At 50.4% G+C, this 57,671-nt stretch carries 50 protein-coding genes and 1 tRNA gene (1 of these 51 running past the window's edge); 14 read left to right on the forward strand and 37 right to left on the reverse strand.

Going from position 1 to position 57,671, the window contains the following annotated elements; all coding sequences use genetic code 11:
- Positions 1–62: 62 nt before the first annotated feature.
- A complete protein-coding gene (locus tag UF06_RS17885; protein ID WP_045571658.1) occupies positions 63–701 on the forward strand; it encodes a hypothetical protein in 639 nt (212 codons plus the stop codon).
- A gap of 267 nt (positions 702–968) precedes the next feature.
- Here the strand turns inward: UF06_RS17885 and UF06_RS17890 are convergent, their stop codons facing one another.
- The 4 genes from UF06_RS17890 to UF06_RS17900 form a co-directional block, all read right to left on the reverse strand.
- The gene (locus UF06_RS17890) at positions 969–1,724 is read right to left on the reverse strand and encodes a hypothetical protein (RefSeq protein ID WP_045571659.1); all 756 of its coding nucleotides are present in this window, start codon (positions 1,722–1,724) and stop codon (positions 969–971) included.
- Positions 1,725–1,786: 62 nt separating this feature from the next.
- The gene (locus UF06_RS26945) at positions 1,787–1,924 is read right to left on the reverse strand and encodes a hypothetical protein (RefSeq protein ID WP_020329561.1); all 138 of its coding nucleotides are present in this window, start codon (positions 1,922–1,924) and stop codon (positions 1,787–1,789) included.
- A gap of 10 nt (positions 1,925–1,934) precedes the next feature.
- Positions 1,935–2,087 carry a hypothetical protein gene (locus tag UF06_RS17895; protein WP_020329560.1) on the reverse strand — a complete coding sequence of 51 codons (153 nt, stop codon included), beginning with the start codon at positions 2,085–2,087 and terminating at the stop codon, positions 1,935–1,937.
- A 1,070-nt stretch (positions 2,088–3,157) separates the two neighbouring features.
- A tRNA-Leu gene (locus UF06_RS17900) sits at positions 3,158–3,242 on the reverse strand.
- 192 nt (positions 3,243–3,434) lie between these two features.
- On the opposite strand from UF06_RS17900, the gene UF06_RS17905 reads away from it, so the two are divergent.
- On the forward strand, positions 3,435–3,908 hold the full coding sequence (locus UF06_RS17905) for an RDD family protein (protein ID WP_045571660.1): 474 nt from the start codon (positions 3,435–3,437) through the stop codon (positions 3,906–3,908).
- A gap of 29 nt (positions 3,909–3,937) precedes the next feature.
- Here the strand turns inward: UF06_RS17905 and lptG are convergent, their stop codons facing one another.
- Positions 3,938–5,008, reverse strand: a complete 1,071-nt coding sequence (lptG, locus tag UF06_RS17910) for an LPS export ABC transporter permease LptG (RefSeq protein WP_045571661.1) — start codon at positions 5,006–5,008, stop codon at positions 3,938–3,940.
- A 3-nt stretch (positions 5,009–5,011) separates the two neighbouring features.
- On the reverse strand, positions 5,012–6,112 hold the full coding sequence (gene lptF, locus UF06_RS17915) for an LPS export ABC transporter permease LptF (RefSeq protein ID WP_045571662.1): 1,101 nt from the start codon (positions 6,110–6,112) through the stop codon (positions 5,012–5,014).
- 193 nt (positions 6,113–6,305) lie between these two features.
- Between lptF and pepA the strand changes: the two genes are divergently transcribed.
- From pepA to UF06_RS17940, 5 genes are all read left to right on the forward strand, one after another.
- On the forward strand, positions 6,306–7,817 hold the full coding sequence (gene pepA, locus UF06_RS17920) for a leucyl aminopeptidase (protein WP_039430544.1): 1,512 nt from the start codon (positions 6,306–6,308) through the stop codon (positions 7,815–7,817).
- A gap of 65 nt (positions 7,818–7,882) precedes the next feature.
- On the forward strand, positions 7,883–8,332 hold the full coding sequence (locus UF06_RS17925; RefSeq protein WP_045571663.1) for a DNA polymerase III subunit chi: 450 nt from the start codon (positions 7,883–7,885) through the stop codon (positions 8,330–8,332).
- Positions 8,333–8,426: 94 nt separating this feature from the next.
- Positions 8,427–11,285, forward strand: a complete 2,859-nt coding sequence (locus UF06_RS17930) for a valine--tRNA ligase (protein ID WP_045571664.1) — start codon at positions 8,427–8,429, stop codon at positions 11,283–11,285.
- A gap of 216 nt (positions 11,286–11,501) precedes the next feature.
- Positions 11,502–11,912 (forward strand): DUF2061 domain-containing protein, encoded by a 411-nt coding sequence (locus UF06_RS17935; RefSeq protein WP_045571665.1) that lies wholly within the window; start codon positions 11,502–11,504, stop codon positions 11,910–11,912.
- A gap of 46 nt (positions 11,913–11,958) precedes the next feature.
- A complete protein-coding gene (locus tag UF06_RS17940; RefSeq protein WP_045571666.1) occupies positions 11,959–12,453 on the forward strand; it encodes a GNAT family N-acetyltransferase in 495 nt (164 codons plus the stop codon).
- A gap of 1 nt (position 12,454) precedes the next feature.
- On the opposite strand, the gene UF06_RS17945 is transcribed toward UF06_RS17940, so the two are convergent.
- Positions 12,455–13,255: a hypothetical protein gene (locus UF06_RS17945; protein ID WP_045571755.1), complete on the reverse strand. Its 801-nt coding sequence runs from the start codon at positions 13,253–13,255 to the stop codon at positions 12,455–12,457.
- 161 nt (positions 13,256–13,416) lie between these two features.
- Positions 13,417–13,839 carry a ribonuclease E inhibitor RraB gene (rraB, locus tag UF06_RS17950; protein WP_045571667.1) on the reverse strand — a complete coding sequence of 141 codons (423 nt, stop codon included), beginning with the start codon at positions 13,837–13,839 and terminating at the stop codon, positions 13,417–13,419.
- Positions 13,840–14,405: 566 nt separating this feature from the next.
- Here rraB and arcA point away from each other — a divergent pair.
- The 5 genes from arcA to UF06_RS17975 all read left to right on the forward strand — a co-directional run bounded on the left by arcA (position 14,406) and on the right by UF06_RS17975 (position 18,967).
- Complete coding sequence (arcA, locus tag UF06_RS17955; RefSeq protein ID WP_039440179.1) at positions 14,406–15,626, forward strand: arginine deiminase; 1,221 nt, start codon at positions 14,406–14,408, stop codon at positions 15,624–15,626.
- Between the two features lie 142 nt (positions 15,627–15,768).
- Entirely contained in the window at positions 15,769–16,773 is a 1,005-nt protein-coding gene (argF, locus tag UF06_RS17960) for an ornithine carbamoyltransferase (protein WP_045571668.1), read from the forward strand.
- 280 nt (positions 16,774–17,053) lie between these two features.
- Positions 17,054–17,983, forward strand: a complete 930-nt coding sequence (pyrB, locus tag UF06_RS17965; RefSeq protein WP_039430559.1) for an aspartate carbamoyltransferase — start codon at positions 17,054–17,056, stop codon at positions 17,981–17,983.
- Between the two features lie 15 nt (positions 17,984–17,998).
- Positions 17,999–18,460 carry an aspartate carbamoyltransferase regulatory subunit gene (pyrI, locus tag UF06_RS17970; protein WP_039430560.1) on the forward strand — a complete coding sequence of 154 codons (462 nt, stop codon included), beginning with the start codon at positions 17,999–18,001 and terminating at the stop codon, positions 18,458–18,460.
- Between the two features lie 117 nt (positions 18,461–18,577).
- Positions 18,578–18,967 carry a RidA family protein gene (locus UF06_RS17975; RefSeq protein WP_045571669.1) on the forward strand — a complete coding sequence of 130 codons (390 nt, stop codon included), beginning with the start codon at positions 18,578–18,580 and terminating at the stop codon, positions 18,965–18,967.
- Between the two features lie 76 nt (positions 18,968–19,043).
- Here UF06_RS17975 and UF06_RS17980 read toward each other — a convergent pair whose 3' ends face one another.
- The 3 genes from UF06_RS17980 to rapA form a co-directional block, all read right to left on the reverse strand.
- Complete coding sequence (locus UF06_RS17980) at positions 19,044–20,006, reverse strand: D-2-hydroxyacid dehydrogenase (protein WP_045571670.1); 963 nt, start codon at positions 20,004–20,006, stop codon at positions 19,044–19,046.
- A 36-nt stretch (positions 20,007–20,042) separates the two neighbouring features.
- A complete protein-coding gene (locus UF06_RS17985; RefSeq protein ID WP_045571671.1) occupies positions 20,043–20,795 on the reverse strand; it encodes a pseudouridine synthase in 753 nt (250 codons plus the stop codon).
- Between the two features lie 71 nt (positions 20,796–20,866).
- Entirely contained in the window at positions 20,867–23,776 is a 2,910-nt protein-coding gene (gene rapA / locus UF06_RS17990) for an RNA polymerase-associated protein RapA (RefSeq protein ID WP_045571672.1), read from the reverse strand.
- A gap of 521 nt (positions 23,777–24,297) precedes the next feature.
- Here rapA and UF06_RS17995 point away from each other — a divergent pair.
- The gene (locus UF06_RS17995; RefSeq protein ID WP_045571673.1) at positions 24,298–25,674 is read left to right on the forward strand and encodes a PhoH family protein; all 1,377 of its coding nucleotides are present in this window, start codon (positions 24,298–24,300) and stop codon (positions 25,672–25,674) included.
- Between the two features lie 192 nt (positions 25,675–25,866).
- On the opposite strand, the gene tldD is transcribed toward UF06_RS17995, so the two are convergent.
- From tldD to UF06_RS18125, 26 genes are all read right to left on the reverse strand, one after another.
- Entirely contained in the window at positions 25,867–27,312 is a 1,446-nt protein-coding gene (tldD, locus tag UF06_RS18000; protein ID WP_039430570.1) for a metalloprotease TldD, read from the reverse strand.
- The gene (locus UF06_RS18005; RefSeq protein ID WP_045571674.1) at positions 27,309–28,145 is read right to left on the reverse strand and encodes a carbon-nitrogen hydrolase family protein; all 837 of its coding nucleotides are present in this window, start codon (positions 28,143–28,145) and stop codon (positions 27,309–27,311) included. The genes tldD and UF06_RS18005 overlap by 4 nt, the downstream gene beginning before the upstream one ends.
- A gap of 9 nt (positions 28,146–28,154) precedes the next feature.
- Positions 28,155–32,045 carry a YhdP family protein gene (locus UF06_RS18010; protein WP_045571675.1) on the reverse strand — a complete coding sequence of 1,297 codons (3,891 nt, stop codon included), beginning with the start codon at positions 32,043–32,045 and terminating at the stop codon, positions 28,155–28,157.
- A gap of 10 nt (positions 32,046–32,055) precedes the next feature.
- Positions 32,056–33,525, reverse strand: a complete 1,470-nt coding sequence (gene rng, locus UF06_RS18015; RefSeq protein WP_045571676.1) for a ribonuclease G — start codon at positions 33,523–33,525, stop codon at positions 32,056–32,058.
- A 21-nt stretch (positions 33,526–33,546) separates the two neighbouring features.
- Positions 33,547–34,107, reverse strand: coding sequence for a Maf family protein (locus UF06_RS18020; RefSeq protein WP_045571677.1), 561 nt, complete (start codon positions 34,105–34,107; stop codon positions 33,547–33,549).
- A 5-nt stretch (positions 34,108–34,112) separates the two neighbouring features.
- A complete protein-coding gene (gene mreD / locus UF06_RS18025; protein WP_045571678.1) occupies positions 34,113–34,601 on the reverse strand; it encodes a rod shape-determining protein MreD in 489 nt (162 codons plus the stop codon).
- A complete protein-coding gene (gene mreC / locus UF06_RS18030) occupies positions 34,591–35,481 on the reverse strand; it encodes a rod shape-determining protein MreC (RefSeq protein ID WP_045571679.1) in 891 nt (296 codons plus the stop codon). The genes mreD and mreC overlap by 11 nt, the downstream gene beginning before the upstream one ends.
- 61 nt (positions 35,482–35,542) lie before the next feature.
- Positions 35,543–36,586 (reverse strand): rod shape-determining protein, encoded by a 1,044-nt coding sequence (locus tag UF06_RS18035; protein WP_045571680.1) that lies wholly within the window; start codon positions 36,584–36,586, stop codon positions 35,543–35,545.
- A 168-nt stretch (positions 36,587–36,754) separates the two neighbouring features.
- The gene (locus UF06_RS18040) at positions 36,755–41,362 is read right to left on the reverse strand and encodes a DUF6701 domain-containing protein (protein WP_319024123.1); all 4,608 of its coding nucleotides are present in this window, start codon (positions 41,360–41,362) and stop codon (positions 36,755–36,757) included.
- Complete coding sequence (locus UF06_RS18045) at positions 41,352–41,777, reverse strand: hypothetical protein (protein WP_045571756.1); 426 nt, start codon at positions 41,775–41,777, stop codon at positions 41,352–41,354. Before UF06_RS18045 ends, UF06_RS18040 begins: the two co-directional genes overlap by 11 nt.
- Positions 41,749–42,522 (reverse strand): prepilin-type N-terminal cleavage/methylation domain-containing protein, encoded by a 774-nt coding sequence (locus tag UF06_RS18050; RefSeq protein ID WP_045571682.1) that lies wholly within the window; start codon positions 42,520–42,522, stop codon positions 41,749–41,751. Before UF06_RS18050 ends, UF06_RS18045 begins: the two co-directional genes overlap by 29 nt.
- Positions 42,522–43,085, reverse strand: coding sequence for a type II secretion system protein (locus tag UF06_RS18055; protein ID WP_045571683.1), 564 nt, complete (start codon positions 43,083–43,085; stop codon positions 42,522–42,524). The genes UF06_RS18050 and UF06_RS18055 overlap by 1 nt, the downstream gene beginning before the upstream one ends.
- Entirely contained in the window at positions 43,075–43,560 is a 486-nt protein-coding gene (locus UF06_RS18060; protein ID WP_045571684.1) for a GspH/FimT family pseudopilin, read from the reverse strand. Before UF06_RS18060 ends, UF06_RS18055 begins: the two co-directional genes overlap by 11 nt.
- 61 nt (positions 43,561–43,621) lie before the next feature.
- The gene (locus tag UF06_RS18065; RefSeq protein ID WP_045571685.1) at positions 43,622–44,116 is read right to left on the reverse strand and encodes a type II secretion system protein; all 495 of its coding nucleotides are present in this window, start codon (positions 44,114–44,116) and stop codon (positions 43,622–43,624) included.
- A gap of 36 nt (positions 44,117–44,152) precedes the next feature.
- On the reverse strand, positions 44,153–44,737 hold the full coding sequence (locus UF06_RS18070; protein WP_039430590.1) for a prepilin-type N-terminal cleavage/methylation domain-containing protein: 585 nt from the start codon (positions 44,735–44,737) through the stop codon (positions 44,153–44,155).
- Between the two features lie 75 nt (positions 44,738–44,812).
- Positions 44,813–45,268 carry an MSHA biogenesis protein MshF gene (locus UF06_RS18075; RefSeq protein ID WP_242402034.1) on the reverse strand — a complete coding sequence of 152 codons (456 nt, stop codon included), beginning with the start codon at positions 45,266–45,268 and terminating at the stop codon, positions 44,813–44,815.
- A 2-nt stretch (positions 45,269–45,270) separates the two neighbouring features.
- Entirely contained in the window at positions 45,271–46,491 is a 1,221-nt protein-coding gene (locus UF06_RS18080; protein WP_045571686.1) for a type II secretion system F family protein, read from the reverse strand.
- Between the two features lie 8 nt (positions 46,492–46,499).
- Positions 46,500–48,224, reverse strand: a complete 1,725-nt coding sequence (locus UF06_RS18085) for a GspE/PulE family protein (RefSeq protein WP_045571687.1) — start codon at positions 48,222–48,224, stop codon at positions 46,500–46,502.
- The gene (locus tag UF06_RS18090; protein WP_045571688.1) at positions 48,221–49,306 is read right to left on the reverse strand and encodes an MSHA biogenesis protein MshN; all 1,086 of its coding nucleotides are present in this window, start codon (positions 49,304–49,306) and stop codon (positions 48,221–48,223) included. The genes UF06_RS18085 and UF06_RS18090 overlap by 4 nt, the downstream gene beginning before the upstream one ends.
- Positions 49,303–50,148: an AAA family ATPase gene (locus tag UF06_RS18095; protein ID WP_045571689.1), complete on the reverse strand. Its 846-nt coding sequence runs from the start codon at positions 50,146–50,148 to the stop codon at positions 49,303–49,305. Before UF06_RS18095 ends, UF06_RS18090 begins: the two co-directional genes overlap by 4 nt.
- A gap of 13 nt (positions 50,149–50,161) precedes the next feature.
- Positions 50,162–51,814: a pilus (MSHA type) biogenesis protein MshL gene (mshL, locus tag UF06_RS18100; RefSeq protein WP_045571758.1), complete on the reverse strand. Its 1,653-nt coding sequence runs from the start codon at positions 51,812–51,814 to the stop codon at positions 50,162–50,164.
- Positions 51,815–51,832: 18 nt separating this feature from the next.
- Positions 51,833–52,141, reverse strand: a complete 309-nt coding sequence (locus tag UF06_RS18105) for an MSHA biogenesis protein MshK (protein ID WP_242402035.1) — start codon at positions 52,139–52,141, stop codon at positions 51,833–51,835.
- Between the two features lies 1 nt (position 52,142).
- Positions 52,143–52,793 carry a type 4a pilus biogenesis protein PilO gene (gene pilO, locus UF06_RS18110; protein WP_045571691.1) on the reverse strand — a complete coding sequence of 217 codons (651 nt, stop codon included), beginning with the start codon at positions 52,791–52,793 and terminating at the stop codon, positions 52,143–52,145.
- Positions 52,793–54,232, reverse strand: a complete 1,440-nt coding sequence (locus UF06_RS18115) for an MSHA biogenesis protein MshI (RefSeq protein ID WP_045571692.1) — start codon at positions 54,230–54,232, stop codon at positions 52,793–52,795. Before UF06_RS18115 ends, pilO begins: the two co-directional genes overlap by 1 nt.
- A gap of 12 nt (positions 54,233–54,244) precedes the next feature.
- Entirely contained in the window at positions 54,245–56,239 is a 1,995-nt protein-coding gene (csrD, locus tag UF06_RS18120) for an RNase E specificity factor CsrD (protein ID WP_045571693.1), read from the reverse strand.
- A gap of 150 nt (positions 56,240–56,389) precedes the next feature.
- Complete coding sequence (locus tag UF06_RS18125) at positions 56,390–56,932, reverse strand: single-stranded DNA-binding protein (protein ID WP_045571694.1); 543 nt, start codon at positions 56,930–56,932, stop codon at positions 56,390–56,392.
- A gap of 296 nt (positions 56,933–57,228) precedes the next feature.
- Here UF06_RS18125 and UF06_RS18135 point away from each other — a divergent pair, with 296 nt between their 5' ends.
- Positions 57,229–57,671 carry the 5' portion of a LuxR C-terminal-related transcriptional regulator gene (locus tag UF06_RS18135; RefSeq protein ID WP_045571696.1) on the forward strand. 205 nt of this gene lie beyond the right edge of the window, so 443 of the gene's 648 nt are visible here — the first part of the coding sequence; the start codon lies at positions 57,229–57,231; its stop codon lies beyond the right edge, outside the window.

Here is a 57,671-nt window from a genome sequence, read left to right on the forward strand (position 1 = left end):
TATCCTTTACGACTACATGGTCAAGTGCATGCAGGAGTTAGCGAAAGCGGAACCTGATATCGATGCACTCCTGCCTTGGAACTTCAAACACTAACAATATCGCCCCGTGGGTTCATGGGGCGGATACCTCACAAAAAGCATGGGAAACAAAGCAACCAACTGCTGACATCGATATCCTGCCACGAGTTTACTCATCAGAAAGCGACTCTGATAAAGAGCCACTTTATTTCCTCAAGCCAATCGGAACCCAAGAAGATCCAGTATTGCTTGAAGAACAAAGAGACTTCTCTGATCTCCACCAGAACCTACACTTTTCCAAAAAGAAACCAAAGGGTGTGACCAAAGGCGATATCGTCATAACAACAGCCGTTGGAGCAGGTTCCTTGCTCAGCTACTTCAAAGTCACCGGAGATCTGTTTCCGGTTACGGAAGAAGAAATCAAACAAGAAGCATGGAAAGAACGCTGGCCTTGGTATATGGAAGGACAAAACCATAGCTGTGACTTCGGTGGCTCATGGTGGGAATATGACATTAAACGTAACACAGCATTAGAAGAATTCCGACAACTTTATCCCACTATTCCAGTGACGAAGTCAGGAAATTTCACTCTAGGCACGCTTAACTTCGGTAACGATAAAGTTCAGATAACTAAAGAATTTGGCGAGTTTTTAATAGGCAAAATCAAGAATTGCATAAAGTAAAAATAAAAGCCGAACGATACAACACGAAGTTATATGGTTCGGCTTTACCCACCCCTATCCCTAATAAACCTTGAACCGTTTCAGCTACTTGCCTCAGCGTTTTCACCTAGTCAGTGACAGATTACAAGGTTATCCGAATACCTATACACGACCTCAACTTTAAAGCTAAGGTGGTGCTCATGATGAAAGGTATTTGTTGTTGAACTGGCATCCAGTTCTGCTTTGAGGATTGAGCCCCTCATAGGCTATTGGGTTTTCGCGTTAATCTTAAAACGGCAATAACTCACTCTGCAAGCCAAGTTTCATTAACTTTTGATAGAAAGAAAACTGCATCGGAGCAACGTGTTTAATACTGAAATAATGCGACGTCGCTTTACTGTCCGCTTTACCCATATTCTTTGCCCAATCAATAATATTATCTTGCCTTAGTATTCTCTCTAAAGACACTTCAAATTCTTCTATTAATTTATCCACATTATCGCAATCTATAACTCTCCATATATACCAATTAGCCTCTTCGTTATCTGCGTGGCTTAGAGCTTTAAAGTCACGAATATGGGGTTGATAAACTATCTTCTCTCCATCTTGCACTTGTTTCCATTGGATAAGTCCTGCTCGATATTGCAGTAGAAGTTTATAACCTCCGTTTCTCTCTATCACAACGACCCTAAATACGCTCAATTGTTTTTTATACTCACGGGAGGGATCTAAGCGGATCTGGTGTTTAAAAATGACATTACCAGAAATTTTAACGTAATGAATTACCAAGTCTTCGCCATCTGGCATGAACTGATAGTACAGATGCTCCATTTGTCGCTTAAGCAGATGACCATAGTTATTGATAAAATAACGCATTTGCCTCTCAGTAGCGGGGGCTAAACCATTTAACCACCGAGACGCTAAAGAGCCGGAAGACCCACTCAAACCAGCCTTCTTCTCAATATCTTTATTCGTGTAATTGCCTTCTTGTTTAGCAATTTTCAACAACTGCCTTGTGTATTTGTATTTTTTATCGTCACTCATCGTCATGCCAACCAACTGTTATTTAAAAGAAAGCCGATGATATTTAATCATCGGCTTTCATCTTAGTCATCACCTAAATAATCATCGTTATTAGGATTGTGAGCATCCGCCCAATCATCCATATCTGCATCATTATTCGGGTTATTGATATCTGACCATAGGTCTAGTTCGTCTTGTGACATATCCGAAGTATCAATCATATTGAATCTCCTATTTTTTGCCTTGGTAACGTGAGTTATTCGGGTTCAATTGATTAGCTCTGTTATCAAGAACTTTCTGGTACGCCGTATTGTGACCAGAAGTTCCTTTGTTACCATTGGCTTGGTTTGCTTTATGATCGTTCTGTTTATTACCGTTGCTCATCGTTCTATCTCCTTTGTTGAATGAACGATGACATTGTATGAGAGTCAATTTCGTAGCGACGATGATGGGACGGTAATTGTTCAGTGATTCTTAGTGATATTCAGTGATTTTGGACGAATGAGTGAAAAATGTCATAGCTTAAAAGGGAAACTACTACTGTATTACCTACCGATTTCGCCACCAGAGCCACTAACATAGTATTAATAATAACCAGTACAACAGCGGCCTACGGCAAGCTGTTGTACTGGTTATTATATATTTAATATAAAAATCCCAACCAAGACCTAGCCCTCATCTATCAAGCCACATCCACGTAATCCTACAACTACCGACACCAGCAACAAGTTTAGAGTCCATAACTCACATAGACACTCGCTCAAACCACATATTTTTCCACGGTACGCCACTCAGTGCACTAATCTCGCACACAACTCACCAGATAGTACCAAAATCATCACTCAGCGAGCTTAGAGCAGCGATATTCACGCACTGATGGGTAGTAGTAACTATGAGGAAAGCTACCGCTAATCGCGCTTAGATAATTGCAATGTAAGGGGGCAGAGAGTTTAAGGGGATTTAGTCGGAGGATGATTGAGCAGCATTCACTATTATCGCCAATGGTTGTTGATTTGAGAGTGCTTACTAATAGATGTACTACCCCAACGCACTTACCACACACACCGCAAAACCTCCCATAACAAAACGGTTTTCTACCATCCATCAAAACGATCAGAAACCACATAGCAGCCAAACCAGAAGCGCATAGCACCGTAAAGTCACCATGGTACGACCATGGTTCTTCCACTCCGCAGCCCTTGGTAATACTAGCTTACGAGTTAGCAGTCACCGGAGTTTGTTGGATTTACTAGGATTCCCTTGCGCACAGAATCGTCATGCGATGAACCATATATGGACCATGGGAGAAATTTAAAGGTTGATAAAGGAAGTTTATCGGGAGAGATTTTTCGCTAATAGCAGGAAAGGAAAGCGGAGGTAAATACCTGAAAAGTAGAATATTTTCAAACATATAAAACGACGAAAGGCCGCTATAAAAGCGACCTTTCTATATATGGTACCGGTGGGCGGACTTGAACCGCCACTCCCGAAGGAAACGGATTTTGAATCCGTCGTGTATACCAATTTCACCACACCGGCATCTTTAGGCTATTGCCTTTCGATGCTTGGCATTATACGTAAGCTTTTCGGTTGTGCAAGAGCAAAAGATTGAAATAATTACCGTTTGCCTAGATTTTCGCCACAAATGAACACAGTGTGCGTTAGCTCTCTTTTATTCCAATGGCGAGAACTATATCCTGACGCCCGATTTTAACGGTAAGTGATGCATTTATGACTATAACAACATTGCCACCTGCTGGCCTGTTCCGCCGGCTTGCGGCGCTTTTTTATGATGCCCTGATTATTATTGCCCTAGAGATGATTGCTGCTGGCGTAGTGATGGCAGTGCTCTTCGCTTTAAATGGGATGGGAATACTAAGCTATGGGGAATATCTCGATGCCGCGGATCTGCTCAGCAGACATCCGATATTTAGCCCAATGTTTACCTTCTACTTAGCGGCGGTGTGGGTCTATTTCTTTGTCTTTTTCTGGACCCGAGCAGGGCAGACGTTGGGTATGCGCGCTTGGAAGATTCAGGTAAGAAATCAAGAGGGGACGATGATCAGCACCACTCAAGCCTTGATTCGTATCGCCACTTCCGCCTTTGGCCTTGCCAACCTCGCTGTGCCTTTTGACCCTCAGAAACGAGGGTTCCATGATATTTGGGCAAAAACCCAAGTCGTAGTGTTGCCTGTGGCAAAATAAGTAATGGAAGGCCGAAGCCTTCCATTTTTTTATAATTTCCGATTGAGCAGCATCACCGCGATAGTTAAAAAGACGATACTGGGCGCAATGGCACCAAATACAGGGGAAATGCCGTAGACCAAGCTGAGCGGACCGAAAAATTCGCTGGAGATATAAAATGCGAATCCGGCAATTACACCAGACAGTACCCTCGCCCCCATAGTCACACTTCGCAGCGGGCCAAAAATAAACGACAGCGCCATCAGCATCATCACGCCAATAGAGATAGGTTGAGTGATCTTACGCCAAAACGCTAATTCATAGCGAGAAGCATCTTGCTCTGACGCTTTCAAGTAAGTGACGTAGTGATACAATCCACTGATGGAAAGCTCTTCAGGTTTGACGGTGACCACGGCCAGTTTGTCTGGAGCCAAGGACGTTTCCCAATCCATCTGCTCTAGTGACTGCTTAGTAATCACCTTCTCATCTTGCATATTGGTGATTTGCACGTAGCGCATCAGCCAACGATTGTCTTGTAAGTAGTCGACTTCTTCAGCAAACACCACTGCTTGCAGCTTTTTGTCAGCATCAAAGCGCCACATGTTCAACCCGTACAACTTATCGTCATCCACTTTGCCGATAAAGATGAAATCATTGGCATCTTTGGCCCAAACCCCACTGCGCACCGAGACAATGCTGCCGCCAGAAAGGGCAAAAGCGCGTAAGTCTCGCGCTAACTTCTGCGCTTCAGGAGCGCCCCACTGGCCTAAAGTCATCACAACCAACATCAGTGGAATCGCTGTTTTCAGCACTGAGAGGCCGATGTCCAACTTAGAAAATCCCGCCGCTTGCATCACCACTAACTCTGAGCTAGATGCCAACATGCCTAGGCCAATCAGCGCCCCAAGTAATGCGGCCATGGGGAAAAACATTTCGATATCGCGTGGAATGCTCAAAACAACAAAGTAGAGCGCGTGCAACAGATCGTAAGCTCCTTTGCCGACTTTACGTAGTTGTTCCACATATTTGATGATGCCGGAGAGGCCGACAAAGGTGACCAGAACCAAAGAGGTGGTGGCAACGATGGTTCTACCAATATAAAGGTCTAGAATTTTGAACACGAGTTACGCCAACCTTTTCTTCTTAAAATTGTCTTTCATGCGTCGCACCGGAACACTGTCCATCAGATTGACCAAGATCGCCACCAACAGCAGCATGCCATTAATTGGCCACATACCAACCGATGTTGGAATGTCCCCTTCTTCTAATGCCGATTTGGTGGCACTGATCGCTAAGAAGTAAGCGAGGTAGATCAAGATAGCAGGCCCCATCTTGGCAAATCGGCCTTGACGTGGATTGACCGCAGAGAGAGGAATCACCAGCATGGTCAGCAGTGGAATACAGACAAACAGTGAGAATCGCCATTGCAGTTCAGCTTGCGCTTCACGATCGGGGTGACCAATTAAGTCCAGCGTTGGCGTTGCGTCCCAATCTCGACCCCGATACTTCACCGCTCGCTGACCGATCAGCCCGTCATACTGGGCAAATTCGGTGATCATATATTCAACGCGTGTCGGAATGCCCTCATAGCGTGTCCCCTCTTTCATTGAGATGATCTGCCTGCCGTCAGACAACTCTTTCACCTCGCCAGAGCTGGCAAACATCACACTAGGAAGAATTGAGTCTCGGGGTAATAACTGTGCGACAAACACATTAGACAGCTGCTTGTCTTTAATATCGTCAATGAAAACCACCGAAGAACGGTCAGGTGTGAACTGAAATTGTCCTTTTTTCAGTAAATCGACGCTGTTCTCGGCCGCCACTTGCTCAGTCAGTTGCTCTACTTTATCCATCGACCAAGGAGAAAGCCAAAGCGCGTTGAAAGCCGCCAAGCCAGAGGTCATCACAGCGAGATAGAGGGCCGCTTGGATGAGAAATTTATTGCCGATGCCAGTAGCATTCATGACGACAATTTCACTTTCGGCGTAGAGGCGACCAAAAGTAATCAAAATACCGATATACAAGCTCAATGGCAGCATCAAAAGCCCCATTGAAGGCATATTCAATGCAACCACTGAAACAATCAGACTAGTAGGGATATCACCATCCGACGCATCGGCCAGTACGCTAATGAACTGTTGGCTGAGAAACACCAAAAAAAGTACGAAAAAGATCGCAAATTGGCTCTTGAGTGTCTCGCGGATCAAATATCTAACAATAATCACGCTGAAATTACCTATACAAAACTTGTTTTTTTGGTCGAATCACTATAGTTTCCCGTTGAACCTTTTATTTTTTTAAAAAACTGACTAAATGTTAATCTGAGCTTTAACAGAGTAGACCGAGAATAGAATTCAACAAGTAAGCGGTCATTATCTAACATTTAGAACTATTTGTCTTCAGGATGTAGGAGTACGCATGGAGTTCAGTGTAAAAAGTGGCAGTCCAGAGAAACAACGTAGCGCATGCATCGTTGTTGGTGTGTTTGAACCACGTCGCCTTTCTCCAGTAGCCGAACAACTCGATAAAATCAGTGACGGTTATATTAGTTCATTGCTTCGCCGTGGTGATCTCGAAGGTAAACCAGGCCAGATGCTACTGCTGCATCAAGTACCGGGTGTGCTTTCTGAACGTGTTCTTTTAGTCGGTTGCGGCAAAGAACGCGAACTGGGCGAACGTCAGTACAAAGAGATCATTCAAAAAACCATTAACACGCTCAACGAAACAGGTTCTATGGAGGCCGTATGCTTCTTAACTGAACTGCACGTGAAAGGACGTGACACGTATTGGAAAGTACGCCAAGCCGTTGAAGCAACGAAAGATGGTTTGTACACCTTTGATCAGTTTAAGAGCGTAAAACCTGAAACTCGTCGCCCACTGCGCAAATTGGTATTCAACGTACCGACTCGTCGTGAACTGAACATGGGTGAGCGCGCTATTACTCACGGCCTTGCGATTGCTTCTGGCGTGAAAGCGTGTAAAGACCTCGGCAACATGCCACCGAATATCGCCAATCCAGCCTATTTGGCCTCTCAAGCTCGCCGCCTAGCGGACGACTACGACACCATTTCTACCAAGATCATTGGCGAGCAAGAGATGGAAAAGTTGGGCATGACCTCTTACTTGGCGGTTGGCCGTGGTTCGAAAAACGAATCCATGATGTCGGTCATTGAGTACAAGGGTAACCCAGATCCAGACGCTAAACCGATTGTACTGGTCGGTAAAGGCCTCACATTTGACTCAGGCGGTATTTCGCTCAAACCCGGCGAAGGCATGGATGAGATGAAGTACGACATGTGTGGTGCGGCTTCGGTTTTCGGCACGATGAAAGCGGTGGCAAAACTCAAACTGCCACTCAACGTGATTGGCGTGCTAGCAGGTTGTGAAAACATGCCGGGCAGCAACGCATACCGCCCAGGTGACATCTTAACCACCATGTCAGGTCAAACGGTCGAAGTGTTGAATACCGACGCGGAAGGCCGCTTGGTGCTGTGTGATGCGCTCACCTACGTTGAACGTTTCGAACCAGATTGTGTGGTCGACGTAGCGACGCTAACGGGTGCGTGTGTGATTGCCCTTGGCCACCACATTACTGGTGTGCTTGCGAACCACAACCCATTGGCACACGAGCTGGTGAATGCCTCTGAGCAAGCAAGCGATCGCGCATGGCGTCTACCGATGGCAGATGAATACCATGAGCAACTTAAGAGTCCATTTGCGGATATGGCCAATATCGGTGGCCGTCCTGGCGGCACCATTACTGCGGCCTGTTTCTTGTCTAAATTCACCAAGAAATACAACTGGGCTCACTTGGATATCGCGGGTACGGCGTGGCGCTCTGGCGCAGCCAAAGGCTCAACGGGCCGTCCGGTCTCAATGCTGGTCCAATTCCTATTGAACCGCAGCGGCCACCACGAAATTGAAGAGTAATACTCTCAACAACAAAAAGGGCCTCAAGGCCCTTTTTTAATCGTTCAACCTAAGGTTAAACGACGATGCAAAGAGCCACGTTTTACATTATTCAGCCACAAAGCCCTCAAGCGAGTGACCTCGGATTCGCCCACTACGTGGTGTTTCTCGCTCATCATTTTGCTAAGCAAGGGGCCAAAGTGTATCTCAACTGCAACAGCAAAACTCACGCCGAGCAGATGGCGGAGTTTTTTTGGCAAGTCGAACCCGAACAGTTTGTCGCGCACAATTTGGTCGGAGAAGGACCGAAATACGCCACCAACATTGAGATCGGCCATTCTGCTGTGCGCCCTTGTTGGAATCGGCAGTTGGTCATAAACTTGGCGGAAAATGAGACAACCTTTGCGAACCAGTTTGCTGAGGTGGTAGACTTCGTCCCTTGCGAAGAAAAAGCTAAACAGCTCGCGAGAGAAAGGTATAAAATCTACCGCCAAGCTGGTTATCACTTGCAAACCATCGAAATTGAACACAACTAACCGTCAATCCTTATAGTTAAGCTCTCTCTTTAGAGAGTTCACTTATAGAGATTGACTCAGATTCAACCATCAACGTATCCATTTAAAGAGCGCTATGGAAAAGACATACAACCCAACTTCAATCGAACAAGCTCTGTATCAGACTTGGGAAGAGCAAGGCTACTTTAAGCCACACGGTGACACGACGAAAGCGTCATACAGCATCATGATCCCGCCGCCGAACGTCACAGGTAGCCTACACATGGGCCACGCGTTCCAAGACACCATCATGGATACGCTGATCCGTTGTGAACGTATGAAGGGCAAAAATACCCTTTGGCAAGTCGGTACCGACCACGCAGGTATCGCCACTCAGATGGTGGTTGAGCGTAAGATCGCTGCAGAAGAAGGCAAAACTAAGCACGATTACGGTCGTGACGCTTTCATCGACAAAATCTGGGAATGGAAAGGCCAATCAGGCGGCACCATTACTCAGCAGCTTCGTCGCCTTGGCGCGTCAGTCGACTGGGATCGTGAGCGCTTCACCATGGATGAAGGCCTGTCGAATGCGGTTCAAGAAGTGTTCGTGCGTCTATACGAAGATGACCTCATCTACCGCGGTAAGCGCTTAGTTAACTGGGATCCTAAACTGCACACCGCGATCTCAGATCTCGAAGTTGAGAACAAAGAGACTAAGGGCCACATGTGGCACTTCCGCTACCCGCTAGCCGATGGCGTAAAAACCGCAGATGGTAAAGACTACATCGTTGTCGCCACCACACGTCCAGAAACCATGCTCGGCGATACTGGTGTGGCGGTGAACCCAGAAGATCCTCGTTACAAAGATCTGATTGGTAAAGAGATCATCCTGCCTATCGTTGATCGTCGTATCCCAATCGTAGGCGATGAACACGCCGACATGGAAAAAGGTACAGGCTGTGTGAAAATCACCCCAGCGCACGACTTTAACGACTGTGAAGTGGGTAAACGTCATCAACTGCCGATGATCAACATCTTCACTTTCGATGCCAACATCCGCGACGCTGCAGAAGTGTTCACCACCAACGGTGAGCCAAGTGATGTGTACTCCACCGAGATTCCAGCCAAATACCAAGGTATGGAGCGTTTCGCGGCGCGTAAAGCGATCGTGGCGGAATTCGACGAGCTTGGCCTTTTGGAAGAGATCAAAGATCACGACTTGACAGTGCCATACGGCGACCGTGGTGGCGTGGTGATCGAACCTATGCTGACTGACCAATGGTACGTGCGCACTGCACCGCTGGCAAAAACCGCGGTTGAAGCGGTTGAAAACGGTGACATTCAATTCGTACCTAAGCAATACGAAAACATGTACTTCTCTTGGATGCGTGACGTTCAAGATTGGTGTATCTCTCGTCAGCTGTGGTGGGGTCACCGCATTCCTGCTTGGTACGACAACCAAGGCAATGTTTACGTAGGTCGCAGCGAAGAAGAAGTTCGTCAAAAGCACAACCTAGAGTCGGTGATTGAACTACACCAAGACGAAGACGTACTGGATACCTGGTTCTCTTCTGCGCTATGGACGTTCGGCACGCAAGGTTGGCCAGAGCAAACAGACGATCTGAAAGTCTTCCACCCTTCAGATGTACTGGTGACGGGTTTCGACATCATCTTCTTCTGGGTTGCGCGCATGATCATGATGACCATGCACTTCGTCAAAGACGAAAACGGTAAGCCACAAGTGCCATTCAAAACCGTTTACGTTACCGGCCTAATCCGTGATGAAAACGGCGACAAGATGTCGAAATCGAAAGGTAACGTGCTTGACCCAATCGACATGATCGATGGTATCGACCTAGAGTCTCTAGTAGAGAAGCGTTGTGGCAACATGATGCAGCCTCAGCTAGCAGCGAAGATCGAGAAGAACACACGTAAGACATTTGAAAACGGCATTGAAGCATACGGTACAGACGCACTGCGCTTTACGCTTGCTGCAATGGCATCCACAGGTCGTGATATCAACTGGGATATGAAGCGTCTGGAAGGTTACCGTAACTTCTGTAACAAGCTATGGAACGCCAGCCGTTACGTGATGATGAACACCGAAGAGCAAGATTGTGGCTTTGGCGGTGGTGAGATCGAATATTCACTGGCGGACAAATGGATCGAATCTCAGTTTGAACTGGCAGCGAAAGCGTTCAACAACCATATCGACAACTTCCGTCTCGATATGGCAGCCAACACCCTGTACGAATTCATCTGGAACCAATTCTGTGACTGGTACTTAGAGCTAACCAAACCCGTTCTATGGAAAGGGACTGAAGCACAGCAACGTGGTACGCGTCGTACGCTAATCACAGTGCTGGAGAAGACGCTACGTCTGGCTCACCCTGTGATTCCTTACATCACCGAAACCATCTGGCAAAGCATCAAGCCACTGGTTGACGGTGTGGAAGGCGAGACCATTATGCTGCAAGCTCTGCCTCAATACGATGAAGCGAACTTCAACCAAGCAGCGCTCGATGACATCGAGTGGGTGAAAGCCTTCATCACCAGCATCCGTAACCTACGTGCTGAGTATGACATCAACCCAGGTAAGCCTCTGTCTGTAATGCTAAAAGCGGCGACAGAAGAAGATGCTGCGCGCGTTGAAGCGAACAAGCAGGTACTGATTTCTCTGGCGAAGCTGGAGTCAGTACGCGTGCTCGCAGCCGGTGAAGCAACACCTGCGTGCGCGACAGCACTGGTCGGTAAATCTGAGCTGATGATCCCAATGGCGGGCATCATCGATAAAGATGCCGAGCTTGCTCGTTTGGATAAAGAAGTAGCGAAAACACAAGGCGAAATCAAACGCATCGAAGGTAAGCTGGGCAACGAAGGCTTCGTGGCAAAAGCCCCTGAAGCGGTTATCGCCAAAGAGCGTGAAAAGCTGGAAGGTTACAAAGAGACACTCGTCAAGCTAGAAGAGCAGAAGACAACGATCGCGGCACTTTAATCGCTAAAAGTTAGAAGTTAAGGATCAAAGGGTTGATGTGAAAGCATCAACCCTTTTTGCATTTTATGGCTCGAACGCGTTAGAAGATATCGCTTTCTCATTCCATCCCAATCAATAGTTTTTATCTATCAAACTAATCTTAACTGCCCATTAGAATTAATGATAACAATTCTCAATAATAGACTTATCGAAACAACGCAACGATGAGTCATTATCATGAAAAAGACACTAACTTTTGCAGCACTTCATTTTACGGTCGCTTTCACTGTCGCCTACATGTTAACTGGTGACATCCTCATCGGCAGCTTGATCGCCATGATTGAGCCCTCAGTGAACACCGTGGCATTTTACTTTCATGAGAAAACATGGGCGCAAGCACCCGCATTAAAAGCGCGTCAGTGGATGACCAAACTCAAAACCGCCAGCTTTGCGACCGTCCATTTCAGCGTGGCGTTTTCCGTAGCCTACCTGTTGACTGGTGACCTTTTGGTCGGTGGCATCATGGCGATGATTGAACCTTCGATCAATACAGTAGTGTACTACTTTCATGAAAAGGTCTGGTTACGCCACAGTGCAAGCAAACAAACGCGCGATTCACACCGTTTTTGTTTGCACCCAACGGCATAGCCACTCTATAGTTTTGGCCATCGTGAACTGAAATATGAATGGTCTTATGTCAAAAGAGATGGAATTTGTCTTACGCCCTATCACGGTTGAGGATAATTCCTCAATTGCCCAAGTTATTCGCCAAGTCTCGGCCGAATATGGCTTAACCGCCGATAAAGGCTACAGCGTTGCCGATCCGACACTGAACGATTTGTACAGTGTCTACAAGCAACCACGCGCTGCGTATTGGGTGGTGGAACATCAAGGCGAAGTGGTCGGGGGCGGTGGCTTCTCGCCGCTCAGCGGCGCTGAAGATATTTGTGAACTACAAAAAATGTATTTTTTACCCATTTGCCGCGGCCAAGGGCTGGCCAAGCAAATCATCGCCTTGTGTAAAGCGTTGGCGAAAAACATGGGCTATCAACAATGCTATCTTGAAAGCACCGCCAACTTGAAAGAAGCGCTGGCACTGTATGAAAAAGTCGGCTTTCGCCATCTCGATGCGCCACTGGGCAACACCGGACATGACGCCTGTGAAGTGGTGATGATCACTGATCTATAATTCACCACACCCAATGGGTGACACAGAGATCTTGGCTAAGCGCCACTGAGAACTCTTGGCGTTGCCCATCGAGTTCCACCGTCAGTGAGTAAAGATCTCGCGGATCGGGATCGTTGAGATCGGCATAGCGCGGCGCTTCGATCTGAAACAGCGCGCAGGCGTGTGCCGCTCTCACATCAATCGGGATCTGATACGTCATACCGTTGAACTTCACCGCCGCCGAGACTAAGCCGGGCGCAAAAGTTTGATAATAAAGGTCAACCTTAAACTCACAGCCACCGCCGTGATGCCAGATCTGCTCGGTGGTGATGTGATCGAGTCGCACATGACGGATAAATTGCAGATACGGCACTTGCCAGATGCCGATACGCTCATCGCTTTTTTGATAGCCATTGGCCGTCAGTACGCACACACCCGGCTCATCTTCGTCAAACAGTAAGGATTCTTCTTCCTCAAGAAAAAGGATCTCGAAACGATTTCGCCCCAGTTGCAGGTAAGGTCGGATATCTTTGCGATAGACAAGTTGACTTTGGTCGCAATCAAACACCGCTACCCCATTGAGGCGCACCTCAGCATGATAATCAACCCCACCGAGTACCAGCTCAACCGCAGGAAAGACCAGCATCGCCTCGTCAACCTCAATGTCATGCATCAAATGCCACTCTTGCTGGGCAATTTCCTGCTCTGAGAGATCGTCAGGCAAAATTTGGCTCAGCGGAGCGGGAAAAGTAATGTCATCTTGAGCGATGGAGATATCGGTAAGAGGAGAAAGTTGCCAAAGGCCGCTAAGCGAGAGTTGCATAATAATATTGAGCCAGATCAAATTTGCGCCATTATACGCACATTCGTATCGCAGAGGCGAGACATCGCGGCGTAGATTAATGACCACATAATCAAATCGTTTGGTGGCGAGCAAAGCAGGCAATAAAAAAGCTGGCGTTTGCCAGCTTTCAAATCAAGCGATTAATCTTCGTAATCGTCGTCTTCGTCATCATCAGGGTAAAGCGCGTCTTCGCCTTCGTAGTACGTGCCCCAACCGTCATAAATAATGTCATATTTTTCAGCTAGATGAACCAGTTTCTCAACTTGGGCGTCAATCGCTTCGGCATCAAGGGCAGATTGCATGGTCGCATCACAGCAAAGCAAGATCCTACCATCTTCATCTTCGGTCTCTTCCGCTTCCAAAACCTCAAAACCCATCTTAAAGGCTTCAACCACCGCTTTTTCCAGCGTCTCAAAGTCTTCGGCAAACAGATGGTGCTCAATTTCATACAGAGCATCAGGATCGCTGCCATCCTCGAGTAGGGCAGCAATAATATCGCGAGTATCTTCCTTTTGAATCTCGATTAATTCTTCAACTGACAGATATTCATCTTCGTGAGACATGGTTTAGCTCCGGAATCGTAACTCTAACTTGGTTCATCGTTAATGCGGTGAAATATGGCATGGATCGAGCGGAAAAGCCACCGACAAACTCTTTTCCCCTTTATCTTTCTCTGCTGCGGCGAGCAAAAGTCACAAGCACGCCAACTTTGCTACACTAAATTAACAAATTTACCTTTTCAGTAAGATTCAGAAGATCCTACGTGAGCAAAAACGGACGGCTAATAAATATAATTGCCTAAAATTTGCCGCTTCATTCACGATTAAATTCTGTCAAAAAGTAAGATTACGACTAATGGAGCGGCAATAAGTGCATATTATTGAATGCTTATTCAATCATTTCCTGAGATTGTTCAGCCAGGGAGCGCTAAGAGACGCGCATAAAAACGCATATTTAGCCCTCTACAAGGATGAACACCAGACTGAGCCATAACTCCAATATTGAAACAAATAATGGCATAAACAACCATTATAAAGACAAAATGCAGAATTTAAACAAAGCAAAGTGATTTGCATCTTATAGATAAGGTTGTCATAAATAGCGGCAGGATAAATTGTAAGGATGCAAAATGAGTAAGCTGTATGTCGGTTCCGAGGTCGGTCAACTGCGACGAGTGTTGCTAAACCGCCCAGAACGAGCCCTAACCCATCTCACCCCCTCCAACTGCCACGAGTTACTGTTTGATGATGTGTTAGCAGTTGAGGCGGCGGGCCAAGAACACGATGCGTTTGCCAACACACTGCGCAGCCAAGGGGTTGAAGTGTTACTGCTGCACGATCTCTTGGTTCAAACCCTAGCCGTGCCGCAAGCCAAACATTGGCTGCTGAATGTGCAAATTTCGGATTTTCGCTACGGGCCGATTTTCGCCCGCGATCTGCGCCACTATCTCTCTGATATGGACGATGAGCATCTGGCAACCATTCTACTCGGCGGATTAGCCTACTCTGAACTGCCGATCAAATCCGCGTCTATGCTACCGAGAATGAAGCGCCCGCTGGATTTCGTCATTGAGCCGCTACCCAACCATCTCTTCACCCGCGACACCTCGTGTTGGGTATATGGAGGCGTGTCACTCAACCCAATGATGAAAGCGGCGCGCCAACGCGAAACCAACCATTTACGCGCGATTTACCAATGGCACCCGACGTTTGCAGGGCAAGATTTCATCAAATACTTCGGTGATGAAGACCTGCACTACGACAACGCCAATATCGAAGGAGGCGATGTGCTAGTGATCGGCAAAGGCGCGGTGTTAATTGGTATGTCTGAGCGCACTACGCCACAAGGGGTAGAAAACCTCGCGGCGAGCCTGTTTAAGTCCGGCCAAGCAAAAGAGGTGATCGCCATCGACCTGCCGAAACACCGCTCTTGCATGCATTTAGACACCGTCATGACGCACATGGATGTCGATACCTTTTCGGTCTATCCAGAAATCATGCGCAAAGATCTCGATACTTGGCGCCTCACACCGCAAGGAAACGGTGAAATGCGCGTCGAGGCATCGCATAACTATCTGCATGCTATCGAAACGGCTCTTGGTTTGGATCAGCTCAACATCATCACCACAGGTGGCGACAACTACGAAGCCGAGCGCGAGCAGTGGAATGATGCCAATAACGTGCTGACCGTCAAACCGGGCGTGGTGATTGGCTACGAGCGCAACGTCTACACCAATGAAAAGTATGACAAGGCAGGGATTGAGGTTTTAACCATTCCCGGCAATGAACTGGGACGCGGACGTGGCGGCGCACGCTGCATGAGCTGCCCGATTGAACGCGATGACATTTAATCTCGCTAACTCCTAGCCTTTTCAACAAAAACCGATGTTTACGCATCGGTTTTTCCTTACGCAAATAAAAATATTTATTCACAAATATAGCATTTATATGTTTTACTAGGGCCATAACTCTTCATAGAAAAAGGGCTGGCTCATGGCATTTAATCTTCGCAATCGCAATTTTCTCAAGCTGCTGGACTTCTCGCCGAAGGAAATTCAGTTTTTGCTGGACCTCTCCGCGCAGCTGAAAAAAGCCAAGTACGCCGGAACCGAGAAGAAAACCTTACAAGGCAAGAACATCGCGCTGATCTTCGAAAAAGCGTCGACCCGTACACGCTGCGCGTTTGAAGTGGCCGCTTTTGATCAAGGAGCACAGGTTTCTTACATCGGTCCATCCGGTTCGCAAATCGGCGACAAAGAGTCGATGAAAGATACCGCTCGGGTGCTCGGGCGAATGTACGATGGCATTCAGTATCGCGGCTTTGGCCAAGCGATTGTTGAAGAGCTTGGCGCGTACGCAGGCGTGCCCGTTTGGAACGGCTTGACCGACGAATTCCATCCCACGCAAATTCTTGCAGATTTCCTCACCATGCTAGAGCACGGCCAAGGTAAAGCGTTGCATCAAATCAAATTTGCCTATCTTGGCGATGCGCGCAACAACATGGGCAATTCGCTCATGGTTGGCGCGGCCAAGATGGGCATGGACATTCGTTTAGTCGCGCCGAGAGCCTTTTGGCCGGAAGAGGAGTTAGTGGCCCTTTGCCAAACCATTGCCAGCGAAAGCGGGGCAAAAATCACCTTGACCGAAAGCGTCGAAGAGGGCGTAGCCGGGTGTGATTTTCTCTACACCGATGTGTGGGTTTCAATGGGCGAAGCACCGGAAGCGTGGGATGAGCGCGTGGCGCTGATGAAGCCGTATCAAGTCAATATGGCGATGCTCAAGCAAACGGGCAATCCTGCGGTGAAATTTATGCACTGCTTACCCGCCTTCCATAACGATGAAACCGTCATCGGCAAACAAGTGGCCGAAAAATATGGGATGAAAGGGCTAGAAGTGACAGAAGAGGTGTTTGAATCAGACCACTCAATTGTCTTTGATGAAGCAGAAAATCGCATGCATACCATCAAAGCGGTGATGGTGGCAACGCTGGGCAGTTAACCGAAACACAAGTGAGTTAATCGATTATATTGGCGCGTAAAAGCTTGATGTAATCGCTTGCGCTCACGCGCTTGATGCGTATAATACCCGGCAATTTGTCCGAGGGTTATGAAATGACAATGCGTTTGACAACCAACACAGCACGACGAGCAGGCACTCAATCTCACCTGCATGGCGCTGTTTCTTCTGTCGTTGCATTGACTAATCCGATTGATTTTTAAAGCCTCCCGTAATGGGAGGCTTTTTTATTGCCTGAAACATTCAGATAGGGAAGACGACTATGACAAACTCGCTTTATAAAAAGCACATTATTTCCATTCCGGAGCTGAGCCGTGCTGAGCTGGAATTGATTGTCAAAACGGCTGGTCAACTCAAAGCAGAGCCAAATCCAGATCTGATCAAAAACAAAGTGGTGGCGAGCTGCTTCTTCGAGCCCTCGACCCGTACCCGCTTGTCGTTTGAAACGGCGATTCAGCGCATCGGCGGCGACGTGATTGGCTTTGACGATGGCGGTAACACCTCGCTGGCGAAAAAAGGCGAAACACTGGCCGATTCCGTGCAAGTGATCTCTAACTATGTGGATGCGTTTGTCATGCGCCACCCGCAAGAGGGCGCAGCGCGTTTGGCGTCGGAGTTCTCAAACGGCGTGCCCGTGATTAACGCGGGCGATGGTGCCAATCAGCATCCAACGCAAACCCTGCTCGATCTGTTCACCATTTCTGAAACCCAAGGCCGCTTGGACGAGCTCAACGTGGCGTTTGTCGGCGACCTCAAGTATGGCCGCACGGTCCACTCGCTCACTCAAGCACTGGCGAAATTTAACAACATCCGTTTCTTCTTTGTCGCGCCAGATGCGCTGGCGATGCCAGAGTACATTCTGGAAGAGTTGGATGAAGCAGGCATCGCCTACAGCGTGCACAACGACATGGACAGCGTGATCCCAGAGTTGGATATTCTCTACATGACCCGCGTGCAAAAAGAGCGTTTCGATGCCTCGGAATACGTGCACATCAAATCGGCTTACATCCTCACCGCCGCCATGCTGGAAAATGCCCGCGATAACTTGAAAGTGCTGCACCCGCTGCCACGCGTCGACGAGATCACCACCGATGTGGATAAAACGCCTTACGCCTACTACTTCCAACAAGCGGGCAACGGCGTGTACGCGCGTGAAGCCCTGTTAGCCCTAGTTTTGAATGAATCACTGTAATCGGAGAGAAATAGCATGGAAAAAGAGACAAAATTGCAGGTTGAAGCGATTAAAAACGGTACAGTGATTGACCACATTCCGGCACAAGTGGGCATTAAGGTGCTGAAACTGTTCGATATGCACAACTCTTCCCAGCGCGTCACCATCGGCCTCAATCTGCCCTCTTCCGCGCTTGGCAGTAAAGATCTGCTCAAAATTGAGAACGTCTTCATCAGTGAAGAACAAGCGCGCAAACTGGCGCTGTATGCCCCGCACGCGACCGTTAACCAAATCGAAAACTATCACGTGGTGAAGAAACTGGCATTAGAGTTGCCGGAGTTTGTCAGCGATGTGTTCGAGTGCCCGAACAGCAACTGCATTTCTCACAACGAGCCAGTAGCCAGTAGCTTTCGCGTGTTTGAAAAGAAAGGCGATGTGCGCTTGAAATGTAAGTACTGCGAGAAAGTATTTTCACGCGAAATCGTCACCGAGCGTTAATCATTACAAGCACTCCCCCAGCCTTCGCGGCTGGGGGATTTTCTCTTTACCAATCATCCCTTTCGCGGCACACTGAAGCCTCTTTTGTTTTCCCTTCAATCAAGATGGAACATAACAATGACTAAAGTACTTCACACTGATTCGGCGCCTGCGGCCATCGGCCCTTACATTCAAGGCGTTGACCTTGGCAACATGGTCCTAACTTCTGGCCAGATCCCCGTCAACCCTGCGACCGGCGAAATCCCAGCAGAGATCGCAGCGCAAGCACGTCAGTCTCTCGACAACGTCAAAGCCGTGGTCGAAGCCTCTGGCCTGAGCGTGGGCGACATCGTAAAAATGACGGTTTTCGTCAAAGATTTAAATGACTTCGGCACAGTGAATGACGTGTACGGCAAGTTTTTTGACGAGCACAACGTGGCGCACTACCCAGCCCGCTCTTGCGTAGAAGTGGCTCGCCTACCGAAAGATGTTGGCATCGAAATCGAAGCGATTGCGGTACGCAAATAATTGATTGAGTCGGCTCACCGAGAGCGGCAAAAAGTAAGGGTGACACGAGGTCACCCTTTTTTGTCTCTGCGCGAGGTCACACTACGCGATTTAACGCTTCACCGCGCCAAAATGCATTGATGTTTTCCATCAGGATCTCGACCAGTTTGCTGATCGCCGAATCACTGCCCCACGCCACATGCGGTGTGAGCAGCAAGTTCGGCAACGCCATGTTCGCCAACAGCGGATTGGTTTCATCCGCAGGCTCTTGGCTAAACACATCCACGCCAGCACCAGCAATTACACCATTTTTCAGCGCAGCGACCAACGCCTGCTCATCAACCAAACCACCTCGCCCAGCATTGAGTAAAATCGCCGATGGCTTCATTTGCGCCAGTTCCTCCGCGCCAATCAAATTGACCGTGTGCTCAGACAGCGGACAGTGCAAGCTTATGGCGTCACTGTTTTGCAGCACTGCGCTAAACGGCAGATACCCTTCACGACACTGCGTCGCCCCTTTGTGCTCAGCAAAAAGCACCTGCATACCCAAAGCTCGCGCCAGTTTGGCGGTGGCTTGGCCCAGTGCACCTGCGCCAATAATGCCTAAGGTTGTGCCAGCAATATCGCCAATCGGATGGGTAAAAAAGCAGAACTGCTTATCTTTTTGCCAGACGCCAGCGGCAATATCTTGATGATAAGCAAACAGATTACGTCTTAGGGCAAACAGCATCGCCATCACATGTTCCGGCACTGAGTTGCCCGCATAGCCTCGCACATTACTCACCGCAATCTGCTTGGCCGCGCAGTAGTCCACATCCACGTTATTAAACCCGGTGGCTGCCACCGCGATCAGACGCAGATTGGGCAGTTGACTTAACAGCGCTTGGTCTAACACCACCTTGTTGGTGATAACCATATCAGCCGCTTGCAGGCGGTCCACCACTTGCTCTGGCGAGGTGAGAGGGTACTCAATCCAGTGGTGAGCAAAATCGACTTGCGGCAGTGGAATGTGAGCGGGAATGGTGGCTCGGTCGAGAAAAACGATAGTGGGCAGTGACATAGCAACTCCTGTAATGCACTGCCCATCGCTCGTTGATTAAGGGTTGGACAGCGTTTTGTAATCCGGTAATTTACGCGCAGGATCGTAATAAGAAAAGATCATCTCTTGCGCCTCCGGATAAAAATCACACGGCACAAAGATGCTGCGCAGCCAACGATTCTTCGGATGATAAAAGCTCAGCTCGGCGGCATGCAACTCTAAACGTGCAGAAAAGGCGCGCGCTTCACCGCTAGCGTAAAACTCATCCCCGACAATCGGATGACCGATGGACTGCATATGTACACGCAGTTGGTGAGTACGGCCGGTGATCGGCAGCAGGCGCATGATGGTGGTCTGCTCACCATTGGGGTGCACTTCACGCTTGGCCACGTGGAACTTGGTCTGCGATGGCCTGCCCTCTTCATGACACACTTTCTGCAACGGACGATTTGGCCAGTCGACAATCAACGGCAGATCGATCATGCCTTCATCGGCTTCCACATGGCCCCAAACGCGAGCGTAGTAGATTTTGTGCGTTAAACGGTATTGAAACTGCTTCTTCAGTGCCGATTCTGCATGTTTGCCTTTGGCTAGTAGCATCAAGCCTGAGGTGGCGAGATCCAAACGGTGTACCACTTGAATATCTGGGTCTTGCTGTTTCAAACGACTCCAGACGCTGTCGTGGTATTGCGGCAAGCGCCCCGGCACCGACAGCAGGCCAGACGGCTTATTAACCACCAAGATATGCCCATCTTCATAGACAATGTCTATCCAAGGGTCGGTCGGCGGATGGTATTCAAACTCAGACATAAAAGTGTCTCATAACAAAATCAATCAAGGTCGCCCGTTGAGTGGCATATCACGACAACGGGCGACGCGAATTAGTTGTGGCTGACCACAATCAAACGCAGTGAATCAAGCTGGTACTGCGCTTTGCCAATGTAACCACTCAGCTCTTTGATTTGCGCGTCAATCGCTTCCAACTCTTCGTCACGAATATTCGGGTTGACCGCTTTCAGCGCTTGCAGACGTTCCAGCTCACCATTGAGGCTTTGCTGCATCTCTTGCTGTGCTTGCTGACGAATCGCTTCGACGCGCTCAACCACCAGCGTGTCGCCGGACTCAATCAAACGGTGAATATCTTGTTGCACCGATGAAACCAGTTTACTGGCCAGATGACGGTTAACTGGGCTGAGCTGGCGGTTAAAGCCTTCAAACTCAACTTGAGCCGACAAATCGTTGCCGCGCGCATCCATCATCAAACGGATGGGCGTGCGCGGTAGGAAGCGGCCGATACCGCTGCGTTTTGGCGCTTGAGCATCCACGGCGTAGATCTGCTCGAGCAAAATTGTGCCGACCGGCAACGCTTTGTTCTTCAGCAGCGACACCGCACAGGTACCGACGCCTTCGCTCATCAGCAGGTCGATACCGCCTTGAATCATCGGGTGTTCCCAACTGATAAAGTGCATGTCTTCACGCGACAGCGCCGTATCGCGATCAAACGTAATGGTCGCCCCTTCGTACGGCAAGCCCGGATAGCTTGGCACCATCATGTGCTCGGATGGCGTAACGACAATCGCGTTTTCGCCTTTATCGTCTTGGTTAAGGCCAATGGTATCAAACAGGCTCAGCGCAAAGCTCACCAAGTTGGTATCGCCATCTTTGCCCGCGATCTCTGCCACGATCTGCTGCGCTTTTTCGCCGCCGTTAGAGTGCATTTCCAACAGGCGATCGCGCCCTTGCTCCAACTGCGCTTTCAGCTCGAGGTTCATTTTGGCTGATTGGGCAATCACCTCTTCCAGCGGCGTATTGTCACCGGATGCGAGGATCGCAATCAGCGTGTCGGCGTATTGGTCATACACCGCGCGGCCCGTTGGACAGGTTTCAGCAAACGCGTTCAAGCCTTCATCGAACCAACGCGCGAGCACCTCTTGCGCGGTGCCTTGCAGGTAAGGGACATGAATGTCGATATCACGTTTTTGTCCGATGCGATCCAAACGACCAATCCGCTGCTCAAGCAGATCCGGGTTAAACGGCAAATCAAACATCACCAACTGGTTTGCGAACTGGAAGTTACGGCCTTCTGAGCCGATCTCACTACAAATCAGCACCTGGGCACCGCCCTCTTCTTGGGCAAAGTACGCGGCTGCTTTATCGCGTTCGAGAATCGACATGCCTTCGTGGAACACGGTTGCGCGAATGCCTTCACGCTCGCGCAGCGCTTGCTCTAGTTGCAGCGCGGTGCTGGAGCGTGATGCGATGACTAAAATCTTCTCGCTGCGTTTGGCGAGGATTTTTTCCAGCAGCCAGTTTACCCGCGAATCAAATTGCCACCAGCTTGAATCGTCCCCTTCAAACTCTTGAAAGATCTCTTCCGGATAAAGGTTTTTCATCGCACGCGCTTCCGGCGTCATTTTACCGCCGATCATGCCAGAGACACGCATTGAGGTAGTGTATTGCGATGGGATCGGCATCGGCAGCAGGTGTACGTTACGCACCGGGAAGCCTTTGATGGCAGCACGGGTGTTACGGAATAAAACACGCCCCGTACCGTGGCGATCCATCAGATTGTCAATCAGCTCTTGGCGCGCAGCGGCTTTGCTCTCTTCATCGGCGTTGCTTTCGATAATACGAAACAGCGGTTCAACGTCCTGCTCCGAAAGCAGCTCAGTGATCTGATTTTTTGCCTCATCAGGCAGCAACTTGCCCGAAAATAGGGCAGTGATCGCATCGGCAACTGGCGCGTATTGCGCTTCTTCTTCGACAAACACCTCGTAGTCGTAGAAACGGTCTGAATCAAGCAGGCGCAGGCGGGCAAAGTGGCTCTCGCGGCCAAGCTGCTCAGGCGTTGCTGTTAGCAGCAATACGCCCGGCGTGCGCTCAGCCAGCCCTTCAATCACTTGGTAGCCGCGGCTCGGTTTGTCTTGGCTCCATTCCAGATGGTGCGCTTCATCAACCACCAACAGATCCCAATCCGCTTCCAGCGCTTGCTCAAAACGCTTGCGACTTTTGCGTAAGAAATCCAGTGAGCAGAGCACGTACTGCTGGGTGTCAAACGGGTTGTCCGATTCGGCGAATGCTTCGATGCAGCGCTCTTCGTCAAAAATCGAGAAATGCAGGTTGAAACGACGCATCATTTCCACCAACCACTGGTGCTGCAAAGTTTCCGGCACCACAATCAAAATGCGCTCAGCACGGCCAAGCAGCACTTGTTGATGAATGATCATCCCCGCTTCGATGGTTTTACCTAGGCCAACTTCATCTGCCAGTAACACGCGCGGCGCATGACGACGACCCACTTCGTGGGCAATGTAAAGCTGGTGAGGAATAAGGCCAGCGCGCATGCCACAGAGGCCGCGCATTGGGCTGCGATGCTGCTCATACTGATTTTTCAATGCGCGGTAACGCAGCACAAAGTTGTCCATGCGGTCGATTTGACCGGCGTACATTTTGTCTTGCGGCTTGTTGAAACGAATTTGGTTGCTAAGGAAAATTTCACGCAGTGCCACGCCCGTTTCTTCGGTGTCTTCGCGCGTGCCGAGGTAAGTGTAAAGGCCTTTCTCTTCCACCACTTGTTCCACACGCAGTGACCAGCCTTCTTGACACTCCACGACATCACCGACGTTAAAAATCACTCGGGTTACTGGGGCATCGTTACTGGCATAAACACGGTTTTCCTCTGAAGCGGCGAACATTAATGTCACCGTTCGCGCATCTAATGCGACCACCGTACCTAAACCCAAATCACTTTCCGTATCGCTGATCCAGCGTTGCCCCAGAGCAAATGTCATGAATTGACTACCTCGTTTTGATTATGAATTCTAAAAGCTTAGTTCTGCTTACGCCCCTCGCCAACCGGGAAAAGGCGAATAATTCGCTGTAAAAATCGCCGCAGAAAAAGGCCGCTAATCTTACTTGATGCCGTGATGGAGGTCACGCCCAAACACTGGGATTCACCCTATTTTTTTTTCGCCGAACGTGGATGAAATCAAAATGTAAAAAACTCATGGCATTTGTGGGATCGGGTGTGATCAAATTTGCGTATACTTAAACAGAACCTGTTCGCCCTGTCTCGTCAGAAAGCTGACAGCGGCACAGATAATGCAGGTTCTCGGTACACGTTTAGGATCAACACGGGTTTGCAGTAAGTCGTCTCGCTACTCGGTTGACATGCCATATGCGCCCCCAATGGTGCCTCTGTCGGTAATGGCCGGAAGTATTCGACCTCTGCTGCAAGCATACGGCCAAGCAGAAGACCTCTGTCTTCGCTTGGTACTGAGCAAGCAAAGCCGCGTTGCGGCAAGGAGACGCTATGGGCGATACCGACCGGAAACTGTTTGTACTTGATACCAACATACTGCTACACGAACCCTTCGCTATCTACTCGTTCAAAGAGCACGACGTGGTGATACCCATGACGGTGCTTGAAGAGCTGGACCGAATCAAAGACAGTAAACGAGATGTGGCACGCGATGCGCGCGTGGCAATTCGTGCACTGGAAGACCTCTTTCGCGATGCCACTCCGGATGAAATTTCAGAAGGCATTCCCGTCTCCGGGGAAGGCAACAATCGCGGTACCATTGCTATTTTGGCCGATTTCGAACTGCAAGAAACGGTCAAAGCCTTTGCCGATAAAGCGGGCGACAACCGCATTCTCAATGCCGTGCTCTATCTGCAAAACAAACGTGCGCCACGCGAAGTGGTGCTGGTTACCAAAGACATCAACATGCGTCTGCGCGCCAAAGGGGCCGGAGTACGCTTTGTTGAAGACTATCGCACCGACCAACTGATTGACGATATTCAATACCTGACCAAAGGCTTTCAACAGCGTGAAGGCGATTTTTGGCAAAACGTGGATCAGGTTGAAAGCCGCACGCTCGGCGGCCGGACCTATCACACCCTCGATAGAGCGCCGTTCGACCCGACCTTTATTAACCAATATGTGATTGATGAAGAGAGCGACTTCGCCGGCCGTGTGGCGGAGATTGACGGCGATAAACTGACGCTGCTCGACATCAGCCGCGAACGTATGATGCACCGCCGTGCTTGGGATATCTCACCGAAGAACATCTATCAGGCGATGGCGCTGGATGCGCTGCTGGATCCGACCATTGACCTTGTTATCCTCACTGGCGCGGCGGGCAGCGGTAAAACCTTGCTTGCCATGGCCGCCGCGCTAGAGCAAACCATAGAGAAGAAGATGTTCGATAAGATCATCGTGACGCGCAACACGCCAGACATCGGCGAGTCGATCGGCTTCTTGCCCGGCACAGAGGAGGAAAAAATGATGCCTTGGCTTGCGTCCGTGACCGATACGCTGGAAGCGCTGCACAAAAACGATCACTGCACCGAAGGCTCGCTCAAATACATCGTCGATAAAGCCAACATTCAGTTCAAATCGATCAACTTTATGCGCGGCCGTTCGATTCAAAATGCGTTTGTCTTGCTGGATGAGTGCCAAAACCTTACCGCATCGCAAATCAAAACCATCATCACCCGCTGTGGGGAAGGCACTAAGATCGTCTGTTCTGGTAACCTCGCGCAGATTGATTCCCACTATCTGACTCCAGTCACCTCGGGCCTGACCTACATGGTCGAGCGCTTTAAGAATTTCGAAGGCAGTGCCAACATCCACCTCAACGGTGTGGTGCGCAGTCGCTTGGCGGAATTTGCCGAGGAGAATTTGTAGTGGAGAAAGTGAGGAACTAGGAAACGAGGTTGCTGGGTTCTGGGTTCTGGGTTCTGGGTTCTAGGGGCTGGGGGCTGGGGGCTAGGATCTAAGATCTAGGATCTAGGTTACTCATAAATGAGCAAACGAGACAATCGTGAGCTTAAAAAAGGGGGCGATCATTTCGCCCCCTTTCGTTTTTATTGTGTGGGATTATTCCGTGCCGCCTACCGTGATGGAGTCGAGTTTCAGGGTCGGTTGCCCAACACCAACCGGGATACTCTGCCCGGCTTTGCCACACACGCCGACACCGCGATCGATGCTGAGATCGTTACCGACCATCGACACTTGCTGCATGGCTTCAATCCCTGAACCAATCAAGGTCGCACCTTTGACCGGGCGAGTGATCTTGCCGTTTTCGATCAAATACGCTTCCGAGGTTGAGAAGACAAATTTACCGGAAGTGATGTCTACCTGACCGCCACCGAAGTTCGGCGCGTACAAGCCTTTTTTCACCGTGGCGATGATCTCTTCCGGCGTGTGCTGACCCGGCAGCATGTAAGTGTTGGTCATGCGCGGCATCGGCAGGTGAGCGTAAGATTCACGGCGACCGTTACCCGTTGGGTTCACGCCCATCAAACGCGCATTGAGTTTATCTTGCATGTAACCTTGCAAAACGCCGTTTTCAATCAGGGTGTTGTATTGACCATTTACCCCTTCGTCATCCACGTTCAAAGAACCACGCAGATCTTTGAGTGTGCCGTCATCGACAATAGTACACAGTGGCGAGGTCACTTGACTGCCGATTTTGCCGGAGAAGACGGAAGAGCCTTTGCGGTTGAAATCCCCTTCCAAACCATGGCCGACCGCTTCATGCAGCAGTACGCCCGGCCAGCCCGAACCGAGCACCACAGGCATGGTTCCCGCTGGCGCAGCGTCTGCTTCAAGGTTGACCAGCGCCATGCGAATCGCTTCATCAGCAAAGTGGAAAGCACGTTGCACGCCATCTTCTTCACCGATAAAGAAATCGTAGCCAAAACGGCCGCCGCCACCTGAGCTGCCACGCTCACGGCGATCGCCTTTTTCCGCCAGTACGCTAATGGACAATCTCACCAGCGGGCGCACATCGCCTGCGTAAGTGCCATCGGTTGCGGCAACCAGCATCTGTTCATGCACGCCGCTTAAGCTGATCGACACCTCTTTGACAAGCGGCTCTTTGGTGCGGATATAGGCATCGAGCGATTTAAGCAGTTCGGTTTTTTGCTGTTTTTCCCAGCATGCGAGTGGATTGAGCGCCGCATAATAGTGCTGATTGTCGCTACGGCGAAAGGCTTGCACTTGACCATTTTGCCCTTGCTGGGCAATACCGCGCGCGGCAAGAGCGCTTTGACGTAAGCCGTCCAACTGGATTTGGTCGGCATAGGCAAAACCGGTTTTTTCACCCGTCACAGCACGCACACCGACACCACAATCAATATTGAAAGAACCGTCTTTGATGATGCTGTCTTCCAGCACTAGAGATTCGTGCCAACTGGACTGAAAATAGATGTCGGCATAGTCAATTTGGCGCGTTGCAATGCTGCTTAACGTCTCCGCCACGTCCTGCGCTGTTAGACCTCCCGGTGCTAACAGTGCCTCTTCTACTTGATTAATACTCATAAGCTTGACTCTGCTTTTTTATTTAGTAAATGGGTAAAACGACCATGCTGAGCAACGGGCATGTTTTGTCGAATCTTCTCGCTATAGGCTAAATCAATCTCGGCAACAAGCAAGTCGCCCTGTTGTGAGAGTTGCGCCACCACACTTCCCCACGGGTCAATCACCATCGAATGGCCCCACGTTTCTCGCTTGGCGGTGTGCTGGCCACCTTGTCCCGCAGCAATCACCCACGTTTGTGTTTCGATTGCTCGGGCTCTGAGCAGCACTTCCCAGTGCGCTTCGCCAGTGACGGCGGTAAACGCCGCAGGCACCAACATTATTTGCGCACCTTGCTCGCGCAGCGCTTGGTAGAGCGCAGGGAAACGCAAGTCGTAACAGATACTCAGACCAAGTTTGCCAACCGGCGTCTCCACCACGCAAATTTCATTGCCGGGCTGAAAACTGTCGGACTCGCGATAGCTACCGTGGCCATCGGCCACATCGACATCAAACATGTGCAGTTTGCTGTAATGGCCTAAACGCTCACCATCAGGACCAAACACCAGACTGGTGGTGGTCACGCCAGTGGCGCTGCGAATCGGCATGCTGCCGACCACCAAGGTGATCTGCTGGCTTTTCGCCAACTGCGCCAAAGCGCGTTGCAGCGGCCCATCTCCCAGCACTTCCGCATGCTGGTGGTAGGCTTGTTTGTCGGCAAACAGCAGCGCATTTTCCGGTGTCACCACCAGTTTCGCCCCTTGTTTGGCAGCCTGCTCACAGCCGCGTTGAATCGCCGCCAGATTCGCTGCGGGTTCGGCGCTTGAGGTCATCTGAATAATGGCAATCCTTTCCATTGCACACTCCTATTGTTGCGCTTCGCTGCGCATTTTCTCTGGCAGGGTAAACTCACCGCGGCTACGCGAAATCTCTTTTACCGTCGGCGCTTCCAGCGGCCCTTTGACTTCGTAGTTGACCTGCGTAAACACCTCAACCACGGGCGAAATCACCGTCGAGATCGCCAGCACGTACAGTGCAGTTTGCGGCGCTACGGCAAACGCCGTCAGAATCGGAATACCCGAGGTGACATCGGGGATAAACTGCACTTCGGCATCGACCGTGCGCTGCCCCATGTCCGCCAAACCGCGAATACGCATTTCACCGGCCAGCGCATCCATAAAAATGTCGTTAGTGACAAACACACCATCTTGAATTTTGCCGGTGCCTTTGATCGAGTTAAACGCCATGCCCTGATCAAACACATCGGTAAAATCGAGCTGCATTTTACGGATGATCGAGTCTAGACTGAACAGCCCCAGCAGACGCGCCGCGCCGCTCACATCGGAGATCACCCCTTTGCCAAACTCGCTCTGTACTTCGCCATCTAAGGTGCTGACACGCATCGACCAAGGTGCGCCATCCCACCCCACTTGTGAGGTGATCTCAAACGGCGCCTTTTGGATCCCCGAGGTAATGCCAAAGCGCTCCATCAAGTCGCTGTTGTTTTCACCGCTCACTTTGAGGTTCATTTGAGAGTGACTGCGCTCGCCATCCAGCATCCAGCGCCCGCTCACGTCCACCTGACTATTGCCACTGGCGAGCTTGAGCTGTTTCCACTCCAGCGCGTTACCTTGACGCTGTAAATCGACGTTAACGGTACCGACTTTGTAGCCTTGTAACCAAAAATCATCAATATTGAGAGTCAGATTCGGCATCGCTTGGTGGAACTGACGGTCAAAATCGCTGATGAGCGGCGCATCTTCACTTTCTGCGGTCAACAGCGACTCTTGCTTGGCTTTTTTCTCATCCAACCCCGGGATATAAAGGTGCAGTTTCTCCAACGACACCGCTAAGTCATAAGGTTCAAGATAGTGCGCTTTGCCGTCGACTTCCTGACTTTTCACTTCCAGTTGCCAACTGAGGTTCTTCTTACGCGCAGAGAAATCCACATCGTGGAACTCGATCCCTGCAAGGCGCAATGTCGGCGTTTCCAGTTTGACTCGAGTGGGTAGCGGAATTTCTGGCGTTTGCATCCCGTCGAGCGCGGACTGGTTGCTCGCGGGCTTCGCCATCACCACATCCAGCCATTCATCAAAATCAACGTAGTCAGTGCGGATCAACGCATGATGCCCCACCACTGGGCTGATTTTGAACCCGCCATTGCCCAGTACCAGGTTGGTCGCGGTCAACTGCGGCACTTTACCGGTAATGTCGATTTCGGTTTGATATTTCGCATTGGGAAGTTGCAGACGCGCGGTGATCGACTCTTGATTACCAGAGGCTTGCAAGCGCGCATTCCAGCTTTCACCCACCGATTTATTGAGCGGATACGGGTAGCGACTGGCGACGCGATCCAACTTAGCGCTGAGATCTAACTGATAGGTGAAGCCGACATCATTGAGCTGCAAATCGATGTCCATCAACCAAGGCGCATGGCCGGAAAGTCGCCCTAGCCATTGCTCGCCGACATAAGGGACCAGCGGCTTCACATCCCAATCCGCCACGGTGTTGATCTTAACGCTGTAGCCGTAATCGGCGCTTTCACCGGCAAAATCGATGGCGATGTTCTGCTTGAGCAACTTGGCCGCCAAACCGGAGGCTTTCACCACATCGTTGTCGAACTCAATCCGTCCGGAGACTTTTTCCAAAGCCATCGGCGGCGCATCAATATCGACATGATTGCCTTTCAGATCGGCGTATCCCCACGCACGCGGCTCTTTGCTGCTCTCAAAGGGAATATTGAGTTGGAACTGCGATACCACCGGCCCTTTAACTTGCAAAGCCGTGAGCGCAGCGCCGACAGAGTCCACCAGCGGTGTCGCGGTCATGTAGTCACGCACCGCATTGCCTTCCGCCGTGGCGCTCGCCTCGATTTCAATATGGCCATCTTCGACCAGTTCCGGAATACGTCCGGTGATACGCGACGCTTGCACCTCTTTTAAGGTCGCCGATTTTGAATCAAGGTACATGGCATCGTTTTGGAACAATAGATCCATCTGCAAATCCGTGATCGGCGGCCACGCGGTATCAAAGCTGAATTTCCCCTCTTGCAAACCGACCCAAGCTTGGAACATGCCATCGTTGTCTCGGTAAGGGAACTGACCCAGTTCACCGTACCAAAGCAGCTTGGCGGTATTGACTTTACCACCTTGAATCGCGCTGGAGAGATAGTCGGTTAACTCGCGGCCAAGCGCCAACGTCGGCAAATAACGCCACGTTTCGCCGGCATTGTAAGCGTCGGCTTCGGCATAAAAAGAGAGAAACGGACTCTGGTTGTCTGGGAAGTCTAAACGAAACTCACCCAACACTTGCAAATCTGGCGTGGCGGCGGTCACCTTGTCGGCCCATAGTCGCCAGCCCCCAGCGTAGTTTTGCCACACAAGGTCGACTTGCCCTTGCTTGATATTGAGCGGCGCCTGAAAGACGTCTCCGTAGGGAAACACATCATCAATCACCGCCAAAGAGACTTTGGCTTGCGTCGGCGTGCCGAAGATTGATCCTGTCACATTGTGAAAACCCGGCAACAGATCCCACTGCTGCATGGCTAAGGAATCGACTTCTGCCGAGTAGCGCAGCGAGTCGAGCCCATCGGTCATTTTCAGGCGAATGTCTTCAATCAGCCCTTTTGGCTCCAGTTTGACCAACACATCGGTCACGTCGGTAGAGTCTGGCATCAGCTTAACCAGTGGCAGCAAGGCCTGAATGCTCAGTTGTGAGAGGTTCAGCGTCCAACCTTGTGGCTGCCAATCAAAGGCGACATCCAGCTCCGGCCAGTCGGTTTCGTCGGTGCGCAAACTCAGTGAGTGGCCATTCACTTTCCACCCCTCTTTATCGGGAAAAAGCTTGAACACGCCCGATTCGAGGATCAGCGCATGGCGACTTTTTTCACTCCAGATAAGCTCGGAAGGCAACAATTCCACATAGGCATAACGCGGCTTCGAGTGCTGTAAGGTCAGCCAAGACTTGAGGCTCACCTTGCCAGATTCAATCCCGCTCTCACTTTTCATATAGCGAGTCAGCCAAGGCGTCACGGAGATCTCCTCGGCATTAACGTAAAACTCACCACTAACATCCAAGAGCGAACCATGATCGACAAAGTTAGCGGTTACTAACAGCGCATTGAGATTGGTGCCAGCAATGCTGACCACCCCTTCCGCTAAGTGGTGCGCGCCTTGATTACGCCAACGCAGCTTCTCAATATCCAGTCGGCGATTTTCGCCCGACACCGAGCGATACCAGATTTTCGATTGAGTGAGCAACACCTCTTCAAGTTGCCTGAGCAACAAGGTATCGAGCCGTTCAATCAGTTGCGAAGTTTCACTGTCCACCACAGGTTGCGCAGAGGTTTGACTGCTCTCGGATGGCGGCGAAATAAGGTTCAGCGATCGCACATCCAAAGCCAGACCATTGAGATCGAGATTGGCGACGACTGGCTGTAAAGTCAGTAAAGATTGGAGTAAATCGAACTCGACGTGGATTTCATCCACCGACAAATTGATCTCTTGCTCACCGGGCAGTTGCGCCTGAAGCCCTTGCAACGCCACCGACGGATGGCTATTGCGCCAGGCGCCAGCCACACTGCGGATAGCCACATCAAGGCCCGTGCCCTGTTTCACCCAACTGGTGATTTCTTGCTGAAAATGGTTCATGCGCGGCAGGGCAATCCGCAGCGCAGTGACAGTGACAGCCAGCAGCAGCAGGGCTGACACGATCAGCCACAGCAGCGCTCGCCCAAGGCGGGTAACAACAGAGATCACAAATTTTCCATTACATCATCACGACATCAAACTGCTCTTGTATGTACAGAGGCTCCGCTTGAATACGTACTTGCTTACCAATAAAGACTTCCAACTCGGCCAAGGCATGCGACTCTTCACCGCGCAGCGCGTCGGCCACCGCTGGAGACGCATACACAACAAACTTGTCGGCGTCGTAGGCGCGGTTCACTCGCGTAATCTCTCGCAGAATTTCGTAGCAGACGGTTTCGACCGTTTTCACGCTACCGCGCCCTTCACAAGTTGGACAACTTGAGCAGAGAATATGTTCGATACTTTCTCGCGTACGTTTACGCGTCATCTCCACCAAACCAAGTTGAGTAAAGCCGTTGATGTTGGTTTTCACTCTGTCTTTGCTCAGTGCATTTCCCAGCGAGGTAAGTACCCGCTTACGGTGCTCTTCGGAAGTCATATCGATAAAGTCGATAATGATAATGCCGCCTAGGTTGCGCAAACGAAGTTGACGGGCAATCGCTTGGGTCGCTTCGATGTTGGTGTTAAAAATCGTCTCTTCGAGATTGCGGCGACCAACAAACGCCCCGGTATTGATATCCACCGTGGTCATCGCTTCAGTCTGGTCGATGATCAGATAACCGCCAGATTTAAGCTCAACTTTGCGTTCTAGAGAACGTTGCACTTCGTTCTCGGTGTCGTACATGTCGAAGATCGGTTTATCGCCTTCGTAGAGTTCAAGCTTATCGGTCAATTCCGGCACATACTCGGAAGTAAACTCTTTCAGGTTTTCAAACTCCTGACGGGAGTCGACCAGAATCTTATCCAGCTCGGTGCCCACAAAATCGCGCAAAATACGTTGTGCGAGGCCCAATTCTCCATACAAGGTAGAACGGGTTTTGTACTTCGCCCGGCGCTCCATCACCTTGTTCCACAAACGTTTGAGAAAGGCTGCATCTTGTGAGAGCTCTTTTTCATCCGCCCCTTCTGCGGCAGTGCGAATGATAAAGCCGCCGTGTTCATCGCAGTAGTGAGTAACAATGCGTTTGAGACGTTCGCGCTCCGATTCACTTTCAATACGTTGCGACACACCGACGTGGCTGGCCCCCGGCATAAAAACTAAATAACGCGACGGAAGAGTAATGTCGGTGGTTAGACGGGCACCTTTGGTACCGAGCGGATCTTTAACCACTTGCACGACGATGTCTTGCCCTTGGCGCACCAGCTCAGAAATGTCGCGCACCTGAAATTGCTGTTTTTCATTTTCCGCGACGCACTCGGTGTGCGGGACAATATCCGACGCGTGAAGAAAGGCGGCTTTATCCAAGCCAATGTCGACAAAGGCGGCCTGCATGCCCGGCAAAACCCGGCTGACCTTCCCTTTATAGATGTTACCGACGATGCCACGACGAGCTTCGCGTTCAATATGAACTTCTTGTAGTACTCCACCTTCAATCATGGCCACGCGAGTTTCACTCGGGGTCACGTTAAGCAGCAACTCTGCACTCATGTGCGCACCTCAGTTTAAAAATTATAAGAATTCGTGCAGCAGCTGGTCAGTCTCAAACAGAGGGAGTCCTACGACAGCGTGATAGCTGCCCTCAATACGGGTAACAAAACGTCCACCCAAACCTTGAATTCCATAACTGCCAGCTTTATCGCATGGTTCACCTGACTGCCAGTATTGTTCGATTTCTTCGTCTGTCAGGGCTTTAAACCACACCTCCGTCGTTACCACGACCGAGCGTTGTTTGGTGGATGTCACGACAGTCACCGCCGTCATCACCTGATGACGACGATTTGAAAGCTGTTTAAGCATGCGCTTCGCATCGTCGAGATGCTGCGGTTTCTCTAGCACTTGTTCATCACAGACCACCACAGTATCGGAGCCGATCACCACACTCTCGGTGCTGACCAAAGCAAGCCCTGCGAGCGCCTTTTCTTGCGATAGGCGCTGGACATACTCGACGGGCGACTCATGCTCAGCTTTGGCTTCTGCGATATTTGGCACGACCACGGCAAAATCATGGCCAAGTTGGGACAAAAGCTCTTTACGTCTTGGAGAGCCAGACGCAAGCACCAAACGGCTCATGCTTATTACCTTACATGCCAGTGGCGACGTATCCGCCGCATCAATAAAAACACCCATGGCCAAAGTATACAGTTAATTACTGCGGTCCATAGCGATAATGGATTGAATACCACGTCCTGGATCAAATATTCTCCACAGAATATCAGCACTTCCAGTGTGGCACTTAAGCCCGCCACCAGCAGGGCTTGTTGCCAGAGCGCCATATTGCGGATCAGCAAAAAGTTCAATGCAACCAAATAGATGACGATTGACATCATCATGCCGCGTATGCCTAAGGTCGAGCCGATCAGCAGATCCCACAACAGGCCAAGAATCAACGCGCTGCCGACATTGACGCGGTGCGGTAATGCCAACACCCAGTAGCAAGTCACCAACAGCAACCACGAGGGACGAAACAGATCCAAACTGCCCGGCCAAGGGATGGTTTGCAGTACCAGCGCGACAAAAAAGCTAAGGCCGATCACCATCCGACTGCGTAACACACTATTCGCCATCGCTTACCTCTTGCGTCACTTGATCACCGCTATTGGCATCCAATACTTTGTGTTGACGATCTTCATTTGGCCATACCAAAAGCAGATAGCGCAGGCGGTCAAATTCCACCACGGGTTTGGCTTTAATCGCCGCAAACTCACGTCGAGTATCATGCTCGACCGAAGTAACATGGGCTACAGGGTAGCCTTCCGGGTAAACCCCGCCAAGGCCCGAAGTCACCAGAAGATCATCCACCTGAATATCGGTACTGGTTGGAATGTATTCCAACTGGATCTCATCGATTTCACCGTTGCCCGAGGCAATCACACGAATATCATTGCGGATCACTTGCACTGGAATGGCGTTTTTCGCGTCAGTAAGCAGCAAAACGCGGCTGTTGTGCGCCGCAACAAAGGTCACTTGACCAACAATGCCTTTTTCGTTGATCACTGGCTGACCGACATACACACCGTCGATACGGCCTTTGTCAATCACCACTTGATGACGATACGGAGAAGTGTCCACCGCCATCACTTCCGTGACCATTTTCTTTTCATCACGCACAAAAGAGGATCCGAGCAGCTTACGTAAGCGCAGGTTTTCTTCTTTGTATTGATCGAGTAGCAGTAAGTCACTGCGCAGACGCAAGACTTCACGTCTTAAGTTCTGGTTGCCTTCCAACAGTGACTGTTGGGTATTAAAGCGCTCGTACACGCCATCAAACATAGTACGTGGCAAATCCGCCGTATACTGAATCGGTGCCACTAAGCTATTGAGAAAGTATCGAACACCCGAGAATGCGTCTAAACGGTTGTCTGCAAACATCAAACTGGCGGATGCGATCACCGCAAACAACAGACGCAACTGTAGAGAAGGGCCCCTACCAAAGATTGGCTTCATTGTGTTTTAGAACCTTAGGCTGGCAAGCTTGGGCAAGCCGCGCTTACCCAAGCGGTGACCATTATTCTTCTGAAAACAGATCGCCACCGTGCATGTCGATCATTTCAAGCGCCTTACCACCGCCACGCGCCACACAAGTCAGCGGATCGTCCGCAATCACTACAGGAATACCCGTTTCTTCGGTCAAGAGTCGGTCAAGATCTTTCAGCAGTGCGCCACCACCCGTCAAGACCATACCGTTTTCGGAAATGTCCGATGCCAATTCTGGCGGACATTGTTCCAGAGCCACCATCACCGCTGACACAATGCCAGACAGTGGCTCTTGCAGCGCTTCGAGAATTTCATTGGAGTTGAGGCTAAAGCTACGTGGCACACCTTCAGCTAAGTTACGGCCGCGCACTTCAATTTCACGCACTTCATCACCCGGGTAGGCAGAGCCGATTTCGTGCTTGATCTTTTCTGCCGTCGCTTCACCAATCAAGCTGCCGTAGTTACGACGCACGTAATTGATGATCGCTTCATCAAAGCGATCGCCGCCAATACGAACGGAAGAGGAGTACACCACACCGTTGAGCGAGATCACCGCCACTTCTGTGGTACCACCGCCAATATCGATCACCATAGAACCGGTGGGTTCAGAAACGCGCAAGCCCGCGCCGATCGCCGCCGCCATTGGCTCGTCAATCAGGTAGACTTCACGTGCGCCCGCACCCAGCGCCGACTCACGGATCGCGCGGCGTTCAACTTGGGTGGAGCCACAAGGCACACACACCAAAACGCGCGGGCTTGGTTTTAGGATACTGTTGTCGTGCACTTGTTTAATAAAGTGCTGCAGCATTTTTTCAGTAACGTAGAAGTCCGCAATCACGCCATCTTTCATCGGGCGAATCGCAGAAATGTTGCCAGGAGTACGTCCCAACATTTGTTTGGCTGCATGGCCGACCGCAGCCACACTTTTCGCCGAACCAGCACGGTCCTGACGGATTGCAACTACAGACGGTTCGTCAAGAACGATGCCTTGTCCTTTTACGTAAATCAGAGTGTTGGCGGTACCTAAATCGATCGATAGGTCATTGGAAAACATGCCACGAAGTTTCTTAAACATACTCTTCGCTCATCCTGCAAGAAAAATAGAAGATAAAAATTGCCCTAAATGTACCAATGCCTTGCTATCACAGCAAGGCATTGATCCATAAACATGGACTAAAACACGCAATTTCTGACCATACTTTAACGCAGCATCATCAAACGGCTAAAAAACACCGATTTGTCATCAATTCGATTCTCGCCACCAGATGACTCGATTGCTCCCGCTGTAAAAGCCAAACTGGGCTAGCCCAACCGCACTCTGCTGCCAACTCAGACTTTGCTGGTGATATGTTCTCAACCAAGGTAAACCATGCGTTTCTAAATCTAGTAAGGCTTTGATAACGCCACGATTGCGCAATCCGGGGGCGCTGAAGTTAATATTCGCAACCCCCAAACTGAGTACCGAAGGAGCAAGTGTCGCTTTCACTTCTGGCGGGGTTGCCGTGCCACTTTTGAGCACGGCAAAGTCCGTCGAGTCGAAAGTAAAATGATTTACCGAACCTAGATCACTGCAACTATCATCGCTGTTAGTACGAAAGATCCCGCCGCTAAAATACTGCGCTTCCACTTTTTGCGAAAGCGGGTTAGTTTCTGGGCCGTTAGTGTCGTGGATTAGCAAGCGTCCCCAACGCTGAGCGAGAGACTGATCAATATCTTCAAACACATAAGGTAGACAAGGTCCATCGGCCGAGGTTTGGTAACAGACTCCATCCTGATCTTTCAGATCATCCACTGTCAGTTGCAGATCAAAGTCGCTACTAAAGGGCTCCATTGGGGCAAACGGCTTAACGTAGCGAATCTTCTCATTCAGCAGTTTTACACTGCGATTGTTTGTCGCCGTCGCGCCCAGCGTGCCCAAGAGAATGTTTGGTGTTGCGGTTGGATCCCGTTCTATTGTTAGGCCATTACTGGCGAGATAGCTACGGTTCCCCCAGCTATTGTCATAACGCCACCAATCACTGTGCTGGTAATTAAAAATCGCTCCCCCACTGGTAGAACGTGGATATAGATACACTCCCGGATCTGAGCTAAAACCAAACGATTGACCAAGATAAGTAAAGGGCTGGACTCCAGCACTACATGCCGCCTCAAGCGCAACAGTCATGGGTGAAACAGCAAAATAAGCTGGAATAAAGCGGCTGATATTGCCTGTGCTGGCGGCAGTAATTGTATACGCACTGCTGCCCTGAAAAGCACCTTGAGGCGTGACGGTAAAATTAAACACCCCCACTTCGCTGACCGACTGTGGAACCGTGTTGGTTCCGCCGACAATCGGCACTTGCTGATAACTGGCGGTGCTGAGAGTTCCGGCTTGCCCCAAGGCAGGCGCAACCAAAGTGTGCGTCAGCTCCATATTGCCGTGCTGATAATTGGGGGTCACTACATCGCCTTCACCGTACGCGGTGACAAGCAAATCAAACCGCTCCCCCGCCGCAGCAAACACGTCGCAGCTCGTATTGGCAGTGGCGCACTGCCCGTTGTCACTCTGGCTGTTACTTGCACTGATCTGGAGATATTTGGGAAAGTTGACAAACTGATCGCTGCCGACCATCAACAAACCATTTTCAGCACCGCTGCCTTCATAAAGGGCATTAAGCTGCATCTTGCCTGCATCAGGGTAATTTAGCGTAAAACTCGCCTCGCCAGAGGCGTTAAAACTCATCTCAATTTCGCTGACGAGCGCTTGGCTGTTGCCAATATCTGCCGTATTAATGCTGACCGCCGGGCTTCCCACCACTGATGAGCTGTCTGGCGAGATATAGCTGCTCCAAAACTTAATCGTCTTATCGACGTTGGCAAATTCAGGCACACATTGCAAAGAGTCATCGCTGGTCTTGACCGCTGTGATAGTCGCTGTTGCCGATGAATTGGCGATGAAATCCGGCACATCAATGACAAAGCCACTGTCTGCAAAGGTGGTCGAGCAGTGACTTGCTGACCAACCGCCGCCCGTTTGACATAAGGTAGTGGCAAACGGCTTGGTTGTGGGTGATGAGCCACTCACCCCTAACGTGATACTGCCGGGCTGATTTTTTCTGAGCTCAACCGTGGTCGAGCCGCCACTGAAGTTAATGACGTTGCCTCCTACCCAACCGCCTCCACCGCTGACCGTGGCAGGGCTGAGTGTCGCCTGCACAGGATCGGTAAACAGCTCGCTACAATCGGCATTATTACAAGCTAGGATGGTGACGCTTTCAGCGCTGCAAGTGACGCCTTGTCCGGTATGAATGATGCGGAAATGGTCGATCTGTTGATCAATCGGGCTTGAATCAAGCGCACACACCTGAAAATTATCGATTTCATGGATATTGTTCGAGCCCCCTGTCGAGCCCGTAATCGACAACAGAAAATCATCCGGTACCGCTGCCTGATTATACTGGCTATCGAGCACATTGAGCGGGCCAACAATCGTCTGCCAATTGCCACTGCCCACTTTGCGCAGGATTTCGACTTGCGACTGATTACTCACTCGTGAGTCGACCACAATTTTATAACGGTGGACATCGCCACTGTTGTTGTTATCCACCGTTGGGCTTAAGCAGCTACCACTGGTGTTGGTGGTACCGTTATTACAAGCCCCCGCCAAATAGCGATAACCGGTTTCATCTTCGCCTGAGCCGCGCAAAGCGACCGACTGGCGACGACGACCTGGCTTATCCCCTTGCCCACCTTCATTGGAAAAGTTGCCATACTCATCAATGCCTATCCCGAGCCAGCCACCAGCAAACCCCGGCTCATTGGGCTTAAAACCATAGCCCAGCGGGCCACCAAAAGCCCCCGCTCGCGGTGTGACTCGCGCGTCGGAAAGTACCACCGCGATGCCATCAGCACCTGTACCATCATAAGCAAAGTGATCAAACTCGACTTCAACAAGATTGTCGCGTGCAGGGAAAAGGCGTTGGTAGCTTGATGACGTTGATTGATTGCCAACCGCTTGGGTAAAGCGCAAACGGCCATTGACCACGCCCGGCTGAAAACTCCCTTTACTGGTCGATGTCACCCAAAGATCGGACAGTGAGCTATCAAAACTATCGCTAAAACATTGTAAAGTGGGCCCACTGCTGCAAGGATGCCGTTGCCGATATAACTGGAGGATTTGTGCATTGCTCAGCGCTTGAGAAAAAATTTGCACTTCATCAATAAAACCATCAAATGCTCGACCTGGATAATTTTGATCTTGAGCTATTTGCAATGGAAGATTATTGGTTCGTAAACTGCCAGAGATATTATCTGAACTATCTAATTGCCCATTAATAAATATCGCTTGCCGTTGATTGCTTAGATTTCGATCATAGCGAATTGTAATATGAGACCATTGATTTCGTGGAATAGCCCCATTTGAGGTTAATGAGCGAGTGCCAGAAGGGGATCTTTCCCAATACCAATACACTCGCCCTGAACTGTCTAAATGAAATTCATAGTTGCCATCTTTCGAAACGATACTCATCAAGCCAGAGTTGGGATAATCCTTAGGATAGACCCAGGCAGAAACGGTCAACGTCTCCTCGAAATCAAGTAGTGGGGAGTCTGGGATTTCCAAATACTGGTTCGACGATTTATCAAACACCCCATAACCACACGTCCCTAAGTTGTTTAATGTCGGCAGTGCTGGCGTAACAAGCGCGGTAACCGCGCCATTCACCGCGCGACCATGTAAAGCATTGCCGGAAGCATCGAGAACCTCATTGGCACTACCATCCCAGACTTGCTCTTCTAAATGATAGAGAGCAACAGCACTTGGTAAGGCGCTCGCTCCACACGCATTCGCTGGTACTGAGTTGTAAAGACAATTTCCCTCAACAACGCTCCCGCCATTGATGTTCACAATCCCCCAGTTAGGTTGTCCTGCGGTAACATCACCTAATACATATGAACCATTGTTTAATGTCACTTGATTGTTGGTACTAGTAAGGTTTCCGGTGACGGAGGTATTGTCAATAACAACGTTACCATTCGCACTGACACTACCAACAACATTGGCGTCAGTAATCGCCACACTATTATTTGGGGTTGTGATATTTCCCGATACATCTGATCTAGTAACAACAATATTGCCATTGGCACTTAAACTACCCGTAATAGTCGAGTCGGTCACCGTCAAAGTGTTATTTGGTGTTTTGATATTTCCCGATACATCCGATCTAGTAACAATGATATCGCCATTGGCGGTTAAACTCCCCGTAATGGTGGAGTCGGTCACCGTCAAAGCGTTATTTGGTGTTTCAATACTTCCACTGACAGACGAGCCATCAACTAAAATATTACCACTCGCAAATACAGCACCTTGAACATTGGTGTTTTCAAGTGTAATACCATGATTATTGGAACGAACATTGCCACTCACACTTCCGCCTTGAATGGCAATTGCCCCTCCAGTGGTAATTGCGCCTTGTACATCGACATTGTTTAACGTGACTGGCGTATCAGCAGCTTGGTAGTTGCCAAAAAGTCGATTGTTATTACCTTGCCAAGTTGTCGAGCCAGACGAAGAAACCAAATCCACAACCGTCGTGGACGAGCCAATCGTATTGCTTCCCGCTAGACTAAAACCAGCATCCGCCGATAAGATCGCGTGTGAGTTAGCAGTGATGTTATCTCCAGATAAGAGGGAGACGGAGCCGTTAGCACAGTGGTAAGTACGTATGCCACCTGAGACACTTTGCTGCCAATTGTTGCTGCTACACGTGGGTAAATCAGCATTGGTAGCGCCAGAGAAAAGCAGATAATCTCTTGCGACGGAAGGAAAGGAAGCCAGTAAAACCAGCAAAGCAAAGGCAATTCTACCCATCATCTCTCACCCCAACTTCAACCACTCGTTGCAACATCCAATCTCCGGCCTGACATCGCCCTTTGGCGGTCAATTGAAACACATTTCGTCCATCATCCATTGCGCCGAGCTCAGCGCAGCTCACTTCCGCCTTGCAGTTGGTTAAGCCGTCACCACTGAAACTATAGTTCTGCACTGCGTTGAGGTGGCAACTCCCTTGCGTGGTCGATTGATAAAATTGACTGATTTCGATCTCCGCCGCTGAACGCGCCGCCATTTCGGCTCGGGTGCCGAGCACCATGGAAACCAGTTGCTGGCTATTACGTTGCTGGTTGCGGTTGGCGACCGCGGCGACAAAACCGACCACGACGATAATAAAGATCACCAAAACCAGCCCGCTGCCGCGTTGGCTACGGCGTGTTGTAGATAAGTGCATTATGAACAAACTCCACCTTTTCACCGCGATCTTCAAAGGTTAATTCAATTTTAATTAAACCGTTGCGCTGCAACTCGGGCTCAGCTACCTGAAAACTGGCTTGGCTGAGGTTTTCCACCATTAAGACTCCCGTACCGAGCTCGCTTGGCTGTAGAGCCGTGCGATCCAGCCCATAATCAGCGTAACGATAGATTCGGTTGTTCTCATAACAAAAAGCCACCGGGGTGCGATAAAAATAGACGCGCCGAGCAGGGGATTGGCGCTCAAAGCTCGTTGGTTGGGTCAACGTTACATTGACCATAGTACGATCGTTTGGCGAGGTAAAATCGACATCAGTGGCAACCTGCGCGGTTTGCGCCGCGCTTGACACCGCTTGACGCAAGGTTTCGCCATCAAGCGGATAAACGACTAAGAGCTCGCCAGCCGCAAGGCTTTTTTCTATTGGCAAAAGGCGAATCGTCGTGGACGGCGCCAAAGAAGAAGGCAAGCTACTGTAAATTGCACTGTTGGTAATCGCCAAAAACTCAATGCAGCCGTTGGCAACCAGCACACTGTTAGGCACCGCTTCACGCAGCTCACGACTAAGGCGTTCGGTGACAAAACGCCCTTGTTGAATCAGCGCTTCACGCGCGCTGCTATCGACATAAATGCTTAATCCTTGACGAATCACCGAGCCGAGAAAAAGCCCGACCACCGCCAGCAAGATAATGGAAATCACCATTTCGATCAGGGTAAAACCACGTTGCATCAGTAGTTCCCCCGCATGGCGCTAAACGGATAGCGATTGCCCTGCGGGTCAATAATCACCACAGCAATACGTTTGTAGTGAGTGGCTGTGGCAGCCGCTTGCGCAGAAAAAGAGCCGCCATTGTCCTGCACATAAAACACGCTCACTTCTACCTGATAACGACGGTATTCATCGGCTCGGTCATCTCCTAGCACATCCACCACCGAGCCATTCAAACCATGAAAGTCATCCACATCGTTATACAAGGTTCGGTCGTTTTCTCCAGCCGCAGTGTCAGGCCCAAGTGAGGTGGGATCAGTGCACAAAGTGCGGCCGGTGGTCGCGACTAACACGCACTCCGGCAGGCCGCCATTGGGGCCAGAGTTGTGATCAAATTGGCGACCGACGATTTCATCGAGCACCGCGCGGCCTAGATCGGCGGCTTTGACCGCCAACACTTGTTCAGCGCTCTGCTGCGAGCGCGGATAGAGCGCCGCCGTCAGGCTGGTGATGGCAATGGCAATCAAGGTGATCACGATGATCATTTCTACTAGAGTAAAACCGCCGCCTCGTTTAACAGCCATAAATATACCCTTGCGTATTAATGCAAATTTGCCGTGTTTCACCGTTTTGTGTGTTGCTTAAGGTGACGGTGCAGATGGCGCTTTGGCACTGCGCCGCACGGCCAAGCGCATCAAAATCGAGGTAATTATTGCCTGCATCATTGCTTAAACTGAGCGAAACATCGCTAGCAGCGGCATTTACCACACTGGCGTCATTGGCATCAAATTGGCTGTTATCACAAGCGCCCGTCAGTTGCGAAAGGGAGACTTGCTTCGCTTCGGTGGCGCTGAGTAGCCAGCGATTGCAATAGCCGCTGCGCTGCATGGCGCGGCTTTGCACTAAACGCAGCGAGGCAAGCAGCTCGCTTTGTGTGGTGATAGTAGAAAAAGAAGCAGGGCCAGAAAAACGGCTGGCAGCGTAAACCGAGATGATGCCGAGCAGCAGAATCACCACAATCAGTTCGACTAAAGTAAAGCCATTGGGTTTACGTGCCATAAAGATACGGAGTTAAGATTTAGAAAATAAAGGCCAGCGTCGCTGGCCTTGAGAGAACGATTTAACAACCAGTATCAACAACAGCCGTAATCGGCGAAGCACTAGATGTTGCAGGTTCGCTGTATGATACATAACAATTTGTAGCTACAATACCTGCAGCATCTCTGTTTGTATCTGAAGAGAATGTGACAAAATATTGAGCTCCCAAAACTGCAGCTCCGCCTGAAATAGCCACATTCCAATCACCAGGTAATCCAGTCACAGCAAGCTCAATGCCATCAGCGGCGGCTGTTGGATAGCCAAAACTAGTAGCGACTCCCTCTGCTCTAGGAGTAGTTGTTGCACCTTTCGATACAGTTTCTTCGCCTCGAATAGCAGACTTGCCATAAACAATCCCCGCAGCACCATCAATCGCGCCTTTTAATCCTTGCAGTGATGCTCCGCGCGCGTCACCCTGAAGATTCAGAAAACGAGGCGCTGCAGTGACTGCTAGGATACCCAAAATAACTATTACCACCACCAATTCGATTAGGGTGAAACCGCCTTGTCTTTTCATAGTGTTCTCTCTCTATGTTCAATCATCAACGCAGGATTACTGCAACGTTACGGTCACACGACCATTTTTCACTTCATATTCAAACTGATGAGCGGTGTTGCCATCGAGCTGAATATAGGTACATTTGGCATCGGTATTGTTGGCCGATGCCGAATATTTAAAACCGCTGTCGCTGCTGGTACTTGAGCCAGCGATGCCCACTTTCGGTGGGTTTTGCAACAGATTATCCATTAAGTCTACACACATTTGGTCGGTTAGCGCACTCGGATAGCTTGAGGCATCGCCCGCTAATCCCCACGGGTAGCCATCGCGAAAGCCAGTGTCATTGCCGGAGGCATCTTTACTGCGCGTTAACCAAAAGTCTACTCCGTCGTAATTGACGTTGTTTTGATCCTGACCACCTATCGTGACAGAAGGGCGCGCCAGCGCTTCCCATTGCGCGCGAGCAGAGAGTACGCCGGTGGCAAAACCGCCCGCCACGCCTTCCACACTGGCTTTTTTCGCTGCATCGGTGACATCAAGAAAACGCGGTAAAGCGGCTACCGCCAGCAAACCGACCACAACGATCACCACCACCAATTCAACTAAAGAAAAACCGCTTTGTTTCTGCTTCTGTTTCATAACAAACCTTCTATTAACTGCTTACTCATTATACCCAGTTCTGCAAGAGGATACACAGCAAGGCGTCAAAAAAACTCATTCTGACAAAATGTCGGCGCTGATTTTTTGTATTTTATCTTTTTGATAAACCACAATTATCTGCTTAAAACCATAATCAAACTCACATTGATAAGCTTGATTTATCCATCGTTCACGCACAGCTTGCAGTGATGAATCTAAAATCTTGCCATCGGGATAGTGCAATGCCAGCCAACGCTGACAGACAAACTGCTCCTGCTCATCGACTAAAGGCACCCAGCCGTAGCGCGTAAGCGGAATAACTTGACCTTCCACCACAATCTGCGCTGGTTTTCCCTGCAAAAGCCATTCCTGCTTATACTGATTGGCCACTTCCAGCATGCGCCGCGCCGCCAGTTCCGTCCCGGCCTTGTACGCTTCCAGCTCAACGGGCTGCCATACGCGAGCAAAGACGGCGACGATGCTCGCGACAATCGACATCCACATCACAAGCAACATCAGTTGTTTAAACACGGCTAACCCTTAATCGCATCGAGCATTCCCCACATCGGCAGGAAGATGCCCAGTGCCAATATCAACACCATCGAAGCGACCACCACCAGCAAAATCGGCTCGATGCGCGCCGTAAGGGTTTTGAGATCGTAATCCACTTCGCGATCATAAAAGTCCGCCACTTCGAGCAGCAGCTCATCAATTCGCCCCGTCTCTTCACCGACCGAGATCATCTGGATCACCAGCGGGGTAAAAATACCGCTGTTGATCGCCGTGGTGGAGATGGCGCTACCCGCTTCGATCGCCGCTTTCATTTCCAAAATGCGCAGTTCGAGAAAGCGATTGCCGATCGCTTCCGCCGAGAGTGCCAGCGACTGATTAAGCGGCACGCCCGCTTTTAGCATCAGCGCAAAGGTGCGCGAAAAACGCGACAACTGCGCCCGATTAACCACGCCGCCGACCACGGGCAATTTCAAGCGCCACTTGTCCCAGCGCTCTCTGCCGTTGCTAGTGCCGACCCAAGCGCGAAACGCGAATACTAAGCCGACAATGCCGCCGAGCAGCAGCATCCAGTAGTTAACAAAAAACTCCGACATGCCAATCAAAATGCGCGTTGGTAATGGCAGATCAACCCCAAAGCGGCTAAACATCGAGGCAAACTGCGGGATCACTTTGACGTTGAGCACAAACATCGCCACCAAAATAAAGCTGATCACAAACGTCGGATAACGCATCGCGGTTTTGATCCGTTTGCGCGTTTCCAGATCTTGCTCATAGTAAGTGGCCAGTTGCTGCAACGCTTGATCTAGCCGACCGGTATTCTCACCAACGTTGATCATCGAAACAAACAGCGGGCTAAACACCTTACTGTGCATCTGCATCGCCGCCGACAAACTGCGTCCATTGGTCAGCTCGGCCACCACCTCTTCCAGTGCCGCTTTGAGCTGTTTGTTTTCGCAGTTTTGCACCAGACCGCGCATTGAGCGCAGCAAAGGCACGCCTGCTTTAGTTAAGCTAAACAGTTGGCGACAAAACAGCACCAAAATTTCCAGTGGAATGGCGGGGGTCAGCAAGCCGCGCAAATCAAATTGGCTGCCGCCAGCGCTTTTCCCTTGGCGAATCTCAATTGGGATCACGCCACGGCTCATCAACTGCTCGGCCGCCGCCTCAGAGGTGACCGCATCAATCTGTCCGCTGGTTTTGTTGCCGTCTAGGGTGCGCCCTTGATACCGAAATGTCGCCATAATTTCCCTTAAAGCAGAATCGCGTCAACGTGGCCGGAGGTATCCCCTTCGCCCAGCGTCATCACTTCATCCAGGCTTACCACCCCTTGCAGCGCCAGCTCCATCGCCGACGCCAACAGCGGTTTGTAGTTTTCGCTGCGTCTCGCCGCCTCGGCAAAACCGACCGCATCATTGGCGCGCAGTGCGTCTATCATGCGGTGATCGAGCTCCAACATTTCAAACACGCCGATACGGCCACGATAGCCGGTTAAGTTGCAGTTCTGGCAACCTCGCCCTTTGACAAAGCGCGCTTCGGTCTGATTGGGAAAGCGCTGACTCAGCCACGCTTGGCGCGCCTCATCGACGCTCTCTTCGGTTTTGCAATCGGGGCAGATGCGCCGCACCAGACGCTGCGCCACCACCGCACGCACCGCGCTGGCGACCAGATAACCCGGCGCGCCCATATCTATCATGCGTAGCGCGCTATCTACCGCATCATTGGTGTGTAGGGTACTGAGCACCAAGTGACCCGTCAGGGCAGCGCGTAGGCCAATCTCGACCGTCTCCTGATCACGCATCTCACCAATCAAGATGATGTCTGGATCTTGGCGCAAGAAGGTGCGCAGCACGGTAGAAAAGTCGAGATCGATCTTCGGGTTGATCTGCACTTGGTTCACCCGCGACAAGCGATATTCAACTGGATCTTCGGCGGTAATGATCTTTTTGCCCGGCTGATTGAGCTCGGTAAGCGCGCCATACAAGGTGGTGGTTTTGCCCGAACCCGTTGGCCCGGTCACCAAGATCATGCCGTGCGGGCGTTTTAACTGGCGGCGCAATCTCAGCAGAAGATCCTCCGGTAAACCGGACTCTTCCAGCTTGCGCACCCCGCTCGACTGATTGAGCAAACGCATCACCACCGATTCGCCGTATTGCACCGGCATGGTGGAGAGACGCACGTCAACCGACTGCCCTTTGGCGCGAATGTTAAAGCGCCCATCTTGCGGCAGACGCTTTTCTGAAATATCCAGATTGGCCATCAACTTAAGGCGCAGCACCAACGCAGGCGCAATGTTGACTTCGTTGAGTAAGGTTTCATGCAAGATGCCATCGATGCGCTGACGCAGACGCAGTACATTGGCATCCGGCTCAATGTGAATGTCGGACGCAGCAACCTGAATCGCATCTTCAAACATGGAATTGATCAGCTTCACCACCGTCACTTCGTCGCTGTCGTCGTCTTCGAGGCTGTAATCAAAACTGTCGTTGCCTTGATGCTCGGCCTGCAGCTGTTCGGCGAAAGTGGCGATCTCTTTGGTGCGGCGATAATAGCGGTCAAAGCTTTCCACCAGTTGCCGCTCAGGCGCGATGACAAACTCCAACCCATACTGACCAAGCTGACCAAGCAGCGCCTCCTGCGCAATCAGATCGGCCGGGTCACTCATCGCCACGCGCAAGGTGTCACCTTGCTGGCCAATCACCAACGCACGCAGACGGCGAGCATGCACCTCGGGCAGCAGTTGCACCGCATCAATGTCGACCATGGCGCGGCTTAAATCGATCAACGGTAGATTGAGCTGTTGAGCAAGAAACGCCAGCATTTGCTGTTCGGTGAGAAAGCCGAGATCAATAAGGGTATCGCCAAGCTTGCGGCCACTGCTGCCTTGCACGCTCAACGCCTGATTGAGTTGGGTTTCGTTGATGATCCCCTCTTCAACCAGCAGATCACCCAGTCGTTTTCTTAAGCGAACTTTCATTGCACACTCTCCAACTCTTGCAATACTTTGAGGCGCTCTTGAATAAAGCGCTGCGACTGACTGGAAATGCCCATTTTTTGCAGTGCCGTTTGGTAAGACACTTTGGCATCTTTTAGCTGCATGGCGCGCTCTTGCTGTATTGCCACCCCCAGCCACCAGCGCGCATTGTCACTGTCTAGCTGGATCAGTTGCTGATAGCTCTCTAAGGCAATCTCGTCTTTTTTCATTTTTTGCGCCAGCGCAGCGCGCATCGCCAAATAGTCTTTGCTCGGTGCAGCGCTTAGTGCCAACAAAGGGCTAAGCGCCGCTTCTTCTTGATCGGCTTTGAGTAGCATTTTCGCCAGTGCCAAGCGCAGCGTTTCGCCTTCCGGGTTGAGGTTGATGCCGGTTTGCAATAGCTCATACGCCTTGCGGTTATCACCTTTGCCAAAATAGAGCGTCGCCAATTTTTGCCGCGTCATTTCATCGTTAGCGGTGTAACGCAGCGCTTCGTTGTAGGACGACAAAGCGGTTTGCAGATCGCCCGCATCGAGCGCTTTTTCTGCGCGGCTGACCGACTTTTCGGCCAGTTGTGCAGGCGTCAACTCCACTTGTTCAATCACCATAGAGACGTTAGATGGTTCGCTTTCACTGGCGATTGTTGCCCTTGGCGTCTTTTCTTCTGCTTTTATCGTCATGACCGCGGGTTTACTGGTCGAGCTTTTCTCTTGTATCACAGGGCGAATACTGGGAACTGGTCGTTTTTCTTCTGTTTTTTTCTGTGGCGCTGCAACCGATAAAGCAGGTTCGCTTTGCGTGAGCAACTCAGTTGGCGGCGTTTTTAATGTCGGAGAAAGAGTCGCAGCGGGTTGAAGCGGCGCTACGGTTGGGGCAGAAACGGCCATGCTGTTTATCAGCGCTGGTTGCTGCGTACTAGACTGCGTAACTGCCCAGCCGCCCACGGCGAGGCTTAAGCTAAACCCGACAACGAGCCAGAGAAAAGGCTTACTGGACGGTAAGTGCGGGATCTCCGCTCGTTGCAATTGAGCTGTGGTTTGTTTTTTACTCGCCAATTCGGCCAGCGCTTGGTTAATTTCGCTCAAGTATGACTCCATCCCCACCAAATCGGGGTCGTAAACATCGGTTTGCGGGCATCAAAGGTATCCTGCATCGCCAGATAGAGATGACGGTTTGTTACCGTGACACTTTGCTGCTGATAGGCCAGCAACAAGGCTTTGTGGCAAAGCTGATTCATCAACCTCGGGATCCCTTTTGCGCTACGCCACAGCGCTTTTTTCTGCTCCAGAGTCAGCAAATCACTCCTGCCACCAGCTTTACTCAGCCGATTATCGAGATACGCGACCCCTTCAGCCACCGTGAGCGGACGCAAGGTACAATTGAAGGTGATGCGTTGGCGCAGTTGTCTGAGCTCGTGCTGCGCCATACGTTCATCCAGCTCAGGCTGACCAAACAGGACGATCTGCAACAGTTTGTCTTGCTCGGTTTCCAAATTGCCAAACAGGCGCAGCGCTTCCAGCGCCTCTAGTGGCAGGGCCTGCGCTTCATCAAGCAAGAGCACCGTCGGCTTGTGCTCGCGCTTGGCGACAATTAACGCCTGCTGAATACGTGGCACCACATCGATGGGCTCCACTGAGCTTAATCCGAGCTCACGCGCCACCGCCATTTGCAGCTCGCTACCGGAGAGCACCGGCGTGGGCAGATAGACCAGTTGCGCATGACCGCTTAGCTGTTCAATCAGCATGCGGCACAGCATAGTTTTTCCCGTGCCCACTTCTCCGGTTACTTTGATCACCCCTTCGCCCATCTCTAGCGCCGCGAGCACAGTTTGAATCGCCTCATAGTGAGGCGCCAAGCCTAAAAACAGCTCGGTATTGGGCGTTAATGAAAACGGTGCAAAGTGAAAACCAAAGTGTTGCCAATACATGCTTTTTCCGCAGTTATTCTGGGAACCATTCTTGCAGCAGATCGCGCGAACGTTCCAACTCTTTCTGCCACGTGTTGACGCCAACCACGGTTGGTTTAAGCAAAATCACCAGCTCGGTTTTTTGCGTCAACTTACTGGTATTACGAAACAGATGCCCCAAGGCAGGAATATCGCCCAAGAAAGGCACTTTCGATACCCGATCGATGGTGTTCGATTTCATCAAGCCCCCAATCACCACCACATCCCCATCACGCGCGCGGATCACTGAGTCTGATTCACGAATGGAGCTTTTGGCGAGTGGTAGCGAAACATCGGCATAGTTACCACCCAGATTAAGATTTTTCACGTCGGTTTCGACTTCGATCACCGCAGGGTGGACGTGCAAGAAAACATTGCCGTTGTCGTCAATTTGTGGGGTGACATCGAGTGAAATACCGGAGAAGAACGGGGTTAACGTCACTTCCGGCGCGACATTGGCGCTGTCTCCTGAACCCGCGACGCTCGACATAGCGGTCACATAATACTCATCGCTGCCGACTTTAATTACCGCTTTCTGATTGTTCGCCGCCGTGACTCTCGGGCTAGACAAAACGTTCAGATCACCTTGAGTCGACATAAAACTCAGTACCGCTTCAAAGCTGCCATCTGAGAGCGTGACATTGGTTTGCCCTTTGAGCAACGAGCCAATAGCGTCCAGCCCTGGTAGCGTCGAAAGACCTGTACGGTCAATAACCACACTGCCTGAGTTACCAATTGAGGAAGATAGATTCGACCAGTTGATCCCTTGCTGATAGCCATCACTTAGGGTCACTTCCAAAATTTTCGTCTCTAAAATCACTTGGCGCTGCATACGCTGCTGGGAGACGCCCAAAAACTGACGCACTTCGCGAATCTCGTCTGGGTAGGCGCGCACGGTGATCACACTAGCTTGTGGCGTCACCACCACACTTTGCCCGTCGCCAGAACCAATCAGGCGGCTGACCGCTTGTTGCAATAAAGGCCAAAAATTACTTTCGGTAAACGTTTCGATCCGTGTGCCGCCATTGCTTGACGTCGAGACTTGCGAAGAGCTGCTTGAATTTGAACCATCCTCAGAGCGCTTACTTGAACTCTCACTATTTCGGTTAGCCCCCCCACTAGACTCATTGGATGTAATCGAACCCGTAACAATACTGGTCAGCGAGCGGCCAGAGCGCTGAAACTGGATATAGTCAACCGGGATCGTTACGGTGCGCAGCCCCGCCGGATAAACTTGGATCACTTTGCCCGTTTTGACCACATCGTAGCCATACATGTCTTGCACTACGGATAAGATGTCATCAAGAGTCACATCACTGACATTCAGGGTAATACGGCCAGCCACATGAGGATGGACGGCAACACTAAATTCGGTGCCTTTCACCAGAGAGGCAAAAAAAGCGCGCGCTTCAACTTGGTTAGCTTGAATGCGAAAACGCTTCAGGGTTTTGTCGCTATTGTCCAAGCCGTCATTGCCAAGTTCGGGCATCAGATCCTCTTGCACGGACGCGGGCAGTTCGTCGAGTGCGCGGCTGTTACTTTCATTAATCGATTGATTCAAGGTCTGCTTAATCTCAACCGGATCGCGATGCCCCATGGCGCAACCAAGCAAAGAGGTTGAGATGACTCCAACTACAATCTTTCGCATCATTTGATTCAACCTTACTTATTGTTTTACATCTAAATTAAACAGTTCAAGCTGCCATTGGCGCGCGCCTTGCGCTAACGTCACTGCCTCCGGAGTCACACTCTCTACTCGAAAGTTACGCAGCACATCACCGCGGGCCACAACCTGATCATCCATCACCGCCACGCACTCGCGCTCACACACGATACTTTGCAATACAGGCAAACTGACCGCTCTGCTGGTCGATTTGGCTTGCACGGGAGCAGGTGCCATCCAAGACAGCGGCGCCGTCGGGTCTTGCGCGGCCCAACTTGGCAGCGTTAGCAAGCACAGCCACAAGATCGCCACTCTAACCACCGATAAACTCCTGTCTCGTGCCCAAGGTATACACTTGCAGTATCAATCGCGCCTGCGGATAGTTTTCTACCTGGTAATGGAAACTGCGCCAATAATAGTTCACCGGTAGGCTCTCCAGTTGATTGAGATAATTGACCACCGCAAAGTAGCTGCCAGTCAGCTCAAGGCGTACGGGATGGACATAGTAGCCCGAGTAAGCCGAGTTTTGCGCATCGCCACCAATGGGCTCTGCGGTTAACGACTCCAACGAGACCAATTTGATGCCGCTACTGGTGTCGAGCACGCTTTCCAAAAGGGCCGCCATCTGGCTTGGCGAGATTAAATTGCTCACCACCTCTGAAAGCTGCATGTCGAGCTCTTGGCTTCTTTGCATTAGGTTCTTAAGTTCAATATCGACCTCTTGGTTAGGATCTTTATTCAGCTTAGCCTGAATCACCAACAGTTCCCCTTCATGGCGCTGGTTATTCAACACCAGTGCCGACAACTGTGTTTTTTGCGCTTCCAGCGCTTTCCACAAGGGTTCAAGCAGCAGTGTCGATACGCTAAGCACAATCACCACCAAGCCACACAGGGCAATCAAGCCTTTTTCTCGGCCACTCAATGCGATGAACTTGTCGCTCAGCCCTTTCCACCACGAATTCATTATTTACCCTCTGCGCGAGTTCTGAGTTCAAAGGTAATCACGTCCTGTTCATTGCGGCCTAGGCGAACTTTTTCAAAGTTGCGGCCAACCAAGCTCACTTCCTGCTTAAACTGGTTTACCCAGTTGGGCACCACGCTGGCACTGCGGGCCACACCTTTTAAATCGAGTCGATCATGCGTGATGTAGATGTCGCTCAGAGAGATGTCATTTCTGCCAAGCTTGGCCAGCGCTTGCATGATCTCGGAATACCCGCCTTGGCGAGATTGGTCATAATTGCCGACTGCCGCCAATGAGGCTTGCGTGGCCTGAATTTGTTGCTTTAAGCGTTCCACTGCCGCGAGCTTTTCCGCGGCAGGTTTATGCGCCGCCAATTTTGCCTGCTGCGCAGCCAACTGCTGCTTAAATTGTTGTGATTGCGCTTGTGCAACGGCTAACTCTTGAGCGAGTTGCGCCTGCTGCCAGCGCGCCAATCCGTACATACCACCAAGAACAAGCGCGGCGAGAAGCCAAGAGGCAACAAGCGTGGTGAGATTAAAGCGATCACGTTTTGGCCTGAGGTGCTGCGGATAAAGGTTAACTGAAGGCGACCCAAGGGAAAGCGCGGTGTTAACTACGATTTGCCCACATTGCAACGCCGACGATGCAATGAGCGAAGTACTCGCCGTTAGGCGCTCACTTAATGACGCCACCAGCGCATTTTGATCTTCGTCGTCACAGCAGATTTTAAGTTGGTTGAGCGTGACCCCTTTCAATTGCGATGAGAGGTAATCCATTGAGCGCTGTAACTCCAGCGCTAGTCCATCAAGTTGCAAGGCACTGGCGGATTCCCCTGTCAGTGGCGGATAGACAGAGCGGATGGTGCGCTGAAAAGTGGGGGTATAATCAACGAACGCGCCAAGTTTAAACTGCCCTTTATGGCTGCGTTGCAACAAAATGAAGTTCGCCAACTCGCCCGCGCTGTGCGCCCACACTTCATCTTCAGGAATGATGGCGTCCAATTCGCATTGATTGCGCAGAAGCACGTCGACAATTTTATCGACCACTTTTTTGGCCAATACGTAGACTTGAATCTTGTTGTCTCCGGGCAACAAGCGCCCATCGGCGACAATATCGCTCACCCGCTCAGAGATGAGATCTTTGACGAGAAAAGGCAGCGCCGCTGGCCATTCGCTGCGTGGAATCGCGGGCTTATCTAACTGGAAAATTTGGTAGTGATGGCTCGCCAGAACAATAGATACCCGCTGCCCTGGCGTGACTTTCAATTGCAAAACATGCGCTAGGCTTTTTTCCCAGCTACTGTTGATAGGCTCGACGTGCGCGGGCTGGTCGTGTTGTGTGCTTGAGGCAAAGTAGATCGCATCGGGCTGCAATAGGGCAACATGATGATGTCCTTGCTGAGATTGACCTTTCAGCTTCGCTAACAACGACTGCACATTCATTTAGAGTTCCACTTATTTTCGTCGCCAGCGATTACGTCTCCCTGGCTTGTTCTGTTTTTCTTCATTTTTCAACGGCGGCGGCAACAGTTGCGACTCGTGGCTAAAGTAGCGCCCCTGACCACCGTGAATACCTAATTCAACTAAGGTGTCCCACTCTTGCTGGGTCTCCACACCGACCGCTATCACTCGTACCTTTGTGCCTTCACCAGCGCCCAGCATACTACGCACAAACAGTTGATTCTCATGCCGTTTTTCGATGTTTTTTGCCAAACTTCGATGCAGTTTTAAATAGTCTACATGCAAATCTTTCAGATAGTGGGTACTGACGATGGTTCTACCAGCTTGCCCGACCACCAGTTGACAACCTAAGCCCTTGAGCATTTTTGCCACTGGTCGCATGTAGTCGAGGTGTCGCACCAGATGACTTTCAACAAACTCAAAGCTTAATAAAGCACGCTTTTCACTGGTTAACTGTAGCAGTTCATCACGGAACCATTTGAAATGGCGGCGGTTTGCAAACGGAGTGACATTCACATTCAGAGAGAGAGGGACGATCTGCTCAGTGGATGAACGTAAAAAACCAAATGCTTTACTTAACACCGCCCTATCCATTTGGCTTTCAAACCCGACTTGTTTGAGCGCCGACATGTACCTCGATGCTTTCACAATGCCATTTTCCGGATCGTGAATTCGACACGTTAATTCAGTATGTAGTAAATCCAACTGATTGTTATTTAATAGATAAGCGGGCTGTCCAAAGAGTAACACACTTTCAGCATGCAGTGTTGTCTCAAAAATGGTACGCCATTTTACACTGCCGCGGATCTCATCGACTTGGTTCCACTTTTTAAAGCGGCTCCAGTTGTTATTGTTCTGCAGTTGCGCACTGCGCAACGCGGTTTCCGCTTCGTCCATGATCTGATTGTGGCGTTCACCTTCCTGATACATGGTGATGCCAATATGGCACCAGTTTTCTTTGTCGAGAGGGTACAGCGGGTGTAATTTCTCCAGTTGACGAATGCACTGTGAAGCGAGATTAGCCACATCTTTGGCACTTTGATGGGGAATAAAGAGCGCAAAATCGGCGTTGTAATAGCGAGAAAAGACCACGTCTGGATAACGTTGCACAAGGTTGGAAAGCAAACTGCCCACTTCGACAATAAACTCGTCGGCGATCAGTTTGTCATTCTCTTCCAGTACGCTTTTCCAATCGGCAATACGTACCAGCACCACGCCACCTTGCGCGCCACTCTCTTGTAACGCCGACTCTAATTTGTTATCGAACAACACGCGATTGGCTGTGCCCGTCAGCTTATCAAGAAAGGTCTGCGTACGAATAAAGGTATCAAAGCGGCTGCGTTCTTGGCGGGCATCTTGCAGCTCTTCAATTAAACGATCCAACGCTTCGCTGGCAGTGTAGGGCCACTCTTGTTCGTCACCTTTGGCAAATTGCTCGACCCTCCCAGCTAAAATCATCCGCCCACGCTCTTCCAGTAACTCTGAGCCATGCAACTGCGCTTTTAACCATTTCAGGCCGCGCATTAAGCAGAAGATGATTAATCCCACCGCTAGGGTGATTGACCAAAACGCTTGCAGCGAGTAACCAAACCCGACGTAAGGCGGCACCGCTTTGAACTCAACGTGATAGCCCGGGTTACGTTCCAACTGGTAACGCTGTCCATAAAGTCGATTGGGGTCAATTTGCGGTGAGGTGTCTTTGAAACGGTAAACCACACCGGAATCGGTGGAGAGTTTCATTTCGACGATGTTGGACGCTTGCAGCATCTTGGGCATCCAGCGCTGCATGGAATAGGCGGCATCCGGATCTTCCATCTCCTTGTCCAGCACTTCGACAATGCCAGCCAAATAGTGGTTGAGATACTCCTGCCCAAGCCGTTTAAACGACAACGTGCCGCCGACAAAAAGAATGAACATCGCGCTGATCACGATGACAGTGACGAAAGCCACTAGGCGAGTGCTGAGCTTGAGAGTTGGGGTATACCTCATGAATACCGAATTCCTTTTCCATTCATTATATACCGTATTGATCTATATATACTTGATAAGAGAATGGTTAACAATCTAATGACTTAAGATGTGAGAAGTGTCATTGAAAAAGCCGCGGGACCGCGGCTTTTGGTAGATCTCAAGTAACCGTCAAAACGGAATATCGTCATCGAAATCCATTGGTGGTTCATTATACTGCGGCTGAGATTGCTGCGGCGCATGCTGCTGTGCAGGCGCTTGATATGACTGCTGCTGATGCGCGGCAGGTTGTTGTGGCTGTCCCCAACCCCCTTGCTGCTGCGCCTGAGGTGCACCACCCATCGCTGGCGCACCACCTTGTTGGCGTCCACCCAGCATCTGCATCACACCGCTGTAGCCTTGTACCACGATGTCCGTTGAGTAGCGATCTTGGCCACTTTGATCTTGCCACTTACGGGTCTGCAATTGGCCTTCAATGTAAACCTGAGAGCCTTTACGCAGGTATTCACCTGCGACTTCAGCGAGTTTTCCATACAGGGTAACACGATGCCATTCCGTTTTTTCACGCGGTTCGCCAGTCGCTTTATCGCGCCAAGTTTCCGAAGTAGCAACGGTAATGTTAGCCACTGCACCGCCGCTTGGCATATAACGAATTTCAGGGTCGTTACCCAGGTTCCCTACCAAGATTACTTTATTAATTCCACGGCTGGCCATGATGTGCTCCGTTTAAGCTGTCGGTATTTAATTTTAGCGCATTAGGATAGCACGCTTTTGTCTGTGGTAAAAACAGTCAAAAGAGTGTCTGGTTTAACACTCAGTAATAAAAGCTCCATAGCGCATTTTTTCAGAGCAGCTAAACACTTTTTCTCTCTGACAAACTGCTCATTTACTTCCCCCTTTGAAACTCGACGCATTTCATTCCTGCCCTGCTGGTATTGGCCTGCCATCAATGACAATTTCTCAACCATCCCACTTATCATTAGGTCAATTTTTATCTTTCGGAGCCACACATGAGAAAATCCTCCTATGCCAGAAGCTTATTCTTTCTCCAGCGAGCACACGCACAGCCCCCAGTATTTATTGATACCTTAGCACGCGCTATCGATCTTCCGATACCAGCGATTAACCCAGAAACCTTGATGCGTATCGATCCATTGCACCGCAACCGCATCCTGCTGATCGACTATCAAGAACACAAAGCATTGCTTTCACAAATTAAAAATCTGCCACTGATTTGCAAAAACTTTGAAACCATCATTTTCAACGTACCAAAGCGACTGAGCACCGATGAACTGCTCGGACTTGGGCAAAGCAAAGCGGTGTTCTACTCTGATAGCAGCGTCGAAAAAATTGCGGAAGGTGCTATTGCCGTGATTGAAGGGCAAAACTGGCTACCTCGCCACATTCAAGCGCAGCTTCTGCATTACTACCGCAATATGTTCAACACCCATAC

This window comes from Vibrio sp. S234-5, from assembly GCF_000960595.1.
Lineage (GTDB): Bacteria > Pseudomonadota > Gammaproteobacteria > Enterobacterales > Vibrionaceae > Vibrio.

What these genes read in the sequence shown, in the direction of transcription:
- rraB (WP_045571667.1), bottom strand. Translation starts at nt 13,839, where the DNA reads ATGTCTCACGAAGATGAATATCTGTCAGTTGAAGAATTAATCGAGATT.
- UF06_RS18060 (WP_045571684.1), bottom strand. Translation starts at nt 43,560, where the DNA reads ATGGCACGTAAACCCAATGGCTTTACTTTAGTCGAACTGATTGTGGTG.
- UF06_RS17935 (WP_045571665.1), top strand. Translation starts at nt 11,502, where the DNA reads ATGAAAAAGACACTAACTTTTGCAGCACTTCATTTTACGGTCGCTTTC.
- rapA (WP_045571672.1), bottom strand. Translation starts at nt 23,776, where the DNA reads ATGACATTTGCTCTGGGGCAACGCTGGATCAGCGATACGGAAAGTGAT.
- rng (WP_045571676.1), bottom strand. Translation starts at nt 33,525, where the DNA reads ATGAGTGCAGAGTTGCTGCTTAACGTGACCCCGAGTGAAACTCGCGTG.
- pyrI (WP_039430560.1), top strand. Translation starts at nt 17,999, where the DNA reads ATGGAAAAAGAGACAAAATTGCAGGTTGAAGCGATTAAAAACGGTACA.
- UF06_RS18055 (WP_045571683.1), bottom strand. Translation starts at nt 43,085, where the DNA reads ATGGCTGTTAAACGAGGCGGCGGTTTTACTCTAGTAGAAATGATCATC.
- UF06_RS17895 (WP_020329560.1), bottom strand. Translation starts at nt 2,087, where the DNA reads ATGAGCAACGGTAATAAACAGAACGATCATAAAGCAAACCAAGCCAAT.
- UF06_RS17925 (WP_045571663.1), top strand. Translation starts at nt 7,883, where the DNA reads ATGCAAAGAGCCACGTTTTACATTATTCAGCCACAAAGCCCTCAAGCG.
- UF06_RS18125 (WP_045571694.1), bottom strand. Translation starts at nt 56,932, where the DNA reads ATGGCCAGCCGTGGAATTAATAAAGTAATCTTGGTAGGGAACCTGGGT.
- UF06_RS26945 (WP_020329561.1), bottom strand. Translation starts at nt 1,924, where the DNA reads ATGATTGATACTTCGGATATGTCACAAGACGAACTAGACCTATGGTCA.
- pilO (WP_045571691.1), bottom strand. Translation starts at nt 52,793, where the DNA reads ATGAATTCGTGGTGGAAAGGGCTGAGCGACAAGTTCATCGCATTGAGT.
- pepA (WP_039430544.1), top strand. Translation starts at nt 6,306, where the DNA reads ATGGAGTTCAGTGTAAAAAGTGGCAGTCCAGAGAAACAACGTAGCGCA.
- csrD (WP_045571693.1), bottom strand. Translation starts at nt 56,239, where the DNA reads ATGAGGTATACCCCAACTCTCAAGCTCAGCACTCGCCTAGTGGCTTTC.
- UF06_RS17890 (WP_045571659.1), bottom strand. Translation starts at nt 1,724, where the DNA reads ATGAGTGACGATAAAAAATACAAATACACAAGGCAGTTGTTGAAAATT.
- UF06_RS17905 (WP_045571660.1), top strand. Translation starts at nt 3,435, where the DNA reads ATGACTATAACAACATTGCCACCTGCTGGCCTGTTCCGCCGGCTTGCG.
- mshL (WP_045571758.1), bottom strand. Translation starts at nt 51,814, where the DNA reads ATGCGAAAGATTGTAGTTGGAGTCATCTCAACCTCTTTGCTTGGTTGC.
- UF06_RS18035 (WP_045571680.1), bottom strand. Translation starts at nt 36,586, where the DNA reads ATGTTTAAGAAACTTCGTGGCATGTTTTCCAATGACCTATCGATCGAT.
- UF06_RS18040 (WP_319024123.1), bottom strand. Translation starts at nt 41,362, where the DNA reads ATGATGGGTAGAATTGCCTTTGCTTTGCTGGTTTTACTGGCTTCCTTT.
- mreD (WP_045571678.1), bottom strand. Translation starts at nt 34,601, where the DNA reads ATGGCGAATAGTGTGTTACGCAGTCGGATGGTGATCGGCCTTAGCTTT.
- UF06_RS18085 (WP_045571687.1), bottom strand. Translation starts at nt 48,224, where the DNA reads ATGAAAGTTCGCTTAAGAAAACGACTGGGTGATCTGCTGGTTGAAGAG.
- UF06_RS18070 (WP_039430590.1), bottom strand. Translation starts at nt 44,737, where the DNA reads ATGAAACAGAAGCAGAAACAAAGCGGTTTTTCTTTAGTTGAATTGGTG.
- UF06_RS17930 (WP_045571664.1), top strand. Translation starts at nt 8,427, where the DNA reads ATGGAAAAGACATACAACCCAACTTCAATCGAACAAGCTCTGTATCAG.
- UF06_RS18050 (WP_045571682.1), bottom strand. Translation starts at nt 42,522, where the DNA reads ATGCAACGTGGTTTTACCCTGATCGAAATGGTGATTTCCATTATCTTG.
- UF06_RS17985 (WP_045571671.1), bottom strand. Translation starts at nt 20,795, where the DNA reads ATGTCTGAGTTTGAATACCATCCGCCGACCGACCCTTGGATAGACATT.
- pyrB (WP_039430559.1), top strand. Translation starts at nt 17,054, where the DNA reads ATGACAAACTCGCTTTATAAAAAGCACATTATTTCCATTCCGGAGCTG.
- UF06_RS18065 (WP_045571685.1), bottom strand. Translation starts at nt 44,116, where the DNA reads ATGAAAAGACAAGGCGGTTTCACCCTAATCGAATTGGTGGTGGTAATA.
- tldD (WP_039430570.1), bottom strand. Translation starts at nt 27,312, where the DNA reads ATGAGTATTAATCAAGTAGAAGAGGCACTGTTAGCACCGGGAGGTCTA.
- UF06_RS18080 (WP_045571686.1), bottom strand. Translation starts at nt 46,491, where the DNA reads ATGGCGACATTTCGGTATCAAGGGCGCACCCTAGACGGCAACAAAACC.
- UF06_RS18020 (WP_045571677.1), bottom strand. Translation starts at nt 34,107, where the DNA reads ATGAGCCGTTTGGTGCTTGCGTCTGGCTCTCCAAGACGTAAAGAGCTT.
- UF06_RS17975 (WP_045571669.1), top strand. Translation starts at nt 18,578, where the DNA reads ATGACTAAAGTACTTCACACTGATTCGGCGCCTGCGGCCATCGGCCCT.
- UF06_RS17885 (WP_045571658.1), top strand. Translation starts at nt 63, where the DNA reads ATGCACTCCTGCCTTGGAACTTCAAACACTAACAATATCGCCCCGTGG.
- UF06_RS18005 (WP_045571674.1), bottom strand. Translation starts at nt 28,145, where the DNA reads ATGGAAAGGATTGCCATTATTCAGATGACCTCAAGCGCCGAACCCGCA.
- arcA (WP_039440179.1), top strand. Translation starts at nt 14,406, where the DNA reads ATGAGTAAGCTGTATGTCGGTTCCGAGGTCGGTCAACTGCGACGAGTG.
- UF06_RS18115 (WP_045571692.1), bottom strand. Translation starts at nt 54,232, where the DNA reads ATGAATGTGCAGTCGTTGTTAGCGAAGCTGAAAGGTCAATCTCAGCAA.
- mreC (WP_045571679.1), bottom strand. Translation starts at nt 35,481, where the DNA reads ATGAAGCCAATCTTTGGTAGGGGCCCTTCTCTACAGTTGCGTCTGTTG.
- argF (WP_045571668.1), top strand. Translation starts at nt 15,769, where the DNA reads ATGGCATTTAATCTTCGCAATCGCAATTTTCTCAAGCTGCTGGACTTC.
- UF06_RS18095 (WP_045571689.1), bottom strand. Translation starts at nt 50,148, where the DNA reads ATGTATTGGCAACACTTTGGTTTTCACTTTGCACCGTTTTCATTAACG.
- UF06_RS17995 (WP_045571673.1), top strand. Translation starts at nt 24,298, where the DNA reads ATGGGCGATACCGACCGGAAACTGTTTGTACTTGATACCAACATACTG.
- UF06_RS17980 (WP_045571670.1), bottom strand. Translation starts at nt 20,006, where the DNA reads ATGTCACTGCCCACTATCGTTTTTCTCGACCGAGCCACCATTCCCGCT.
- UF06_RS17940 (WP_045571666.1), top strand. Translation starts at nt 11,959, where the DNA reads ATGTCAAAAGAGATGGAATTTGTCTTACGCCCTATCACGGTTGAGGAT.
- UF06_RS17945 (WP_045571755.1), bottom strand. Translation starts at nt 13,255, where the DNA reads ATGCAACTCTCGCTTAGCGGCCTTTGGCAACTTTCTCCTCTTACCGAT.